This window comes from Phenylobacterium aquaticum (assembly GCF_022695515.1).
Lineage (GTDB): Bacteria > Pseudomonadota > Alphaproteobacteria > Caulobacterales > Caulobacteraceae > Phenylobacterium > Phenylobacterium aquaticum.
In genome coordinates, this window is record NZ_JALDPT010000036.1 from 1 (window position 1) to 53,429 (window position 53,429).

The window sequence follows — 53,429 nt, forward strand, 5'->3', positions numbered from 1 at the left end:
GCCAGGGCCGCGAAGGCCGGGCGCGCATGTCGTCCCCCGGCGGGGGCGCCGGCCGATCCGTGCGCTTCAGGGCCGCGCCATGGCCGCCCCGCAGCAGCCGGGCCGTCGATTCCAGCGTCTCGGTCCCCGCCAGCTCCACCGCGTCGCGGCCCCGATAGAACAGCCGGCCGGCCGAGACGGTGGTGATGGCGCTGGACAGCACCGGCTCGCCCCAGGCGATGGCGCCGGCGGCCACGTCGGACGGCTTGCGGCTGCGGGCCTTGCGCTGGGTCAGCTGGGCGATGTCGGCCGAGCGATAGAGGCTGCGCCGCGGATCGCCGGGATCGGGGCGCGTCTGCACCCGCCCGCGGCTCACATAGGCGTAGAGGGTCTGGGGTCGGACCCCCAGCCGCGCGCGCGCCTCGTCGGCGCCGATCCAGTCCTGGGCTTTGTCGGGCATATGTTGATTATATTGATCAAGATTGACGACCGCAGTCTGAAGGCAATTATCCGCAGCCGCAAGGGGCCTCCCCGCCCCTTCCTGGAAAGACTGGAGAACGCCATGTCCGATGGACTGGAAGACGTCGTCGCCGCCGACACCGTGCTGTCCGATGTGGACGGCCGGGCCGGGCGGCTGATCATCCGCGGCCATTCCCTGGACGAGCTGGCCGGCCGCGTCAGCTTCGAAGCCGCCGCCCGCCTGCTGTTCGACGGCTTCTTCGAGGGCCTGCCGGACGACCTGACCGCGGCCCTGGGCGTCGCCCGGGTCGAGGTGTTCGCAGAGGTGGCCGCGCTGGACACCGGCCTGCTGGACCGCACCCCGATCGAGGCCATGCGCGCGCTGACCGCCCGCCTGGGCGACGGCGACAGCCTGGAGGTCGCCCTGCGCCTGATGGCCGCCCCGGCCGTCTTCACCGCCGCGACCGTCCGCGCCCAGGCCGGCGAGGCGCCCGTGGCGCCGGATCCGAAGCTGGGCCACGCCGCCGACATCCTGCGCATGCTGCGCGCAGCCCCGGCCTCCAAGGCCGAGATCGACGCTCTCGACACCTATCTGGTGACGGTCTGCGACCATGGCCTGAACGCCTCGACCTTCGCCGCCCGCGTGGTGGCCTCGACCCGCGCCGGCCTGACCTCGGCCGTGCTGGCCGGGATCAGCGCGCTCAAGGGGCCGCTGCATGGCGGCGCGCCGGGTCCGATCATCGACATGCTGGACGGCATCGGGACCCCCGACAACGCCCGGACCTGGATCGAGGCGGCTCTGGCCCGCGGCGACCGGCTGATGGGCTTCGGCCACCGGGTCTATCGGGTGCGCGACCCCCGCGCCGACGCGCTCAAGGCCGCCGTGCGGCGGATGGGGGCCGGCGCCGGCCGCCTGGCCTTCGCCGAGGCCGTCGAGAGCGCCATCCTGTCGATCCTCAAGGCGCACAAGCCGGACCGTCCGCTCGACACCAATGTCGAGTTCTACACCGCGCTCCTGCTGGAAAGCCTGGCCTTCCCGCCCTCGACCTTCACCTGCGTCTTCGCCATGGGCCGGGTGGCGGGCTGGATCGCCCACGCCCGCGAGCAGCTGGCCGGCGGCCGCCTGATCCGGCCGGCCTCGCGCTATGTCGGCCCCCTGCCGAAGGCGGCGGCCTGATCCCCTTCCCGTCCGCCGCCCTCTAGGGGGGCGGCGGATGGATGGAGAGACTGGTCGCGGCCCGGGCCAGGGCCTGGGCGTAGATCGTCCGGTCGGCGGCCTTCAGGGCGAACCGGTTCGCCGCCGGTCCGTCCCCCCGGGTCGGAAAGACGCTGCGGTCGATGCCCCCCGCCAGGGTCAGGGTGACGTCCTCCCAGAAGACCGGCTGGTCGAAATAGAAGCAGTGGGTGACGACGGGGCTCAGCAGGTCGGTGATGGCCACATAGTGCTCGGCGAAGAAGCCGCTGCAGTCGACCTCGCACATCAGGGCCGGGGCGTCGTCGGGCAGGCCCACCCGCCCCATCCGCGGCGCCAGCTCCAGCCGCTTGGCGTTGGAGGCGGCGAGCGCCTTGTCATAGCGGTTGCAATAGGCGGTGACCCGGCCCCCGTGTCGGCCGAAGGCCTTGGCGGTGACCGTGTCGGCCGAGAACACCGAGTGGTCCACATCGGCCGAGGCGAACAGGATCTGGCCGATCCGCCAGTCCGGCGGCACGTCTTGATAGGACCAGGTGAAGGCCTGCTGGACCACGAAGCCGCCCATGGAGTGGGCCAGGACATGGACGCCGATGGTGCAGTCGGCCTGCTGGGCCTGCTGCAGGACGGCGATGCCCGCCGAGACCAGCTCGTCGGCGGCGTCGCGGGCCTTCTTGCGGTCGTCCAGATAGGCGAAGACCAGGCCGTCCGACGGCCAGTCATAGCTGATGACCTGGCCCCGCCATCCCGCCGCGGCGAGACCCTCGACGCACTTCATGTGGAAGCTGCGGGCCGAGGCATGGCTGACATTGAAGCCGTGCACCAAGAACAGCACGTCGCCCGAGCGGACCGGATCCACCCGGTTGCCGGCCTGGGGCGGATCGAATCCCGCCATGATCTGGGCCAGCCAGCGTCGGGGATTGGTCCCCAGATCCTGTTCCGGGCCGGCCTCGTCCTCGAAGGTGAGATAGCGCGCCGGACCCATGGCCCGGTCATCGCCCCGCTTGCGCGTCGTGATCATGAACTGAGGCATGCCGGCCCTCCTCTGTGGGCGCCCGAAGGGGCGCCAACCGGTGCGGTTCCGATCATAGGTGCGGGCCCGCGAATGACAACCTCAGGGAGATTTTTCGTCGACAATGATCCGGCGGCTTGCGAGTCGTTCTCGCTGTTTACCGCCGGGCGGCGCGGCTAAAACGCGGCGATGAGCACGCCCAAAGGCCTCTCGGCCACCGACACCGCCGCCCTGACCCGTCGCGTCACCATGCTGTCGGTTGCGACGGCGACGGTGCTGGTGACGATCAAGGCGATCGCCTGGATCGCCTCGGGCTCGGTGGCCCTGCTGGCCTCCATGGCCGATTCCGGGCTCGACCTGGTCGCCTCCCTGATCACCTTCTTCGCCGTGCGCTACGCCGCCGCCCCGCCGGATGACGAGCACCGGTTCGGCCACGGCAAGGCCGAGGCCTTTTCCAGCCTGGTCCAGGCCGGCCTGGTGTTCGCCTCCGCCGCCCTGATCGGCCAGGAGGCCCTGCGCCACCTCGCCGCCCCGCACCCCCTGGCCCAGGAGGGCTGGGCTGTGGCGGTGATGGCGATCTCCACCCTTTTGACCTTCCTGCTGATCGCCGCCCAGACCCGGGTTCTGAAACAGACCAACTCCGTGGCGGTGTCCGGCGACCGGGCGCATTACGCCACCGACCTGGCCTCGAACATCATCGCCCTGTTCGGCATCGCCGCCTCGGCGGTGATCGGGGTGAACGGCCTGGACGCGATCGCAGCCCTGGCCGTGACTGGCCTGTTGCTCTGGGGCGCGATCAGCGTGTTCCGGGAAGCCTCCCATCAGCTGATGGACCGCGAACTGCCGGAAGAGGACCGCGAACGGATCATCGCCCTGCTCACTGAGGACGGCCGCCTGACCGACGTGCACCAGCTGCGGACCCGGGCCTCAGGGCCTTACGTCCACATCCAGATGCATGTGGACCTCGATCCGGCCCTGACCCTGGAAGAGGCCCATTCGGTGATGGTCGAGGCGGAGAAGCGGGTGCTGGTCCACTTCCCCGCCGCCGATATCCTGATGCACCCCGATCCGCGCGGCCGGGCCGAGCCGCATGGCGGCGCCTTCGCCGAGATGCACGCCCACGGCTGAGCCGCCGGCTAGAGCGCCAGCAGCAGGATCGGCAGCACGGCCCCGGCCGCCAGCAGGCCCAGGATCAGGCCGCGGCCCCGCGGCGCCAGCAGGCTGATCCAAACCCCCAGCACGGTGGAGACGGCCAGCGCGACCGCTGCGGCGAAGAACAGCGCCTTCAGCAGGACCTTGGCGGGATCGGCCTTCTTCTCCGCCTCGCGCGGCGGGGCGGGCTTGGCCGCGGCCGGGGCGGCCGGCGCCGGCGCGGCGGCGCGCTCGGGCCGCTTGGGCTTGAGGGCGAAGCGCTGATGGATATGGACCTGACCGAGCTTCTCGATGATCGGCGCCGGCTTGTAGCCGCCCTCGCCCGCCTCATGCAGCCCATAGACCTGGAGCGCGCCGGTGAGGGCGAACAGCAGGATCACCGGGGCGAAGAAGACCCCCAGATAGAGGTGAACCTTTCGCAGCAAGCGGTTCAGCTGAGCCGGGCTCCAAGATGTGCGGGCGGGCGTCGCGGCGGTCATCAAACGTCTCCTGGGGGAAGGACAGGCGGGAGCGGGAACCTCCCGCGCGGGCCTCGCGCCGCACGCGGCGGCGCGCCTTGATCCAGAGCAGGATTCGGCGAAAGTCCGAAAAAGGTCGGGGCGGACCACAGGCCGCAGGCGATTCACGCCGCGAACAGGCCTAAGTAAACGTCAACTTAACGGGTCCGCGCGTTCATTCCGCTTTGCCCCAGCCTGCCTTGTTCATGAGCGACACCCGAACCCTTTTCCATTTTCCGCTCGACCCCGCTTCCCGTCAGGTCCGCCTGGCCCTGGGCGAAAAGCGGCTGGCCTTCACCGAGCAGGCGGTGCGCTACTGGGAGCGTCCGGCCGATCTGGTGGCGATGAATCCGTCCGGCCTGACCCCGGTCATGCGCGAGGGCGACCTGGTGCTGTGCGAGAGCCGCGCCATCCTCGACCATCTGGAAGAGACCTATCCGGAGCCGCCGCTCCTGGGCCGCGAGCCGGCCGAGCGCGCCGAGGCGCGCCGGCTGCTGCAATGGTTCGATCGCAAGTTCGACTATGAGGTCGGCGGCTTCCTGCTGCACGAGAAGATGGAGAAGCGCCTCCTGGGTCTGGCGCGCCCGACCTCGCCAGCCTGCGCCAGGGGCGCGAGGCCCTGCGCAGCCACCTGCTCTATATCGACAGCCTGCTGGGGCAGCGCGACTGGCTGGCCGGCCAGCGGCTGTCCATGGCCGACTTCGCCGCCGCGGCCCACCTGTCGGTCATCGACTATTTCGGCGATGTGCCCTGGAACGACTTCACCGGGGTCAAGACCTGGTACATGAAGCTGAAGTCGAGACCGGCCTTCCGGCCGCTGCTGGCCGATCGTTGGCCCGGCCTCGCGCCGGCGCCCCATTATGACGATCTCGACTTCTGACGCAGACCTGATCCGCAAGCGGGCCCGTGAGCTGGGCTTCGACGTCTGCCGCTTCACCGAGGTCGAGAGCGCCTGGCCGGCCGGCGCGCGCCTGGCCGAATATGTCGCGCAGGGCCGCCACGGCGAGATGGGCTGGATGGCAGACACCCTGGAGCGCCGCGCCCATCCGCGCGCCATGTGGGATGGCGCGCGCTCGGCCGTCGTACTGGGCATGAACTACGGCCCGCAGCATGATCCCCTGACCCTGCTCGACCACCCGACGCGGGGCATGATCTCGGTCTACGCCCAGGGCGACGACTATCACGAGCTGATCAAGGGCCGGCTGAAGCAGCTGGCCTCGTTCATGGCCGCCCAGCATCCCGCCGAGCTGAAGGTGTTCGTCGACACCGCGCCCCTGATGGAGAAGCCCCTGGCCGAGCGCGCCGGCCTAGGCTGGCAGGGCAAGCACACCAATCTGGTCAGCCGCGAGTTCGGCTCCTGGCTGTTCCTGGGGGTGATCCTCACCGCGCTCGACCTGCCGCCGGACCCGGCCGGCCAGGACCACTGCGGCCAGTGCCACGCCTGCCTGGACGCCTGCCCGACGAAGGCCTTCCCGGCCCCCTATCAGCTCGATGCGCGCCGCTGTATCTCCTACCTGACCATCGAGCTGAAGGGCCCGATCCCGACGGAGTTCCGCCCGGCGCTGGGAAATCGCATCTATGGCTGCGACGACTGCCTGGCGGTCTGCCCCTGGAACAAGTTCGCCTCCGATGCTCGCGAGAAACGGCTGCACGCCCGCCAGGCCCTGAAGGAGCCCCGGCTCAGCGACCTGGTGCAGCTGGACGATCCCACCTTCCGCCTGCTGTTCGCCAAGGGTCCGGTGAAGCGCATCGGCCGCGACCGCTTCATCCGCAATGTCCTCTACGCCATCGGCAACAGCGGCGACTCAGGCGCGACCGTGGTGGTCGAACCCCTGCTCGCCGACCCCGACCCCACCGTACGCGGCGCGGCGGTCTGGGCCCTGTCGCGGCTTCATGAGGCGGCGGCGTTCGAGGCGCTGAGGGCGGCGCATCTGCCGGCGGAGACGGACCCAGGCGTGCGCGCCGAATGGACCCTGCCCGACCCACACATCGCCTAGGCCGTCACGGCGCCGTCGACTTGCGCCCCGAGACCATCTCGACAGGACCCATGGCGCGGCGGGTGTTGAGCGGCCAGGGAATGCCAAGTGCGGCGACAAGAGGCTCACGACGCAGCGCGAGGACGGGGGCCAGAACCGCCTGCAGATCGCCCAGATCCCCATAGTCGGCCCGATCCGCGAACCGATCGATGAAGACGAAGCGACCGCCGGGCTTCAGGACGCGCAGGGCCTCGGCCACGGCCGCGACGGGACCGCGCCTCGCCGCGCCCACCGGCGCGCGAACCTCGTGAAAGCACATCACTGAGACCACGAGGTCGAACCTTTCATCGGCGAACTCCAGGCGCGCCGCGTCCATTCGGCGAAAGACCGCCTGACACCCCTGCTTTGCGAGCCGCGCCTCACACGCGGCCTGGGCATAGTCCCAGTCGCGCCCCCAGAAATCGACGCCGGTCGCGACGAGGCCCGGCGCGTCATCCAGCAAGGCGATCAGCAGGCTCCCGTCGCCGCAGCCGATATCGAGCAGGTCGGCCTGCGCGTCGGGCGGCGGGGCCAGACGGGCGACGACGGATTGGTGGATCCGGCGCTCCCAGTCGCCCCGGCCGGGCGACAGCTGATCCCGGATTCGCATCATCACAAAGGTCGCCCAACCCGCGCCGAGCGCGGGGATCAGGAGCAGCAGGAAAAGCGGCGACCAGAGGGCGCCGACCGCCGCAGCCGCCGCGAGCCCCAGGGCCAGGGCCCCCGCCTGGCGAATGCGCCGGCTGGGGATCCAGTTCGATGTCCTTGCGGTCATGTGTCGTCTCCCGACCAGAGATCGACCAGTTCCCGGTCCAGGGCGGCGACCCGTGCGCGCCAGGCGGCGTTGAGGGCGTCCAGCGGATAGTCGGCGCCGCACAGGTCCCGTGGGAAGGGCGGCTCGCCCTGAACGGCGATGCGGTACCAGGTCGGCGCGGCCTGAACGCAACGCCAGGCGGCCTCGGCGGGGGCCAGATCGGCGGCGTCGATATAGTCGAGGAGCTGGCGATGAAACTGGCGCAGCTCCGTTGTCCGCGCCCGTAGGCCCCAGATGGCCGACAGCCTGTCGCGCGCGCCTGGATCGACCTCGTCGGCGCGGAACACGATGACGCCCTGCGCGAGTCCGGTCCGTCGCAGTGCCGGCCCGATCAGGTCTTCCGTGGTCCGGGCCCCGACCCAGACCGACCTCTGCAGCGGCCGAAACCCATAGCGCGCGAAGAGATCGCGCAGGGCCGGGAGATCGGCGGCCTCCCCCTCCAGCACCACGCAGAGGGTGTAGCCGGAGATCCGCGCCATCAGCGCCCGCGCGGCGGCGGCCTCCTCCCGGCTGGCGGGACCCAGCCTGTAGCGCCCATCGACGACCTCGAGTGAGCCAGCGGCGCAGGCGCGGCTGAGGGCCGTGCGCAGGGCGCCGTCGCGCACCCCGCACCGCTCGGCCAGGGGGCGGATGGCGGACAGACGCGGCGCAGGGGCCTGACGCAGGGCGGGATGGACCGACTGAAGGACGGGCATGGCGTGCGCCACCTCCCGTGCGGTCAATCGCCAGTCCAATGGCGTGAATGTTACATCTTTCCGCATGATAATTCTATATTATGTAACGACTCAAGCCGCCGTCAAGACCTCCGACCGACATGACACCTGTTCAATAAGTTCATGAAGCGCTGGCGCCCCGGCTCACCCCTGCCAGTCCGGCGTCCCCTCGGCGGCCTGCGCCCGCTTGGCCCCCTGGAAGCCCGGCCGCGCCTGCAGCCTGGCCCAATAGGCGGCGATCTGCGGGCTGAAGCGCTCGGACAGGCCGAGCGTCTCCGCCAGCAGCAAGGCGTAGCCGATCGAGATGTCGGCGCCCGTGAAACGCCCGGCGCAGTACCAGCCGCCGTCCGGGATGATCTCGTTCAGCACCTTCAGCCGTGAGACGAACCAGCGGCCATAGTCCTCGGCGACCTGGGGATTGCGCCGCTCTTTGGGCTCCAGCCGCGTGTAGCGGAGCACCAGGGTCTGGGGGAAGGTGAGCGTCGCCTCCCCGAAATGCAGGCCGTTCAGCCAGGCGCCATAGGCCGGATCGCCCGGCTCCACCGACAGGGCCGTCGGCCCGTTGCGGGTCGCCAGATATTGCACGATGGCGGCGGACTCGGTCATCCGGGTGGCGCCGTCGACCAGCAGCGGAATGGTGCCGAGCGGGTTCTCGGCCAGGTATTCCGGTTGCCGGACCCGGGGCGGGAACGGCAGCAGCTTGAGTTCATAGTCGAGGCCCAGCTCCTCCAGCGCCCAGAGGGCGCGGAAGGAGCGGGCGTCGGCGCAGTGGTACAGCGTCAGCATGCTCAGTCGGCGTAGACGGCGGGACGCTTCTGCATATTGCTCATCACCGCCTCGACCTGGTTGGGCGACGAGATCAGGGCCGTCTGCTCGGCGCTCTCGGCCTCCAGCAGCTCGCGCTGGGTGGCGTGGGCCTGCAGGGCGAACAGCCGCTTGGCGGCGCGGATGGCGGTCGGGCTCTTGCCGGCGATCTCGTTCGCCAGGGCCAGCGCCTCCGTGCGGGGATCGGCGCTGGTGCGGGTGGCGATGCCGATGCGCGCGGCCTCCTCGCCGTCGAAGATGCGGCCCGTATAGGTCAGCTCGCGGGCGATATCGTCGCGCACCATGCCCTTCAGCAGCACCATGCCGGCCATGTCGGGCACCAGGCCCCACTTGATCTCCATGATCGCCAGCTTGGTGTCGGGGGCGACCAGGCGGATGTCCGGGGCGATGGCCAGCTGGAAGCCGCCACCGAAGGCCACGCCGTGGATCGCGCCGATCACCGGCACCGGCTGCTCGCGCCACACCATGACCGCGTGCTGGGCGCGGTTGGAGCCGCCCTCGGTGCGGTTGGCGGTGACCAGGCTGCCGCCGGCCGAGCTTTCGCCGGCCTTGCGCTCGCCGGACGCCATCTTGCCGAAATTGCCCATGTCGAGCCCGGCGCAGAAGGCGCGGCCCTCGCCCGACAGCACGATGGCCCGCAGGCCCGCCTCGGTCTTCAGCCGCTCGCCGGTGTCGACCAGGGCCTGAAACATGGCGTCGTCCAGGGCGTTCATCTTGTCGACGCGGACCAGGCGGACGTCGGCGACGCCGTTGGTGATGGTGACCTGAATGCGGTCGGTCATGGGGAAGTCTCCTCTCAAATCTTGGCGCCGGGGATGGCGACGAAGCCCACCCGGGGGAAATGCAGATGCAGCCGGCCGAGGTCGGCGGTGTCGCGGGCGATGACCAGGCGCTGGGGGGTGGCGGCGACCACCGTCCCGGCGATCGGATCGCGGCCATAGTCGTCGGCCATGACCGTCACGGCCTGGCCGGGGGACAAGGGATCGGCGGCGTCGTGGGCCGGCGCGGGCCCGGGCTCGGCGGCCTTGGCGATCGCGAGCGCCGCGGCGCCGGTGATCTCGGTGCGATGGCCGTGCCCCAGGGCCGCCATGCGGCCCTTCCAGGCGGCGAGCCGGGTGAAGCCGGCGGTCAGCGCCGCCGCGGTGTCGGGCAGCGCGCCGCCCAGCCACCAGATGTTCATATAGGCCGCCACGTCGGCGAGGCCGGGCGCCTCGCCGCAGAGGAAGGGCGCGGCCGCCAGCCCCTCCTCGATCCAGCCCGCCTGGGCCCGCCACTGGACCCGCATGGGCCCCGCCGCCTGGGCCATGGCCGCCACGTCGAAGGGCCGGCCCGACAGCTTCTCACGGTCCTCGATGAAGGCCTTGGGCGTCAGGTGGCCCAGTTCGCCGAACACCACCGGCACGGTGGCGCCGAAGAACACGCGGTCGGCCCAGATGTTCACCCCCCAGTCGGCGCCGGGAGTGGGCCGCGCGGACGGAGCGCGGGCCTCGATCTCGGCCAGGATCACCTGGCTGTCGCAATAGATGTCGGCGCCGATCTGCATCACCGGCGCCTTGCGGTAGCCGCCGGTCAGGGGGACCAGGTCCGGCTTGGGCATCATGTTGGGGGTGAGCACCGAGGACCAGGCGAGGCCCTTGAGCCCCAGCATGACCCGCACCTTCTCCGAGAAGGGCGAGGTGTCGTAGTGGTGCAGGATGATCTCGGCCATGGCGTCCCCCAGGGGGCCGATCTCTCCCGGACCGGCCTTGAACTCCTAGGCTGTCACGGATTTCGGCCCGAGCCTACCGTGACCCCGCGTCAGGCCTGGCCAGGTTTTGCGTCGTCGATGATGGCGGTCACCGGCGCGCCGCCCAGGCTGTCGATGATCGGCGCCTCCTCGTAGCCCGCGGCCGGCAGGTCGTCGCGGCGCTCCAGCTCGCGGCGGATCTCGTCATGGCGATTGGCGTCCAGCCGCCAGCCCATCACACAGACCCCGCCCAGCATGACGAAGAAGATGGGGCCGAGAATATAGGCCAGCTCCAGGGCGTGGATGGCCTGGGGCGTGTTCTTGAAGCCTTCCTTGGCCACATAGCCCAGCTTGCCGAGCAGCGGGAAGGTCAGGCCGATGGAGAAGGCCGAGGCGATCTTGGCGGCCAGGGTGTTGAGCGCATAGATCAGGCTCAACCGCTCCTTGCCCTGTTCCAGCCGCACCTCGTCGCCGACATCGGCCAGCATGGCGCGGATCATCAGGTCGAAGCCGGCCGCCATGAAGCCGCACCAGAACATCACCGGCAGGGCCAGGACCACATTGCCCTTGGGCACGACCATGACCAGGCACAGGCCGATGGAATAGGCCGTGGTGGTGACCATCAGGGTGCGGTGCTTGCCGAGCTTCTGGGCCAGGCGGGCGGTGAGCGGCGCGCCGGCCACCCCGGCGATCACGTAGAGCAGCAAGAGACCCGAGGCGACGCCGGGGCTGTAGCCGCGGGAGTCGGTGAAGAAGAAGACGTAGAGCGCGCTCATCCAGCCCGGGCCGAGGGTCAGGGACATCTGGGCCAGGAACAGGCGCAGCAGGTCCGGCTTGACCAGCAGGGAGAGGTAGTCGCGGAAGCGGAACTGCTCGGACCCGTGGTCGCGGGTGATGGTCTCCGGCGTGCGCAGGCAGCAGATCGCCACGGTGATCGGGGTCAGCCAGAAGATGAACCAGCCCATGTCCCGCACCGACTGGGCGCCGGTGCGGCCGTAGTGGCCGGCCAGGATCGGGAACAGCAGGACGATCACCGCCCCGGTGACGCCCAGCATGGCGACCACCCCGAACACCCGGCTGCGCTCGTGGTACTGGGTCGAGAGCGTCGCGCCCCAGGCCGAGTGGCCCAGCGCCAGGATCGAATTGGCCAGGTAATAGATCAGCAGCCAGCCGATCAGATAGAGCTCGGAGACCCCGGCCGGCGCCTCGAACAGAGCCCAGACCGACAGCATCATCACCGGAATGCCGAGGGCGAGCCACGGCCGGTAGCGGCCGAAGGGCGTGCGGGTGCGGTCCATGACCACGCCGAGCACCGGGTCGACCCCGATGTCCAGCAGGCGCACGATCGCCCAGGCGGCGCCGACCGCGCCGAGGCTGACGCCCAGGTGGCTGGCGAAATAGGGGGGCAGATAGACGGCCACCGCGACGGCGAGGGCGCCCAACGGCAGGTTGGCGACGGAGAAGCCCAGAATGGTCGAGAAGGACAGGCGTCCTCCCGCCGGCGCAACGCTATTCAATCCGACCGCTCCCTCGGGCGCTTGATGACGCCACGTTCACTTATCTGCGGTCACTTGAAAGGCTCGGGGCCGCAAGGGCAAGTGAAGAACACGCCATCTTCACCTTAGCGATAGCGGATCAGGGCCTCCTGGGCCGCCGAGGCCACCAGCACGCCCTCCCGGTTGAAGATCGATCCACGGTTGAAGCCCCGTCCGCCCGAGCCCGAGGGGCTGTCCTGCACATAGAGATGCCACTGGCTGAAATCGGTCGGCTTATGGAACCACAGCGCGTGATCGAGACTGGCGACCTGCAGCCGCCCGTCGCTCCACAGGACCGCATGGGGCCGGAGCGACACGTCCAGCAGGGTCATGTCCGTGCCATAGGCCAGAGCGCACTGATGGGTCGGCACATCGTCGCCGAGCGGCGCGCGGGCGCGAAACCAGCACATGTCTTGCGGCGGCAGGGTGGTGGCCACCCCGTGCGGCTGCGGATCGCAGGGCTTCAGCTCCACCGGCCAGATCTTGCGGCTGGCGGGATCGAGGCCGGCCTGGGCGCGCAGCTCCTCCTCGTTGAGCAGGTCCTCGGGCGGCGGCGCGGCGGGCATGTCGATCTGGTGCTCGAACCCCTCCTCAGGGGTCTGGAACGAGGCGGCCAGGTTGAAGATCTGCTTGCCGTGCTGGATGGCCACCACCCGGCGGACCGCAAAGGATCCGCCGTCGCGCACCCGCTCGACCTGCAACAGGATCGGCACCTTGGGGTCGCCGGGCCGGATGAAATAGGAATGCAGCGAGTGGCAGTGACGCCCCTCGATGGTGCGATAGGCCGCCGCCAGGGCCTGGGCCACGACCTGGCCGCCATAGATCCGGCCGCGGTCGGGGTCGGGGGTATGGCCCCGGTACATGTCGAGCTCGAGCTGTTCGAGGTTCAGGATGGTCAGCAGTTCGTTGGGCTGATCCATGATCAGAAGCTCGCCTGCGGCATGTCGCGAAGCCGCGGCAACAGCTTGTCCTTGTCCGAGGTGATCGCCTGGGCCGGATCGATCCCCCAGTCGATGGCGAGGTCCGGATCGTTCCAGATCACCCCGCCCTCGGTCTGGGGCGCGTAGTCGCCGTCGACCTTATAGGCCAGCATGCAGTCGTCGGTCAGGGTGCTGTAGCCATGGGCGAAGCCGCGCGGCACCAGCAATTGTTCGCCACCCTCGGCGGTCAGCCGGGCGCCGACCCATTGGCCGAAGGTCGCCGAGCCGGGGCGAACGTCGACGGCGACGTCATAGATGGCGCCGCTCAGCACCCGCACCAGCTTGGCCTGGGGGTGGGGCGACTGCTGGAAGTGCAGGCCGCGGACCGTGCCGGCGCGGGCGTTAAAGGCCTGGTTGTCCTGCACGAAGTCATGGTCTAGCCCGGCGCCCTGAAAGGCGCGGCGGCTCCAGGTTTCGGTGAACCAGCCCCGCGCATCGCCATGGCGCTTGGGCGTGATAAGCAGGACTTCCGGAAGGGCGAGCGGCGTGATGGTCGTCATGGTCTACCGATATCGAGGAACCGCCACCGCATGACCCAGGCCAACGGGGAAGACAAGACCGAAGCGCCGCTTGTCACCGTGGTCATCGTCGCCTACCGCAGCGGCCCGACCCTGGCGGCCTGCGTCGAACGCCTGGCGGCCCAGACCTTCCGCGACTTCGAGCTGGTGCTGGTGGACAACGCCTCGCCCGACCGCGAGGCCCAGGCTGTGGCCGCCGCCCACCCCTTCGCCCGCCTGGTCGAGAACGCCGACAATCTGGGATTCGCCGCGGCCATGAACCAGGGCGCCCAGGCCGCCCGCGGCCGCTGGCTGGCCCTCCTGAACCCCGACGCCTTTCCCGAGCCCGATTGGCTGGAGGCACTGCTGGCCGCGGCCGACCGCCACCCCCAGGTCCGCTCCTTCACCGCCCGCCAGCTGATGGACCACGATCCGGCGATCCTCGACGGCCTGGGCGACGTGATGAGCGGCCCCTGCATCCCCTATCGCGGCGGATATATGCGTCCCGACCCCGGCGACACGCCGGAGGGCTATGTCTTTTCCCCCTGCGGCGCGGCCATGCTGATCGACCGGGCCCTGTTCCTGGAGCTCGGCGGGTTCGACGAGACCTTCTTCTGCTATTGCGAGGACGTCGACCTGGGCTACCGCCTGCAGCTGGCCGGGGAGCCGACCGTGGTGGCGCCCAAGGCGGTGATCCGGCATGTGGGCTCGGCCTCGTCGGGCGGCCCGAAGTCGGAGTTCGCCGTCTTCCACGGGACCCGCAACCGCTTCTGGGTGCTGGTCAAGGACACCCCCTGGGCCCTGCTGCCCATCGTCCTGCCCCTGCACATCCTGGCGGTGCTGGTGATCTCGACCGGGTCGAGGGCCGCAAGCAGGTCCCGGTGGTGCTGAAAGCCTATCGCGCGGCGTTCAAGGACATCGGCCTGGCCCTGGCCGGCCGCCGCAAGGCCCAGGGCATGCGCCGCGTCTCGGCCTGGCGGATCGCCCGGGCCATGACCTGGAACGTCCAGGACCTGCGCGGGCGGCGTCCCGTCATTCGCCCGATCGCGCCCAGTCGACCAGTCGCGCCATAAAGGCCGCCCCGCGCTCCATCTGAGAGATCTCGACGAACTCGTCCGGCTGGTGCGCCTGGTCGATGGAGCCGGGCCCGCAGATCACGGTGGAAAATCCGGCCCCCTGGAACTGGCCCGCCTCGGCGGCGAAGGCCACCACGCGGGCCGGGCCGTTGTCGCCGGCGAGACGCCGGGCGAAGGCCTCGGCGACCCCGCCCTCTTCCGGGTTCAGCGGCGGGGTGTTGGAACGCCGCTCGATCACCACGCCGGTCTCGGCGAACCGGGCCTTCAGGGCCGCGTCCAGCTCGGCGGCCTTGGCGTAGAAGCCCGCCAGGATCTGGTCGGGGTCCTGGCCGCCCTGGCAGCGCAGGTCGAAGAGGAACGAACATTCCCGCGCCAGGATGTTGCCGGCGGTGCCCCCGTTCACCACCCCGATGGTCAGGGTCGCGTGCTTGGGCGTGAAGGGCGAGGCGGGGTCGGCCTCCCGCTCCAGGGTCTCGGCGAGATCGGAGAGATAGGCCATCAGCTTGACCGCGGCCATGACCGCCGACGCGCCCAGCTGGGTCTGGCTGGAATGGGCCTCGTGGCCGGTGACGGTGACCTTGAAGGTCGAGATGCCCTTGTGGCCCCGCACCGCCTCCATATTGGTCGGCTCGCCCACCACGACCAGGGCCGGGCGCGGCAGTTCGGTGGCGATGACCTGGATCATGTCGGGCGCGCCCAGGCAGCCGATCTCCTCGTCATAGGAGAGCGCCAGATGGACCGGCTTCTTGGGGTCCGCGGCGGCCAGATCCGGCACGGCGGCCAGCGCCAGCGCCAGGAATCCCTTCATGTCGCAGGTTCCGCGCCCATAGAGCCGGCCGTCGCGGGCGGTGACGGTGAAGGGGTCGGAACTCCACGCCTGACCGTCGACCGGCACCACGTCGGTGTGGCCGGACAGGACCACCCCGCCCTCGATGAGCGGGCCGACCGTGGCGATGAGATTGGTCTTGGTCCCGTCGGCGTTGGGCACGCGGCGATGGGCGACGCCATGGTGGTCGAGATAGGCCTCCACCCATTGGATCAGGGCCAGGTTGGACAGCCGCGAGGTGGTGTCGAACCCCACCAGGGTCTGCAGGAGGTCGAGGGCGCGAGGCGCCAGCGTCTGGGCGAGGGACATGGCCGCCACCCTAGCCCCGCGGCCTAGCCCCGGCAAAGGCGTCCGCGCCGGCCGGCCGACGCCTCGCCGATCGGTGGTCGTTTTAAGGGCGGATGGGCGAAAAGGTTTGACGGCCGCGCCGTTCTTGGGCCTAGGGCCCAGACATGATCCTGACCCTCTCCTGCCCCGACCAGCCCGGAATCGTCGCCCGCGTCTCGACCTTCCTGTTCGAGCGCGGCTGCAACATCCTGGACGCCCAGCAGTTCGACGACCAGGAGACCGGCGTCTTCTTCATGCGGGTCGTCTTCGACCTGAAGGGCGACGGCGGCGACCTGGAGACCCTGCGCGCCGAGTTCGCGCCCATGGCCCAGGGCTTCTCCATGCGCTGGTCGATCCGCGACCCGAAGATCAAGCGCAAGGTGATGATCCTGGCCTCGCAGCAGGATCACTGCCTGGCCGACCTGCTCTATCGCTGGCGGCGCGGCGAGCTGCCCATGGAGTTGTCGGCGGTGGTCTCCAACCACGCCCGCGACACCTATGCCCACCTCGACCTGGCCGACGTGCCGTTCCATCACCTGCCGGTGACCCGCGCCACCAAGCTGGAGCAGGAGGCGGCGATCTGGAAGCTGATCCAGGACACCGGCACGGATCTGGTGGTGCTCGCCCGCTATATGCAGGTGCTGTCCGACGGCCTGGCGGCCAAGCTCGAGGAGCGGTGCATCAATATCCACCACTCGTTCCTGCCGGGCTTCAAGGGCGCCAAGCCCTATCACCAGGCCCACGTACGGGGCGTGAAGGTGATCGGGGCCACGGCCCACTACGTCACCGCCGACCTCGACGAGGGTCCGATCATCGAGCAGGACGTGGAGCGCATCAGCCACCGCGACACCCCGCGCGACCTGATCCGCAAGGGTCGCGACATCGAACGCCGGGTCCTGGCCCGCGCCGTCCGCTGGCGTCTGGAGGACCGCGTGCTGCTGAACGGATCCAAGACGATCGTCTTCACCGATTGACGCGGCGTCCACGGGAACCCAGGTTCAATCCAGGTTTTTAATCGCGACGGGGTGATCCCGCTAAGGAGCGCGGGATCATGGTCGCGGAAGGTGTGGCGGTGACGGGTTGGGACGAGACCGAGCGTCTGGCCGCGCTCGCCGCGACCGGCATTCTCGACACCCCGACCGAGCCCGCCTTCGACGATATCGTCCGCATCGCCAGCCTGGTGTGCCACGCCCCGATCGCGGTGGTGAACTTCGTCGCCGACACCCGCCAATGGTTCAAGGCCGAGGTGGGACTGGGCGCGCGGGAGACGCCGCTCAATGTCTCGATCTGCGCCAAGGCCCTGCTGACCGACGGCCTGACCGTGGTCCACGACCTGACCCGTGACACCCGCTTCGACGCCAATCCCCTGGTGACCGGCGACCCCAATCTGCGGTTCTACGCCGGGGCCCGGGTGGATTCGCCGGAGGGCCTGCCGCTCGGCACGGTCTGCGTGCTCGACTATGCGCCCAGGCCCGAGGGGCTGAGCTCCGAGCAGCGCCAGACCCTGGAGGCCCTGGCGCGCCAGGTGAAGGCCCAGCTGGCCATCCGCACCCAGGCCCGCGCCCTGAGCGACAGCGAGGCCCGGTTCCGCGCCATCGCCGACTCCATGCCCCAGATGGTCTGGTCCACCCAGCCAGACGGCTTCCACGACTATTACAATGCGCGCTGGTACGAGTTCACCGGCGCGCCCGCCGGCTCGACCGACGGGGAAGGCTGGAACGGCATGTTCCATCCCGAGGATCAGGACCGCGCCTGGGCCAAGTGGCGCCACTGCCTGGCGACCGGCGAGCCCTATGAGATCGAATACCGGCTGCGCCATCACAGCGGCGAATATCGCTGGACGCTCGGCCGGGCCCTGCCGATCCGCGACGCCGAGGGGCGGATCCAGCGCTGGTTCGGCACCTGCACCGACATCGACGCCGCCAAGCGGACCGCCCAGGAGCGCGAGCTGATCAGCCATGAGCTGAGCCACCGCATCAAGAACATCTTCTCGGTGATCTCCGGCCTGATCTCCCTCTCGGGTCGCCGCGAGCCGGCGCACCGCCAATTCGCCGACGCGCTGCGGGAACGGGTGGCGGCGCTCGGCCGGGCCCACGACTTCGTCCGGCCGCACAGCGAGCGCTCCCGCGCCGAGCATGTCGACACCACGGCCTTCACCCTGCTGGACGAGCTGTTCGCCCCCTACGCCCAGGGACACCCCGGCCGGTTCGTCATGACCGGCGACGATCTGGCGGTGGACGACCGGGCCGCGACGCCGCTGGCCCTGGTGTTCCACGAGCTGGCGACCAATGCCGCCAAGTACGGCGCCCTGTCGACGGAGCACGGTCGGGTGGAGATCACCGGTCGGAAGACCGATCAGACCTATGTCCTGACCTGGACCGAGCGCGGCGGCCCGCCCGTCCCGCCCGACCCCGGCCCGCCAGGCTTCGGCACCACCCTGTCGCAGATCAGCGTCGAGGGTCAGCTCGGCGGCCGTCTGCAAAGGCGCTGGGCGCCCGAGGGACTTGAGGTGGTGGTCGAGGCCCCGATCGACGCCTTCACCCGCGCGACGCCGCGGATCGGGTCCTAGCCGAACAGGCGCAGGGCCTGGGGCGCCGGCAGGGGCGGAACCCGTCCCTCGCGGCGCTGGATCGCATAGCGCAGCACGCTGGCGCTGTCGCGGCTGGAGCAGGGCTTGGGCAGCACGCCGATCGCCCCTGCGACGCCGTCGCCGAGCAGCGAGGGATTGGCGGTCATGAACACCACCGTGATCCCGTGCTCGCGGGCCAGCCTCTGGCCGATCTCGATCCCCGTCTCACCGTCACGCAGATTGATGTCGACAAGCGCGATGTCCGCCCCCTTGGCCGCCAGGTCGAGGGCGCTCGGCTTGTCGGCGGCGATGCCGACACATTCCAGGCCGAGATCGAGGGCCACGGCCTCCATGTCCAGGGCGACCAGGATCTCATCCTCGACGATCAGAACGGACTTGGTTTCAGCGTCTGGCACGGCGACCTCCGACGGCTTGAAGCGTCGAGCCGGCGAATGGTTCCGAGTCCCGACCCAATCTGGGGGTCAGGCGGTGGCCGCCAGGGTGTGGACATAGACCTCGTTGAGCACGATGCGGTCGCCCTTAAGGATCACCAGGTCGAAGCCGCGCAGGGCCGGCGCCGCCTTGGCGTCCTCGCCGATCACGCAGTACCAGCGGCCGCAGAAGCCGCCCGGGACCGGCCAGACCTCGTCGGGATCGTAGCGCATCGGCGGGGTCGCGCCGAACAGGCCGGTGAGATAGGCGCGCAAGGCCGCGTGGCCCTCGAGGCCGTGCGGAACCTGCTGGTCTGCATAGCGGCAGTCCGGCGCGTAGAAGCCCAGCAGGGCCTCGACGTCCTTGGCGCTCCAGGCGGCCAGCCAGCGGGCGTTGTAGTCGGCGATATCCATGGTCAGAGCTCCAGAACCCGGGCCCGTGCTCGGGCGTGAAGACGTCGGGCGGCAAGACCTCGGGGCCGGCCATGACCGCGATGGCGTGCGCTTTCAGCGAGGCGTCCGCGCTCGACCGCTCATGGTGGCGGCGCCGGCGCTCCGCGGCCGCGGGCCCGAACTCGGCGTCGAGGGCGGCGGTGAGCGCGGCCGAGAACCTGAGCCGCCGCAGCCGCTCGGCCCGCTCCTCGCCATAGGGGGCCAGCGCCGCGGCCGACCAGTCGTCGGAGGCCTTGAGGATCTCGCTGACCAGACGGACGTCGCGATAGGAGATCGACAGCCCCTGGCCGATGATCGGGTCGTTCCAGCCGGCGGCGTCGCCGACCAGCACCGCGCCCTCGACGAAGGGCTGGTCGGTCCAGGCGTCGTTGTTGAAATAGCTCAGCAGCGGTCCGGCGGGGCGGGCCTCGGCCAGGATGCGATTGGCCGGCGCGCAGCGGGCGCGGAAGGCGGCCAGGAAATTGGCCGGCCCCTCGGCGCCGGCGAAGCGCCGACGCTGATCGAGGGCGTAGCTGCCATAGAGCCGCACCCGGCCGTCGCCTTGCGGAAAGGCCAGGAAGCCGAACTCGCCTTCCGCGCCGATCGCCTGACGGGTCGGGTCCCAGCCGTCCGCGCCCTCGACCAGCAGGCCGGCGAACATGTGGTGCGGCGGATCCTGGTGCGGCGGAATCCCGAGGCTTTCCCGCACGAAGGAGGCGCGGCCGTCGGCGCCGACCAGCAGGCGGGCGGTGGCGCGGTGCTCGCCCTCGGCGTCGGTCCAGGCGGCGAAGGGCTGGGCGCCCGCCCCGATCTCGGTCACCTGGGCGCCGCGGATCACGCGCGCGCCCGCCTCGCGGGCGGCGTCCATCAGGGTCTGGCAGTGACGCGGATGCCCCAGGCAGAGGGGTCCGGCTATGCCCTCGGCGAAGATCGAAAGCGGCAGGGTTTCGGCCTCGGAGGCCTCGGGCGACCGGCTCTCGTCATAGGTGACGTGGGTTTCGACATGGTGGCCGCCAGCCCCCATCAGCAGGTCATAGAGCCCGACCCGGACCACCTCCTTGACGCCCCAGGGGGCGATCCATTCGCCGCGCACCCGGTCCTCGAAGACCTCGGAGGCCTCCAGCACCAGGACCCGTGCGCCGGCCTGGGCCATGACCCGAGCGAGCGCCGAGCCGGCGACGCCGCCGCCGATGATGAGGAGATCGTAGTCCGCCGCCATGTCCGCCTCCCGGGAACGACCGGCGCCCTTGGCGCTCTGTCGCGGCATCAGGCCACGTGTTCCCCGGCGGAATGAAAACCGAAAGCGCGCAAATACAAAACGGCCCCCCGACCGAAGGTCGGGAGGCGCCAAGGTTTTCTAAGCCCGGTGAGGGCTTTCGCCGTCTTTTCGGGCGATTAACGGAAGAGCGACAGCAGGCCCGAGGACGAGCTGTTGGCGATGGACAACGCCTGGACGCCCAGCTGCTGCTTGGTCTGCAGCGAGGTGAGGCGGGCGCTTTCCTTGGCCAGGTCGGCGTCGACGAGGTTGCCGACACCGGCGTCGATGGAGTCCTGCAGCTTGCCCACGAAGGTCAGGTGCGAGGCCAGCGACTTGGAGCCCGTGCCGAGCTTCGACAGCGCCGTCGAGACGTTGCTGATCGAGGTGGCGACGGTGGCGATCATGTTCGCCGCCGTGGTCTGGGTTCCGATCGAGTCAGTCGCCGCCACAGTGACGTTGCCGCCGCCGAGGGAGAGGTCCTGAGCCGCGACGGTCAGCTTGGAAGTGCCGTCCGCGTCGGCCAGGGCGGCGATGGTGGTGCCGCCGGACTTGATCATGTTCACGCCGTTGAAGGTGGCGTTGGTCACGGCCTTGCCGATCTGGTCGCGCAGGGCCTTGAAGTCTTCGTTCAGCGCGGTGCGCGAGGACGAGTCGAGGCTGGAGTCGGAAGCGGCCAGGGCCTTTTCCTTCATCTGCAGCAGCAGGTCCGACACGGCTTCACCGCCGGCGATGGCGACATCGACGGTCGATTGGCTGCGCTGGACGGAGTCCTTCACCGCGTTCAGCGAGCCGGAGGTCGAGCGCTGGTTCTGAGCGATAGCCCAGATGGCGCCGTTGTCCTTCGCCGAGGCCACCTTCTTGCCGGTGTTGATGCGGTTTTGAACCTGCATCAGATCGGCCTGGGTGGAATTCAGGTTTTGCAGGGCGACCATCGCCCCGACATTGGTGTTGACGCTATTCGGCATCAATCGGTCCTTTTCTCAGGTGTCCGGCCGTCATTTCGGCGGCCGCAGGCGTTTTGCCTGTCGCAACGGATAGCACCGCTTGATTATCGCCCGGTGAATCGGAGGAGAAAAGTTCTGCTGCGAAGTCCACTTTGAGATTTATACTGTAACGAGAGTTAATTTTAGGCGTTTAGATTTGATTCAGATTAACGAATGGCGCGGTACGCCACCCTTCTAGGTGGAATTGGCGTTAATCTTCGTAAACGGCCATTCCGCTTTCTTAATAACGGGCGCCCTGGGCAATCGGCCTCATTGTGGGTCCGCGGCCCCGATGCGGGGAGTCGTGCTGTTGCCAGCAGGACCCGGCAGCGGGTCCCATGCCACCCTGGAGGAACTCCCATGAAATCATCGCTCGCCGCCCTCGTCGCCACGGCCCTTTGCGCGCTTGGCGGAACCGCCAGCGCCCAGACCGCCGGGGCCGCGCCGGTCGATCAGGCCGCCGTCACCGCGGTCAAGGCCTGCGCGGCCAACGCCCTGGGGAACCTGCCCTTCAACCCGCCGTCCCCCAGCCTGGACGCCGCGGGCGTGGTGCTGGCCGATTCCGGCTACGCGCCGGATCTTGCGGCCTTCAAGGACATCAAGCCGGCGGAGCGCTTCTCGGCCGCCGTCAACGCCGCCCAGGGTCAGATCATTCTGATGAGCGACCCCACCCGCCAGATCTGTCGTCTGGCGGTGGAGGACATCACTCCGGCCCAGGTCGCCCTGGTCCAGGCCGCCGTCCGCGGCCTCGCCGCCGACTGGGTCCCGCAGTCCAATGGCGGCGGCGCGACCAGCTATTCCGGCACGGTCAATGGATCGTCCCAGCTGATGTTCGAGGTCCGGGTTCCGGCTCCGAAGACCGGCTATGGCACGGCCAATTTCATCCTGACGGTGATGAACCCAGCGGGTCCGGGCTAGGTCCCCGGCCGTACGCCGATCGGCAGCCCGCCGAGATCATCGAACAGGCCGGGCGCATTGCTCAGCCTGGCCTGTTCGATCGAGAGCAGTTTCAGCTTGGTGTCTGTGCCGCCTGGCGCGGAGAAGCCGACCAGCTTGCCGCCGGCGCCCATGACCCGATGGCAGGGCACGACGATGGGCCAGGGGTTGCGGCCCATGGCCTGGCCGACCGCTCGGGCCTCCCGCGGCGCGCCGGCCGCCGCGGCGATCTCGCCATAGGTGCGGGTCTGTCCAGGCGGCACCGCGCGGGCGGCGGCATAGACCCGGATCAGGAAGTCGGAGAGCCCGCCCATGTCCAGGGTCACGCCGGTCAGATCGGTGCGGCCGTCGACCATCAGGGCGGTGATGGCCGAAATGGCGAAGGCGGCCTCCGGCGAGGGCGCCGCCGCGACGGCCGCCGGCCAGCGCCGGGCGATGCGGGCGCGGGCGGCGTCCCCGTCGCCCTCCGGCAGCAGGGTTCCGATCAGGCCGACCGGGTTCCAGACGACCCCGCAGAGGCCGATCGCCGTGTCGAACAGGGCGAAGCCGGGCGGGGTCATGGGCGGCGTCAGCCGTTGCCGATCCGCCCGACGCCCGGCAGGACGCCCAGCAGTTCGATCTTGAAGATCAGCACGCTGTTGGGGGGAATGTCGCCATTGCCCGCCCCTTCCTCGCCATAGCCCAGTTCCGGCGGGACAAAGAGGATCCACTGGTCGCCCGGCCGCATCAGCTGCAGGGCCTCGATCCAGGCGGGGATCAGACCATTGAGCGGGAAGGAGGCCGGGACGCCCCGGTCATAGGATGAATCGAACACCTTGCCGGCGAAGGGCTTGCCGGGCGGGCCCAGCAGCTTGCCCTCATAATGGACCTTGACCTCGTCCTGCTTGGCTGGACGCAGGCCGTCCTCGGGCCCGGACTTGATCACCTTGAACTGCAGGCCGTCGGGCAGGACATGGACCGCCGGGTCCTTGGCGTTCTCAGCCAAAAAAGCCTTGGCGGCGGTCATGTTGGCCGCGGCCAGCTTCTTGTCCGTGCCGCAACCGGCGAGCGCCAGGGCGCAGGCCAGAAGGACGAATAGGCGCTTCATGTTCAGGTCCTAGATGGTGCGGGGAGGATAGCCGGCGTGGCGCAGCGCATCCATGATCTCCTGGGTGTGCTGGGCGTCGCGGGTCTCCATGGTGACGTCGAACTCCGCGCCCTTGGCCGGCACGTCGAGGGACAGGCGGTTGTGCGCCACCTCGATGATGTTCGCGCCCATATTGCCGATGATCGCCGAGACATTGGCGAGCAGGCCCGGGCGGTCGTCGCCGATGATGCGGATCGAGACCAGACGCTGGTCGCGGATCAGTTCGCGGGTCAGGACCGAGGCCAGGAGGCGGGTGTCGATATTGCCGCCGGTGATGATCAGGCCGCACTTCTTGCCGGCGAAGTGGCTGGGATAGGCCAGCAGGGCCGCCAGCGAGGCCGCGCCCGCGCCCTCGACCACCGTCTTCTCGACATTGCAGTAGAGGGCCACCGCGCGCTCGAAGTGCGGCTCCTCGATCAGCAGCACCTCGTCGATCAGCGGCCGGGCGATGGAATAGGAAAGCTCGCCCACGGTCTTGACCGCGATGCCCTCGGCGATGGTCGCCCCGCCGGCGCCCGGCGTGCCGTTCACGCCGCGCATCTTGGCGGTGAAGGACGGGTACATGGCCGGTTCGACGCCCACCACCTGGATATTGGCGTTGATCGACTTGGCCACGGTGGCGCAGCCGGCGATCAGGCCGCCGCCGCCGATCGGGATCGGCAGGACCTCGAGGTCGGGCTGGTCCTCCAGCATCTCAAGCGCCACGGTGCCCTGGCCGGCCATGACCTGCAGGTCGTTGAACGGGTGGACGAAATTGAGGTCGCGCTCCTGGCACAGCCGGTAGGCGACGGCCGAGGCCTCGTCGTAATTGTCGCCCTCCAGCACCACATTGGCGCCGTGCGCCCGGGTCTGCTGCACCTTCACGAAGGGGGTGTTGCGCGGCATGACGATGGTGACGGGGATGCCCAACCGGGCGGCGTGATAGGCCAGGCCCTGGCTGTGATTGCCGGCCGAGGCCGCGATCACCCCGCGCTTGGCGACATTGTCCCCCAGCTGCAGCAGGGTGTTGAGCGCCCCGCGCTCCTTATAGGCCGCGGTGAACTGCAGGTTCTCGAACTTCACCCACACTTCCGCGCCGGTGATTTCCGAGAGCGTCCGGCTGTGCCGCAGGGGCGTGCGTTCAATATGCCCCTTCAGCCGGTCAGCGGCTGCGCGGACGTCGTCGAGGGAAAGGGTCATGAGAACTTGGAGCCGGGGCAGGTGCGGAGGCGGCCACCTCTAATGGCGCAAGGCGTTGGGAGCAATGGGCCTGGGTCGCGCCCTACTCCACCTGCTTGAGGATCTTCTCGACCGCCGCCAGGCGGGCGGGGACATCGGCGAGCGCGGTCTTCAGGCCGGCCAGGGCGGCGGCCGTCTCCGACTGGGCGGCGATCGCCTTCTCGGCGATCTGCCGATAGGCCTCTTCCGCGCCCGACCGGGCCTTGGCCTGCTGGATCGAGGCATAGGCCCTCATGCCGAATACCAGGATCACGGTTCCGAGGATGAGGCTTATGGTGGTGAAGAAGACGGGGGCGGACATGGGCGTTCCTATCAGGTCTCGGATTTTGCGGTCAGCGTCGCGGCCGCGGCGGTGATGGCGGCGGGGGTCAGGTCGAGCGCGAAGGGCGCGACCTCGAAATAGTTGAGCGCCTTGCCGTCGGCGCCGAGCTCCAGCTGGCTGGTGACCAGCCCCGCCTCCTCCAGCTTCTGCAGGTGCAGGTGCAGCAGGGGGCGGCTGATGCCGATCTCGCGGGCGAGCTGGCTGACATAGTTGCGTCCGCCCGCGCTGAGCGCCGCGATGATCCGCAGGCGGTGCGGACTGGCGAGCGCCGCCAGCCTGGCCAGCAGCACATCCCCGGCGGTCAGAGGCGGTGACGCATCTTTCATATGTCAGAAATAACTGACACGTTATGAATGTCAAGCCCGCGGCGGCGTCACGGCGTCCGTGAGCCCAGATAGGCGGCGATGTCGATGATCTGGGCGGGCGTGAGATCCGAAACCGGAACCAGCATCTGGGCGACCGCGGGCCCGGAGCGGGCGCCGGACTTGATGTCCCAGAGCATGCGGACCAGATAGGCCGGCGAGCGGCCAGCTAGCGGTGGGACGCCCTCGCGCCCTTTGAGGTCGGCGCCGTGGCAGCTTGCGCAGGGCTGGGCAGCCGGGCCGCCAGTTCGCACCAGGGCCTCGCCACGGGCGATCGCGCCGCGCGGAACATAGGCCACGACCCCGGTCCGCGGGTCCCGCAGCAGCATCCGCGGCCAGTCCTCCGCCACCTCGACCACCCCGCCGTTCAGCGGTTGGGGCGGGGCGTCGGGGATCAGTTCCTGCCAGCCCCAGTGGTTGGCGCGCGCGGCGGGGGCGACGTCGGTCTCGACCACCCGGACGAAGGGCCGGCGCGGCAGGCTGGCGTAATAGGCGGCGGCCTGGGCGGCCTCGGCCTCGGTGAGGCCCTTGGCGACAGCGATCATCTCCTCGGTGTCGGGGCGGTTCGCACGCTGGGAGGAGACCCGCCGGCCGGAGCGGAATTCGGCGAGCTGCTGGGTGATGTAGCCGGCGGGCAGGCCGGCAAGGTCCGCCGCGCCCACGAAGCCTACGCCGTTATAGAAGTGGCACTCCGCGCAGGGCGCAGGACCGCCTGGCCGGCGATGGCCGACCACGGCGGGCGGCGCGGGATGCCGGTCAGGCGTCCAGTCGACCGGATGGGCGGGATCGTTCAGCTCGGCCGACGAGACCACGCGGTCGATCCCCGGAAGATGCTGCGGACCCGGCGGATAGTCGGGCAAGGGCGCCTCCGGCGCGTCCGGATAGGCCCAGGCCAAGGCCGGCGGCGGCCCCGCCGGCGCCTTGGCCTTCAGGGGTTCGGCCTTTTGCGGGCTGCAGGCCCCAAGCGCCAGGGCGAAGATCAAGACCGCCAGACGGCGCGGAGCGTTCACGCCAGGTCCGATGTCGTCACTAGTCGCGCGCCCGCTTCGGCGAAGGCGGCGTTGCAGCGGGCGATGATCTGGTCGGCGGTCTCGCCGTTCCAGTCCCAGGTCGAGTGGGCGTCGGCCACCACCGTGACCTTCAGGCCCTTGGCCAGGGCGCCGGCGACCGTGGCGGTGACGCAGTGATCGGTCTGGGCGCCCAGCAGCACCACCTCGCCGGCGCCCTGGTCGGCCACCCAGCGGGTGAAATCGGGATCGCTGAAGGCGTCGCCGACCCGCTTTCCGAAGGTCGGCTCGGCCGCGTCCTGGCCCAGGGCCGGCCAGACCGGCCAGCCCGAGGCGCCGCGGGCGAGCGGATCGCCGGGCGGGGCGTCATGGCGGACGAAGGCGACCTTGCGCCCCGTGCCGCGGGCCCAGGCGATGGCGGCCCGGGTTCGCGCGACGAGACCGTCAGCGTCATGGATGGGAGGTTCGACAACGCCGTCGAACATGCCGGTCTGCAGATCGATGACGATGAGGGGAGCCTTGGGCGCAATCATACCGGGAGAATAACCCGGAAGGGGCGTCCGGCAAGACGCGCCGTCTACCTCAGGCCGCGGATCACATCGAGGCGCCGCATGGCCTTGCCGGGCAGTTCGGACACCCGGCCCAGGGGCAAGGCCTCGGCCGCGGCGCGCACCCCATAGGCGGCGCTGCGGATCAGGGTCGAGGGGGAGGGACGCCCCACGAAGCCGAAGCCGACGCCCTGGCCGCGATTGGCCAACTCGCGCTTGAACCGGTAGTCGCCGGGACCGAGGTCGAGGCGCGAATAGGGCGTGTGGTCCATCCAGCGCAGGATGTCCTGGAACAGCAGAATGCCGGGGGAGTAGCGCTCGAAGGCCGGGTCGTGGGCGATCAGCCAGCCATGGATGGTGCGGCGGCCGCGCAGGTGCAGATGCACGGCGGCCAGCTGCTCGCCGAAATGCAGGGTGAACAGCACGGCGCCGAAATCGGGATCGCGGCTGGCGAACAGGTCGCGCAGCAGGCGCATGGTCCAGTGGGCGGCGAAGATGTCGGTCTGGCCGGTGGCGGCCAGCTGGGCGCGCTTCCAGTCGATCAGGGTGTCGAGGTCGGCCCGCGAGCGGGAGAAGGCGGTGAAGCGGACCGGGCCGATCTCGCGCTCGACCTTGCGGCGTTTCTTGTCGCTGTCCTTGAGCACCGAGGTCCCGGCCTCGCGGCGCTCGGCCGCATAGGCCTCATAGCCGCCGGTGACGTCGACCACATGGCTGGTGACATGGCCGCGGGCGAAGGGGGCGAAGACCGGATCCTCGTCCAGCATGTGGCAGAAATCGAAGCGCTGGACCCCGAGCGCCGTGACCAGCTCGCGCGGGTCGAGGTCGAGGTCGGATTCCGCGACCAGGCCCTGATAGTCGCACATGGGCGCGCCCGCAGGCATGGCGGTGACCGTGCCGGTGCGGGCGGCGAAATAGCCGACGTCGCGGTCGTCCTGGCGCATCACGGCGATGCGGATCGGGCGGCTGGAATCCCCCTGGGCGCGCTCCACGGCGCGGGCCCAGTTGGGCGACAGGAAAGGGCTGTCGAGCGCGATGTCCGAGGCCTGCAGCTCCGCCCAGCGGGCCAGCCGGGCGGCGGAGAGATCCTGGGGACGGATGACTTCGATTTCCACGGGGGCGCTTCCGGACACGAGACTGGCGGGCTTTGTACGCCGGCAGTCCTTTCCGGGGGGTTGAGGCGGGATCAGGCCGCGTCGGCGTCGAACTCGCTGACCCAGTGGCCCGGTGCCACCTCCTGCAGCTTGGGCGAATAGGGTGGGTCCTCCGCCCGGCGGGAGGGCAGGAATCGCAGGGCGGCCTTGGGGTCCATCGGGCTGGGCGGTTCGCCCGACAGCTTCAGGCGCTGGCGACGGCGCTCGACGGCGGGGTCGGGGATCGGGGCGGCCGACAAGAGGGCGCGGGTGTAGGGATGGCGGGGATCGGCATAGAGCCGGTCGCGGTCGGCCTCCTCCATCACCCGGCCCAGATAGAGCACCATGACCCGGTGGCTGATCTCGCGGACCACCGCCAGGTCGTGGCTGATGAAGATCATCGCCAGCCCCATCTCCCGCTGCAGGGCGATCAGGAGGTCGATGATCTGGGCGCGGATCGAGACGTCGAGCGCCGAGACCGCCTCGTCGCAGATCACCAGCTTGGGCCGCAGGATCATCGCCCGGGCGATGCCGACCCGCTGGTTCTGGCCGCCGGACAGTTCGTGCGGATAGCGGTTGATCAGGGCCGGATCGAGCCCGACCTTCTGCATCATCGCCACCACCTCGGCCTCGCGCAGGCGGCGGCTGAGGTCGGGGCGGAAGACCACCAGGGGCTCGGCGATGGACTCGCCGATCGCGGCGCGGGGGTCGAGGCTGGCCAGGGGATCCTGGAACACGATCTGCAGGTCGCGGCGCGCGGCGCGCAAGGTCTCGCGCTCGGCGTGGGTGATGTCGGCGCCCATCAGGGTCACGGCGCCCGCGGTGGCGGGCAGGAGGTTCAGCACCGCCCGCGACAGGGTGGACTTGCCGCAGCCCGACTCCCCGACCACGCCCAGGGTCTCGCCCTCGCGCACCTGGAAGCTGACGCCGTCGACGGCGCGCAGGGATTTCGGCTTGGCGAACAGCCCCTGGCCCACCGGGAACCAGACCTTGATGTCCTGGCCCTCGACCACCACCGGCGCCTTGGGCGCGACAGGCAGGAGCACCGGCCGGCCGCCGCGGTCGGTGCGGTCGAGCCGGGGGATCGCGGCCAGCAGGGCGCGGGTGTAGTCGGTCCTGGGCGCCGAGAAGAGGGTCTCGGCCGAGCCCTCCTCGACATATGCGCCGTCCTTCATCACGCAGACCCGGTCGGCCAGGCGGGCGATGACCCCCATGTCGTGGGTGATCAGCACCATGGCGGTCCCGGTGTCGCGGGCGAGCTCGGCCATCAGGTCGAGGATCTCCGCCTGGACCGTGACGTCCAGCGCGGTGGTCGGCTCGTCGGCGATCAGCAGTTCGGGGCGGCAGGACATGGCCTGGGCGATCATCACCCTCTGGCGCATGCCGCCCGAGAGCTCGTGCGGATAGGCGCCCATGCGGTCGGCGGCGTCTGGGATGCGCACCCGCTGCAGCCATTCCAACGCCTGGGCGCGGGCGTCGCGGTCGGACAGGCCCAGATGCAGGCGCAGGGGCTCGGCGATCTGTTCGCCGATCCGCACATGCGGGGTCAGCGCCGTCAGCGGGTCCTGGAAGATCATGGTCATCTTCGACCCGCGGATGCGGTTGAGCTCGGCCGGCTTCAGGCCCAGCAGCTCCTGGCCGCGGAACCTGGCCGAGCCCGTGGCGCGGCCGTTGCGGGCGAGCAGGCCCATGACCGCCATGAAGGTCTGGCTCTTGCCCGAGCCGCTTTCGCCCACCACGCCCAGGGTCTCGCCGCGGGCCACGGTCAGGGAGACGCCGCGCACCGCGCGCACCGCCCCGTCATGGGTGTCGAAGTCCACTTTCAGGTCGTCGAGGGCGAGAACGGGGGCGGACTGATCCAAACGGGCCTCGAAACCTTGGGCGACGGGAGACAGACCATAGACCTGCCGCGCCGATCTGCGAAAGGATGCCGACGCCGCCTGCGCCGCGCTATATGTGCCCGTCTCTCCCTCGCCCGATTTCCGAGCAGCCTCTATGCCTCTCGCCCCCCGCCCCGCCCTGTTCCTCGACCGCGACGGGGTGCTCAATGAAGACCCCGGCTATGTGCACCGCTGGGAGGATTTCCGCTGGATCCCCGGCGCGCGGGAGGCGGTCGCCGCCTTCAACGCCGCCGGCTGGTGGGTGTTCGTGGTGACCAACCAGTCCGGGGTCGGGCGCGGCTATTACACCGAGGCCGACGTCGTGGCCCTGCACGACCAGATGAGCCGGTCGCTTGCCGAGATCGGCGGCAGGATCGACGCCTATTATTATTGTCCGCACCACCCGGAAGCCGCCGACGAGACCTATCGCCATCCCGATCCGCCGGACCGCAAGCCCAACCCCGGCATGCTGCTCAAGGCCATGGCCGACTGGCCGGTGGACGTCGCCCGCTCGATCATGGTGGGCGACAAGCCCGGCGACATGGAGGCGGGCGAGCGGGCCGGCGTGCGCGGCCTGAAGTTCGAGGGCGGCGACCTCATGGCCTTCCTGTCCGGCGAACTGACGCCCGCCTAAGCCCGACCTTCAGGGACGCGGATCAGACGATCCCCAGGGCCTTGGTGACGGCGGTCGCGTCGTAGAACGGCCGCTCGCAGATGATCCGGTCGCCGCCGGGCGGAAACTCGAAGCTCGCGGCCATGCGCACCTTGAAGCTCTTGCCGGTGGGCTCGACCACCCGGTCCTTGAGCCGCAGCGGGCCCAGGTGGGTGCCGGTCAGGAAGAACTCGACCAGCACGGAGTCGCCGTCGTGGGCGAGGGCGATGATCTCATTGGCCTGATCCGGGAAGGGCGTGCGGGAGGCGGCGAAATAGCCGCGCACCTGCTCCTCCCCGTCGAACACCTGGCCCGTGCCGTACATCTCGTAGCGGGGGTGTTCGAAGGTGGCGATCACCGCGTCCCAGTCGCAGACGCATTCCAGCGCCATGTGGTCGCGGACAGTCTTCAGGCGGCGTTCGGCGAGGTCGGTCATGAGGGTCTCTCGGAGGTCAGCGGACGGTGCGGATGGGATCGGCGCCGTCCCAGTCCTGGGCGGCGCGGCGGATGTGGTCGAAGAACCGGCCCTTGGAGCCGCTGATGTCGGAGATCTCGACCACCGCGCCCGGATGGGGCCCCTCGGTGTCGAAATAGGCGAAGCGGCCCTGCTCGCCGCCGATCTGGCCTTCGTGGCCGGCTCGGTAGCCCAGGGACAGGGCCCGGTCATAGAGGCCCTGGAAGTCCTCCGTCCAATAGGCCAGGTGCTGCAGCCCCTCGCGCCCGGCGTCGAGGAACTCCTTGTAGAGAGAGGGCGCGTCATTGAGCGGCTGGATCAGCTCGATCTGCAGGTCGCCGGAATTGGCCAGAGCCACGCTCATGCGCATGTCGGAGGTTGCTCCGCGATGGCGGAAATAGTCGGTCTTCACTTCCTCGACGAAGAACCAGGGGCCGACGCCCACGACATTGACCCAATGGTCCATGGCCGCGCGGATGTCGCGGACCACATAGCCGTTCTGGCGGACGGCGCCGAAGATGCGGCTCATGGGACCTCCCGGATCTCACGCGCGGGCTGGGATCTCCCGCGGCAATGTTGTAGGCTATTACATCCTACGGCGCGTCCGCCGGGGTCAAGCGGACTTTGAGATGAGCGAGACGGCGCAGGCGCCCCGGAAGGCCGCCTATCATCATGGCGATCTGCGCGAGGCCCTGATCGCGGCGGCCACGGCCGAGGTCGAGGCCAGGGGACATGAGGCGGTGAGCCTGAGCGCGCTCGCCCGGCGGCTCGGCGTATCCCAGGCCGCGCCCTACCGGCACTTCCCCGACCGCAACGCCCTGCTGGCGGCGGTGGCGACCCAGGCCTTCCGGACCACGGGCGAGGTCCTGCGGGCCGCGGTCGGCGCCCGGCCCAGGCTGGGGCCCCTGGCGCACGCCTATCTCGCCTACGGCCTCGACCATCCCGGGCTCTACGCCCTGATGTACGGATCGCGGCTGGTGCAGCGGGCCAGCGCCGACGACGCCCTCTACGCCGCGGCCGACGCCAATTTCGACCTGACCCTTGCGGCCGTCGATCCGGACCTGCCCGACCTGACCCGGCGCCGTTTCGCGCTCAAGTTCTGGACCTCGCTGCACGGGATCGTGACCCTGGCCGAGCAGGGCCTGATCCCGCCGAAGATCCGCCAGATCAGCGTGGCCGAGCTGGTCGACGAATTGGTCCATGACACCGAGCTGGCGATCGCCGCGGCGAAGCGGGCCAAGGGTTAAGCCGCCCGACGCCTGGTTGCGCCTCGCCCGAAAAACACCCCCTACGGAGTCGCGCCGAGTCTGAAGTTCTGCTTTTGTTCCGATCCCTTCAAGGACAAGAGACATGGCGCGGCAGACCTATGCGACCCTCGGCGACCCTGTGCGGGCCTTCGAGGCCCTGCGCCCCTATGTCGACCAGCTGCGGGTGATGCAGCGCCAGTGCAAGCCGTTCGGCCGCGACTATCATGCGATCGCCATCGCCATAGAGGGCCTGGAGACGGCGGCCTATCATTTCACCCGCCGGCCGCGGTTCTATGAGGCCCAGCCCGGGGGCTAGTCGAGCATACGCTGCAGGGTGGTCAGCTCGTCCGCCTCGCCGGGGGACTTGTCCCAGCGCAGGCGGTGGACGCGGGGAAAGCGCATGGCCACCCCGGACTTGTGGCGGGTCGAGCGCTGCAGTCCCTCGAAGGCGACCTCCAGCACCAGGCCGAAATGCGGCTCGGCGCGGACCGAGCGCACCGGGCCGAAGCGCTCGACCGTATTGTCGCGGACGAACTTGTCGATCTGCTTCAGCTCCTCGTCGGTGAAGCCGAAATAGGCCTTGCCGACCGGGGTCAGGCTGCGCTGGCCCAGCGCGTCCGTCGTCCAGACCCCGAAGGTGTAGTCGGAATAGAAGCTGGAGCGCTTGCCGTGGCCGCGCTGGGCGTACATCAGCACCGCGTCGATCAGGTGCGGGTCGCGCTTCCACTTGAACCAGGGCCCCTTGGGCCGGCCGGCCTCATAGATTGAATCCGCCCGCTTCAGCATCACGCCCTCGGCCAGCTGGGCGTCGCCCTCCGGCGGATCCGACCTCAGGTCCGCCAGACCTTCCCAGGTCTCGAAGGGCTGCAGGGGCGAGAGGTCGATGCGCCCGGACCCCAGCCGCGCCACCAGGGCCTCCAGCCGTTCACGGCGCTCCAGGAACGGCAGGTGACGCAGATCCTCCGCCCCCTCGGCCAGCAGGTCATAGGCGCGGATGGCGGCCGGATAGGTCTGGATCAGCTTGGCGTCGACGGTCTTGCGGTTCAGCCGCTGCTGCAGGTCGCCGAAGCTGGCCAGCGCCCCGTCGCGGACCACCAGCAGCTCGCCGTCGATCACGCCCTCGAAATCCAGGGCCTCGACCATGTCGGGGAAGGTTTTCGAGATGTCGTCGCCGGTGCGCGAATAGAGCCGGCGCACCCCGCCCTCGTTCACCGCCTGGATGCGGATGCCGTCCCACTTCCACTCTGCCACATAGGCGGCCGGGTCCAGGCGCGGGAAATCGACGGCCTCGTCTATGGCCTGGGCCAGCATCACCGGCCGGAACCGGCCCGGCGAGACGGCCGAGGGCCGATCGGATCGCCCCTCCAGCCAGGCGAACAGGTCCCCATAGGGCGCGCTCAGGCCGTGCCAGACCTCCTCGATCTCGGCGACCTCGACCCCGCCCAGCTGGGCGAGCGCCTGCTTGGCCAGCCGCGCGGAGACCCCGACCCGAAGCCCTCCGGTCATCAGCTTGAGCAGGGCCCAGCGGGCGGTGGGGTCGAGGGCGTCGAGCCAGGTCTCGATCAGCCTCTGGACCTCGCTGCGGCTGGCGGAGGTCAGGGCGTCGATGACTTCGGAGAGCTGCGGCTCGCGGTTGGCGCCGGGTTTGGCCTCCCAGACCAGGGCCACGGTCTCGGCCAGATCGCCCACATAGTCGTAGGACCAGCGGAACAGCTGGGGATCCATCCGCGCCTCGGCGGCCTTGCGGATGAAGGCCGGCTTGGCGGCGTCGAAGCTGAGCTCGCCGGTCAGGGCCGCGAGCGCCCAGCCCCGGTCGGGATCGGGGGTCTCGGCCAAATAGCCGACCATCAGGGCGAGCTTGGTGTTGCGCGACGCCGTGAGCGACAGGCGGTCGAGGAGATCGGCGAAGGCCCTCATTCGGCGTCCTCGTCCTCATAGCCGACCAGGGCGAGCGCCCGGGCCTCGACCCCGTGCAGCTGGGACCAGCGGGTGAGCGCCTCCTCCCGCCCGTGGGTGATCCACAGTTCCCCGGGGCGCAGCTCGTCCACCGTGGCGGTCAGCTCGTCCCAGTCGGCGTGGTCGGAGAGGATCAGCGGCAGCTCGCAGCCCCTCTGGCGGGCCGGGCCCGGACCCGCATCCAGCCGGAAGCGAAGGCGGTCACCGGATCGGCGAAGCGCCGCGACCAGCGATCCTGCAGGGCCGAGGGCGGAGCGATGACGATCTCGCTGGCGAAATCGCCCTTGGTCGTGGAGGTGGCCGGGGCGAGCGGTCCCAAAGCCACGCCGTGGGCCTCATAGAGCCGGTTCAGCCGCTCCAGGGCGCCATGGACGAAGATGGGGCGGTCCCAGCCCGCCTCGCGCAGCAGGGCGATCACCCTTTGCGCCTTGCCGAGCGCATAGGCGCCGACCAGGTGGGTGCGGTCCGGAAACTGGGCGACCGAGCGCAGCAGGCGGGCGATCTCCTGCTCGGCCGGGGGATGGCGGAAGACCGGCAGGCCGAAGGTCGCCTCGGTGATGAAGACATCGCAGGGGACCGGCTCGAAGCCCGGGCAGGTCGGATCGCGGCGGCGCTTGTAGTCGCCGGAGACCACGCAGGTCAGGCCCTGCCAGCGCACCACCGCCTGGGCCGAGCCCAGCACGTGGCCGGCCGGGACAAGGGTCACCTCCACGCCGTCGCGCACGACCGCCTCGCCATAGGCGCCGGCCTGTTCGACGCCGGTGAAATCGGCGCCGTAGCGCTCGGCCATGATCGCCAGGGTCTGGGGCGTGGCCAGCACCGTGCCGTGGCCCGCGCGGGCGTGATCGGCGTGGCCATGGGTGATCACCGCGCGGTCCACGGGGCGGACGGGGTCGATATAGAAGTCGCCCGGCGGACAATAGAGCCCGGCCGGTGTCGGGCGCAGCAGAGCCTCCGGGCGGATCACCGCCCCGACCTTACGGGAAATTTAGATTGTGAATTCAAGGTCATGACCAAGACTTAACGGGTGTTCTGACGCGTGCGGACCTATACCCCGCGCCAAGACGAACGGGCCTCCCCGCCTGTCGCAAGCAAGCTGAAAGAACACGCCAATGTCCAACCTGTTTCATGTGTCCCCCAACTTCAACGCCAGCCGCCTGGGCGGCCTCGCCTCCCTGCTGATGGCCGCCCTGCCGATGGTGGCTCTGGCCATGATCGCCTTCGCCGGCGGCCTCGCCTGACCTTCCGTAAAGATTGACCACACCGGTCCCCTGGATCAAACCGGGGGACATGATCTCTCCGGAAGACGCCCTTAAAGCCGCCGCCCACATGGCGACCGCCGTGCCGCACGCCGCCGCGCTGGGGTTCGAACTGGTCTCCATCGGCGACAATCGCGGCGCGATCCGCACCCCCTGGCGCGAGGAGCTGGTCGGCGATCCGGCCACGGGGGTCATCGCCTCGGGCGTGGTCACCGCCCTGCTGGACCACTGCTGCGGCCTGGCGATCACGGCGGGCAAGCGCGAGGCCTTCTCCACCGCCACCCTCGACCTGCGCATCGACTATATGCGCCCGGCCGCCCCGCGCATGGGGATCATCGCCGAGGCCCACTGCTACAAGCTGACCCGCTCGATCGCCTTCGTCCGCGCTCAGGCCTGGGACGAGGACCCCACAGACCCGATCGCCACGGCCCAGGCCGCCTTCATCCTCAACGGCCCCGCGCCCCTGCCCGGAGCGCCGACGTGAGCACGCCTGCCGAACAGCTGAAGACCTTCCTGCAGTCGGTGCCCTATATCCGCTTTCTCGGCATGACCGCCGAGCTGGCCGGGGACGAGATGACCGCCATCCTGCCCTTCGCCCCCCACCTGATCGGCAACACCTTTCTGCCGGCCCTGCACGGCGGGGTGATCGGCGCCTTCATGGAGATGACGGCGCTGGCCCAGCTGTCGGTGGTCCAGGAGACTCCCAAGGTCCACAAGACCATCGACGTCACCATCGAATATCTGCGGCCCGGCCGGTCCATGACCACCTACGCCCGCGCGACCTGCGCAAGGTCGGCCGGCGCATCGCCAATGTGACGGTCGAGGCCTGGCAGGAGGCGAAGGACTCGCCGATCGCCGCCCTGCGCGGCCACTTCCTGCTCAGCGGCGACTAACCCGCCGGGGTCAGTTTCTTCTGCTCGGCGTGGACGTCGTCGAGCATCTTCTGGGCGGCGGCGATGGCCGGGGCGTCCTTCTTGTTCTTCGCCTCGATCAAGAGCTCGGTCGCTTCCATCTCGCGGACGGGCAGCAGGTGGGTCGCATTGGCCGGCTTGAACGGCCCGGTCTGGATGACCTTGAGCACGGAGCGCTGGCGGTCCGCCTCGGGGCCGGTCCCGGTCCCGTAGGTGAACATGAATTTCGAGATCTTGGCCTTCAGGGCCGGGTCGAGGTCGGCGCGCCAGATCATCGGGTCTTCCGGAATGGTCGGCGAGGTCCAGATGATCTTGATGTTGTTCACGATCTTCTGGGCCATGGGGTCGGACTTGGCGGCCAGGCGCTCGATCGACTGGGTGTTGTTGGTCGCCGCGTCGAGCACGCCGGAGCCGATCGAGAACAGATTGGCCTCGTGATTGGCCGACCGCACGGTCTTGAAGCAGTCGACCGGATCAATGCCGCGCGGGGCGAACAGATAGGTCATGGGGGCCAGGGTGCCCGAGGTCGACTTGGCGTCGCCGATGCCGAAGTTCAGGCTCTTGTCGCACTTGAGCAGGCCCTCGAGGGTGAGCTTGCTGTCCTTGGGCACGATGATCACCGACTGGTAGCCGTCGGGCTTGTTGTCCGGCTTGGAGGTGCGAGCGAAGACCTCGCCGCCCGAGCGGCGCACGGCCTCCAGGCCCGACTGGTTGGTGAACCAGCCCATGTCGGTCTGCTTGAAGCGCATGGCCTCGACCGCGGCGGAATAATTGGCCCCGAAGAAGGGCTTCACCTTCATGCCGGTGGCCTTTTCCATGTCGGCCAGGAAGGGCCCCCACTGGGCGGCCTGGGATTGGGCGTTCTCGGTGGAGACGATCGAGAACAGGATTTCGGTCTTGGGCGCGGGCTTTTCAGCCGGCTTGGAACAGGCGCCGAGGGCGAGAACGACGCCGAGCGCAGCGAACTTGAAACCGGATTTCATTGGACGTCCCCCAGAGATTGACCGGTCCTATGCTGCATTTCCGTGACGCTTCTTCGAACGTCCGCGCGGAAATGGTTCTTGAGGCCGGGCGCTTACGGCGGTAACGCGCGGACCATGTCCCTGCAAGGTCTCTCCCATCAAGCCCGTGACGCCAAGAGCTGGCCCTTCGAACAGGCCCGCCTCCTGCTGGATCGGATCCTGCGCCTGCGTCTGTCCGACGCCGAGCGCGACGCCGCCGCGACCCTGATCGCCGCCGGCAAGGCCGCCGATGCGGTCAAGACCTTCGCGGCCCTGAACAAACCGGTCGTGTTCCAGTGCGGCTTCGGCGCGTCGGGCCTGCCGCACATGGGCACCTTCGGCGAGGCGGCGCGCCCGACCATGGTGCGCAACGCCTTCCGCGCGCTCACCGAGGACCAGATCCCGACCAAGCTGATCGTCTTCTCCGACGACATGGACGGCCTGCGGAAGATCCCGGACAACGTCCCCAACCGCGAGATGCTGGAGGAGGATCGCGACAAGCCGGTCAGCCGGGTCCGCGACCCGTTCGGCGAATATGAGAGCTTCGCCCACCACAACAACGCCCGTCTGCGCGCCTTCCTCGACGGCTTCGGCTTCGACTATGACTTCATGTCCTCGACCGACTGCTACAGCTCCGGTCGGTTTGACGGCGTGCTGATGCGGTTCCTGGAGCGGTTCGACGCCATCCAGGCGATCATGCTGCCCACCCTGGGCGAGGAACGCCGCGCGACCTATTCGCCCTTCCTGCCGATCAGTCCCAAGACCGGCCGCGTGCTGCAGGTCCCGACCCTGGAACGCCATCTCGACCGCGGGACCATTGTCTTCGCCGACGAGGACGGGACCCTGACCGAGGTTCCGGTGACGGGCGGCCATGTGAAGCTGCAGTGGCGGCCCGACTGGGCGGCGCGCTGGACGGCCCTGGAGGTCGACTTCGAGGCCTCGGGCAAGGACCTGATCGATTCCGTCCGCGTCTCGGACAAGCTCACCAAGGTGCTGGGCGGGGTTCCGCCCCAAGCCTTCCACTTCGAGCTGTTCATGGACGAGAACAACCAGAAGATCTCCAAGTCCAAGGGCAACGGCCTGACCATGGAGGAGTGGCTGCGCTACGGCGCGCCCGAGAGCCTAGCCTATTACATGTACCAGTCGCCGAAGTCGGCGAAGCGGCTCTATTTCGACGTCATCCCCAAGGCGACGGACGAATATCTGCAGCAGCTGGACGCCTTCAACCGCCTGCGGGCCGAGACCAATGCGCCGGCGCTGGACAACCCCGCCTGGCATGTCCACCGCGGGACCCCGCCGGACAAGGGCTCGCCGGTGTCGTTCTCCCTACTGCTGAACCTGGTCTCGGCCGCCGACGCCTCGACCAAGGACATCCTGTGGGGCTTTATCAGCCGCTATATCCCCGATGCGAGCGCCGAGACCCAGCCCCTGCTGGACCGTCTGTCCGACTACGCGATCAACTACTACGAGGACTTCGTGAAGCCCTCGAAGACCTTCCGCCTCCCCGATGATCGCGAGCGGGCGGCGATGCAGGACCTGATCGCCCGGTTCAAGGCCCTGCCGGCCGGGGCCGACGCCGAGGCGATCCAGAACGAGGTGTTCGAGGCTGGCAAGGTCGCCGGCTTCGAGCCTCTGCGGCTGTGGTTCACCGCCCTCTATGAGGTGCTGCTCGGCCAGAGCCAGGGTCCGCGCTTCGGCTCCTTCGCGGCGATCTTCGGCCTGGAGCGCACCATCGCCCTGATCGAGCGCGCCCTGGCCGGAGACTTCGTGGCCGCCTGACTCCCCGCGGAGGCGATCACGCATCCGTGATCGCCTCTCGCAGCGGTAAGTGATCGTCGATCATATTGACGTGCGCGGAAACCTGCCTTACGCGTTGGTCAACCAACAACGACGGTCCAACAAGGGAGGACGACCATGCCCATGGAACTGCGCCGACCGGCGCGCACCTTCACCATCCGCCAGCTCTGCCAGGAATTTAAGTGCACGCCTCGGGCGCTGCGCTTCTATGAGGACAAGGGCCTGCTGACCCCGGCCCGCGACGGCATGAACCGCGTCTATTCCTACAAGGACCGGGCCCGGCTGCAGCTGATCCTCAACGGCAAGCGGGTCGGCCTCGCCCTGGCCGAGATCGGCGAAATCCTTGATCTCTATGAGGTCGGCGACAATTGCGCCGCCCAGAACGCCAAGTCGCTGACCAAGTTCCGCGAGCGCATCGTGGCCCTGGAAGCCCAGCGCCGCGACATCGACAACGCCATCGAGGAACTGGTCCGGGCCAGCGAGCGCCTGGAAAAGCACCTGGCCACCACCCGCCCCGACCTGCTGCCCCAGGCGGCCGACTACGATCAGGTCCTGCGCGCCCGGCTCGGCGATCTCGAGCACGCCCGCTAAGACCCGTCCGGCTTTGGAGCCCTTTTTGGACGCGGCGATTCCGCTGCGGCCAAAAAGGCTCTAAATCGACAGCCTAGAGCGTGACGGTCGCCGAACCCGGCGGCCACTTCTCGGTTGTCACGCTCTCAGGAGCCCGGACCGCAGATGACCTACCAACCCCCCGTTCGCGACCACGCCTTCCTCCTGCGCGATGTGCTGGAGATCGAGAAGTACGCGGACCTGCCGGGGTTCGAGGACGCGGCCATCGATGTGGTCGACCAGATCATCCAGGAGGCCGGGCGCTTCACCTCCGAGGTGCTCGCCCCCCTGAACGCCGTGGGCGACAAGCAGGGCTGCACCTGGAACCCCGACCACACGGTCACCACGCCCAAGGGCTTCAAGGAGGCCTACGCCCAGCTGGTCGCCGGCGGCTGGCCGGCGCTGGGCGCTGACACGGCCTATGGCGGCCAGGGCTTGCCCCATGTGGTGAACCTGTCCTTCTCCGAGATGAGCTCCTCGGCGAACATGGCCTTTTCCATGTATCCGGGCCTGACCCACGGCGCCTATTCGGCGATCCTGAACGGCGGCTCGCCCGAGCAGAAGGCCCTGTACCTGCCCCATCTCGTCTCCGGGAACTGGGGCGGGACCATGAACCTGACCGAGCCCCACTGCGGCACCGACCTCGGCCTCTTGCGGACCAAGGCGGTCCCCCAGGCCGACGGGACCTACAGGATTTCCGGAACCAAGATCTGGATCTCCGGCGGCGAGCACGACATGGCCGAGAACATCGTCCACCTGGTGCTGGCCCGGATCGAGGGCGCGCCGGAGGGCGTGCGCGGCATCAGCCTGTTCATCGTGCCGAAGTTCATCCCCGACGCCGAGGGCAAGCCGGGCGCGCGCAACAGCGTGTTCTGCGACGGCCTGGAAGAGAAGATGGGCATCCACGGCAACGCCACCTGCGTGATCCGCCACGAGGAGTCGACCGGCTGGCTGGTCGGCGAGGAGAACCGGGGCCTGGCCCTGATGTTCGTGATGATGAACGAGGCCCGCATCGGGGTGGGCCTGCAAGGGATCGCCCAGGCCGAGGCCGCCTATCAGGCCGCCGCGACCTTCGCCAAGGAGCGCCTGCAGGGCCGCTCCCTGACCGGCCCGAAGAACCCCGACGGCCCCGCCGACCCGATCATCGTCCACCCCGATGTGCGCCGCATGCTGATGGACTCACGCGCCGTCATCGAGGCCGGGCGCGCCTTCCTGTTCTGGACCGCCTGCAGGGCGACCTGGCCCACGCCAGCCCTGACGAGGCTGTGCGCCAGAAGGGCAATGACTACATGGCCCTGATGACCCCGGTGGTGAAGGGCTTCCTGACCGACAAGGGTCTGAAGGTCTGCTCCGACGCCCTTCAGATCCATGGCGGCTCGGGCTTCACCGAGCACTTCCCGGCCAGCCAGTACATGCGCGATGTCCGCATCGCCCTGATCTATGAAGGCACCAACGGGGTCCAGGCGCTCGACCTGGTCGGGCGCAAGCTGGCGGCCAATGGCGGCCGCGCAGTCATGGGCTTCTTCGGCGAACTCGACGCCTTCGTGGCGGCGAACCAGGACGACGCGGCGCTGAAGCCCTTCACCGAGGGCCTGGCCGACGCCAAGGCCAAGCTGCAGGAGGGCACCATGTGGCTGATGCAGAACGGCCTGGCCAATCCGGACAACGCCGGCGCGGCCTCGACCGACTACATGCACCTCTTCGGCCTGACGGCTCTGGCCTACATGTGGTGCCTGATCGCCAAGACCTGCCAGGCCAAGATCGCCGCCGGCGACACCGACCCCTTCTATGCGACCAAGCTCACCATCGGCCGCTACTACATGCAGCGCATCCTGCCCGACACAACGGGCCACCTGGCCAAGCTGACCAGCGGCTCGGAGCTGATGATGGCCCTGCCGGTCGAGGCCTTCTGAGCATGGCGAAATATACGGCCGACATCGCCTGGGCCCTGCGCGACGGCGAGGATTTCGCCAAGGGCCGCTACAGCCGCGGCCACGTGATCAGCTTCGACGGCGGCCTGATCGTGCCGGCCTCAGCCTCGCCGCATGTGGTCGGCAAGTGGGCCGTGCCGGAGGCCGTGGATCCGGAGGAGATGTTCGTGGCGGCGCTCTCCAACTGCCACATGCTGACCTTCCTGCATAAGGCGCGGCTGGCCGGGTTCGTGGTCACGGCCTATGCCGACAAGGCCGAGGGGGTCATGGAGGAGATCGCGCCCGGCCGCATGGCGGTGACCAAGGTCTGGTTGCGGCCGGAGATCACCTGGGAAGGCGCGCCCCCTGACGCCGATCAGCTCGCCGCGCTGCACCACGCCGCCCACGAGGAGTGCTTTATCGCCAATTCGGTGAAGACCGAGGTGATGATCGGGGCCTGACCCCAAGTCTTCGCGTGGGTTGAGCTGGCGATTTCTGGCGCCCCCTCAGAATTCACACCCAATTTGGGCACAACTTTACGTTTGATTCAAAGCCCGAGCCCATGCTCGCGCCTCGAACCTGCACGACTGCAGCCTGACGCGCGCCGGGACGGCCTTATGGACACCCCCGACACTCCCGATCTTGCCGGCGCCTTGATGGCCCGCCGCGAAGGCGTGCGGCCCAACCTGATCTTCGCCGTCTTCTACGCCCTGTGCTTCATGCCGGTGGTCGGCTGGCGCGCCAGTGTGGTCTGGCTGTCCGCCTATGGCGTCCTTCAGGCCGCCGAATTCCTGCTGTTCCGCGCCGGTCGCGCGATCAACCGCCCGGCCGGGCGTCGGATCGCCCTCTTGCTGCTGGCCCTGAACTCCACCGTGTTCGGCTCCCTGGCCATCGCCTCGATCCTGGCCCGCGGCCCCTGGGGCCTGGTCTGCGGCGGTCTGTTCCTGGGCGTCGGCGTGCTGAAGACCGTGGTCACCAGCCAGAAGTCGCGGGCGGCCTATGCGGCCTCCATGGCGCCCTATGGCGTCTATCTGATGGTCACGGCGATCTTCGCCTGGCGGCTGTCAGGCGCCTCGTTCTTCGGGGTCGCGATCGGCATGATCAGCGTGCTCTTGGTGTTTTCCTCGACCCTGCTCTGGCGCTCAGCCGCCGATGCGCTCGAAGCCCAGCGCGAGGCGCGCGAAGAGGCCGAGGAAGGCCGCCGGGTGGCCGAGGCCGCCGTCGACGCCAAGTCGGCCTTCATCGCCATGGTCAGCCACGAACTGCGCACCCCGATCAGCGCGATCCTGGCGGGGGCCGAGGCCATCGGCCGCCGGCCGGGAGCGGAGCCCGCCCTGCGCAGCGAGGCCGAGCTGATCGGCCAGTCAGGCCGCATGATGCGCAGCCTGCTGAACGACCTCCTGGACCTGGCCAAGATGGAGGCCGGGGCGATGCGCATCGAGACCGTCGCCTTCGATCCCGCCGCCATGGTCACCGACACCACCGCCTTCTGGCGGGCCGAGGCCGCCCGCAAGGGCCTGATCCTCACGGTCGAGGGCCTGGAACGGGTCGCCGACTGGCGGCGCGGAGACCCCACGCGCCTGCGCCAGGTGCTGAACAACCTCTTGTCCAACGCGCTGAAGTTCACCGAGACCGGCGGGGTGGTCCTGGCCCTGGACCGGGACGGGGACCATTTCGCCTTCTGCGTCGCCGACACCGGGCCCGGCCTGACCCCCGCCCAGCTGGAGCGGCTGTTCACCCCCTTCGAACAGGGCTCCGCCTCCACCGCCCGCACCCATGGGGGCACGGGCCTGGGCCTGTCGATCAGCCGACACCTGGCCCATCTGATGGGCGGGGATCTGACCGCCGACGGAACCCCCGGACAGGGCGCGATCTTCACCCTGTCCGTGCCGATGGAGCCGGCCCAGCCGCACGAGGCGCCGGCGAATGCGGCGGTCGAGCTGGCCGAGGCGGTCCGGGTCCTGGTCGTCGACGACCATGAGATCAACCGCCGCGCCGTCGCCCTGATGCTGGAGCCCTTCGGCATCGAACTCACCGAGGCCGCGTCCGGCCAGGAGGCGCTCGACCTGGCCCAGGCCGCGCCCTTCGACGTGATCCTGATGGACGTCTACATGCCGGGTCTGGACGGGCGGGAGACCTGCCGTCGGCTGCGCGCGGGCGCCGGCCCCAATCGGGCGACCCCGGTGATCGCCTGCACCGCCACCGGCAATGATCGCGACCTCATCGAATGCCGCGAAGCGGGCATGACCGGCCACGCCGCCAAGCCCTTCGATCCCCGCGACCTGGTCGCCGCCCTGTCCCAGGCGATGGAGCGCCAGGACGAGGACACCCGGGCGGCGGTGGCCTAGAGCATCGCCTCCAGCCGCGCCCTGAGCGCGGCCGGGTCCCTGAGCTCGCATTCCCAGACGGTTTCGACCCGCCAGCCGGCGGCGTCCAGGTCGGCGCGGTTGCGCTGGTCGCGGGCCTGGTTGCGCGCCACCTTGGCGACCCAGTAGTCGCGGTTGGCCTGGGGCACGCGGGCGCCGCGGGCGCAGTCGTGGCCGTGCCAGAAGCAGCCATGCACGAAGATCGCCAGCCGCCGCCCGGCCAGGACGATGTCCGGCTTGCCCGGCAGATCCTTGCGATGCAGCCGGTAGCGCGCGCCCAGGCCGGTCAGGGCCTTGCGCACCGCCAGTTCCGGCGTGGTGTTCTTGCCCTTCACCCGGGCCATGACCGCCGACCGCTTCTGAGGCGAATAGACGTCGGTCATGGCCGGCGCGCCCGGCCCTACAGCCCCTCGAACAGGGCCGTGGAGAGATAGCGCTCGGCGAAGCTCGGGATGATGGCGACGACCAGCTTGCCCGCGAACTCGTCACGGCTGGCGACGTCGAAAGCGGCGGTGAGCGCCGCGCCCGAAGAAATGCCGACCGGGATGCCTTCCTCGGCCGCGACCCGACGGGCCATGGCGAAGCTGTCCTCATTGGACACCTGGATGATCTCGTCGATCACCCCGCGATCGAGGATCGAAGGGACGAAGCCGGCCCCGATGCCCTGGATCTTGTGCGGGGCCGGCGCGCCGCCGGACAGCACCGGCGAGGACTGCGGCTCGACCGCGATCATCTTCAGGGAGGGCTTGCGGGGCTTCAGCACCTGGCCGAGGCCGGTGATGGTGCCGCCGGTGCCGACGCCCGAGATGATCGCATCGACGCGACCCTCGGTGTCATTCCAGATTTCCTCGGCGGTGGAGACCCGGTGGATCAGCGGATTGGCGGCGTTCTCAAACTGCTGGGGCATGACCGCCCCGGGAATGGCCTCGACCAGCTCGCGGGCGCGGGCGACGGCGCCGGCCATGCCGCGCTCGGGCGGGGTCAGCTCCAGCTTGGCGCCCAGGAGCAGCAGCATCTTGCGGCGCTCGATCGACATGCTCTCCGGCATGCACAGGATCAGCTTGTAGCCCTTGGAGGCGGCGACGAAGGCCAGCGCGATGCCGGTGTTGCCGCTGGTCGGCTCGACGATGGTGGCGCCCGGCTTCAGGTGTCCGGAGGCTTCCAGGGATTCGATCAGGGAGACGCCGATGCGGTCCTTCACCGAGCCGATCGGATTGAAGAACTCAAGCTTGGCCACGACCTGGCCCTTGGGCTTCAAGGCCTTGGTCAGGTTCGGCAGGGCCACCAGAGGCGTGTCGCCGATGGTGTCGAGAATGGAGTCATAGATCTTGCCGCGCCCAGCCCGCTTGTAGCGGGCGGCGTCATAGGTGGAGGCGCCGGTGTCGGCCATGGGGAATTGTCCTGTGCGAACCTGAGCCCGAACTTAGGCCGCCCGGCGGGATTTGGAAGGGAGCTTGTGGGCCAAAACCCCGTAGGTTTTCTAACAGCCCGGCGCGGTCAGGCCGCGACGACGGCGGGCGCCTGAGCCTCGAGCAGGGGCTCCAGCAGACGGGCGGCCAGCCAGCGCACGACCGGAACGGCCACGCCATCGCCCACCACATGCAGGGCCGAGGTCTCCGCCCGGGGCAGGCGGTAGGCGTCGGGCAGGCCCATCAGCCGGGCGCCTTCACGGCCGCTGATCAGGCGGGTGCGCACTTGCCCGGCGTCGGCGACCACCAGGGTCTGGCGGGAAGAGCCGCCGCGAGGCGTGCGCAGGCAGCCGGCCAGGCCATCGAACCGCGCCTCGGCCCTCTGGACCTTGGCGCCCTGCTCGACCCGCATGCGCCGGAACAGGCCGCCGACCACGCGCTCGCCGCCGGCCTGGGCCTGGGCGATGCGCGCCCGGTGCAGCGGCGACATCATGGCCAGCAGGATCCGGGTCTTGTCCGGCGTGTGCCAGGCGACGGCGTCGTCGGGCTCCAGAATGTCGGCAAGCGCAGTGTTCCGGCGGCCCGGCGCCTCGCCGCGCCACCAGATCCAGCGGGCGGCCAGCTCGGCCGGCAGCCGGGCCTGGGCCTCGCGCACGGCCCGGGTCTGGAACGGGCTGTCGCCGACCAGGGCGGGCGGAACGGGCTCACGGGTGGCGATCACGAACACGCGCGGCCGCGACTGGGGCAGGAAGGCCGCCGCGTCGATCTCCAGCGCCCCGAAGCGGTAGCCGGCGGCGGCCAAGGCGGCGCACAGGGCGGTGAAGTCCGCCCCGCCGTGGGAGGTGAGCAGACCGCTGACGTTCTCGATCACTACATTGCGTGGGGCGCGGCCCTCGGCGGCCAGGGCCTCGACCAGCCGCCAGAAGCCGAAGAAGGCCGAGGACCGTCCCCCCGCCAGGCCGGCGCGCCCGCCCGCCAGGCTGAAGTCCTGACAGGGCGAGGAGGCCCAGGCGAGATCGGCGCGGCCGGGCAGGCGCTCCGGCGCCAGCGCCCAGACGTCGCCCTCATGGAAATGGTCGGCGGCGTCGGGAAAATTGTCGCGATAGGTCGCCGCCTTGACCGGATCGAAGTCGTTGGCGAAGGCGCAGGTCCAGGCGTCGCCCAGCCCCAGACGGGCCATGCCGCCGCCGGCGAAGAATTCATAGAAGGTCAGGGGGCCGGCGCGACTCATCGGGCCCAAGTCTAGCCGATGATGGGCTGTTCGGAAGGACGCCCAATGCGGAGCGACCCGCGAAGGATCAGCCCGCGCCGAGTTCGACCGTGGTGATCTGGGACTTGGCCGCTGCGCGCTGGCCGGACGGGACGGGCAGCATCAGCCCCACCATCACGGCCGCAAGGGCGACCATCGACAGAAACGCTTTGAGCGCCATGGCAGGGTCCTCCTGAACCCTTTGAATGACGCACAGCCTAGCTTGGCTCGGTTAAGACTTCGGCTACGCCGGGGAATTCGCCGCCTGGGGCGCTGGACCGGCGACGGCGACGCGGGCCATAAGCCGCCCATGACCGCATCCTTGGACCAGGCCCGGGAGATCCTGCGCCGCACCTTTGGCCACGCCGAGTTCCGGGGCCGCCAGGCCGAGGTGATCACCGAGATCCTGGAGGGGCGCAGCGCCATGGCCGTGCTGCCCACCGGGGGCGGCAAGTCGCTCTGCTACCAGATCCCCAGCCTGATGCGGCCCGGCCTGGGTCTCGTCGTCTCGCCCCTGATCGCGCTGATGACCGACCAGGTGGCCGGTCTCGTGCAGTCCGGCGTCTCGGCCGCGCGGCTGGATTCCAATATCGAGCCCCGCGAGCGGATGGAGACCTGGGCGCGGATCGAGGCCGGAACGCTCGACCTGCTCTATGTCTCGCCGGAGGGCCTGATGCAGCCCTCCATGCTGGAGCGGCTCTCGCGCACGCCTCTGGCCCTGATCGCCATCGACGAGGCCCACTGCGTCAGCCAGTGGGGCCACGACTTCCGACCCGAATACCGGATGCTGGGCCGGGTCGCCGAGCTGTTCCCGACCGTGCCGCGCCTGGCCGTGACCGCCACGGCGGACGCCCGGACGCGGGAGGACATCCGCACCGAGCTGCGCCTGAAGGACGCCGCCGAATTTGTCGCCAGCTTCGCCCGGCCGGAACTGGCCCTGCAGGCGGAGCGCAAGCGCGGCGCGGGCCACAAGCGGGTGCTGGAGCTGGTGGAAGCCAGGCCCGATCGCTCCGGCGTGATCTATGCCGGCTCCCGCGACGGGGTCGACAAGCTGGCCGAGGCCCTGCGCGGCTTCGGGGTTCCGGCGCTCGCCTATCATGCCGGCCTCGACAAGACCGTCCGCGCCGAGCGCCTGGAGAAGTTCCTGGAAGCAGACGCCGCCGTAATGGTGGCGACCATCGCCTTCGGCATGGGGGTCGACAAGCCCGACGTCCGCTATGTGATCCACGCCGATCCGCCCGCCTCCATCGAGGCCTATTGGCAGGAGATCGGCCGGGCGGGCCGCGACGGCGAACCGGCCGAGGGCATCACCCTCTATGGCGCCGCCGACATGGCCTGGGCTTTCCGTCGACTCGACGGCCGCGACGTCGACGAGGAGGTCAAGTCGGTCCAGGGCCGCAAGGTCCGCCAGCTCTACGCCATGCTGGACGGGGTGACCTGCCGGGCCGCCGCCGTGCGGCGCTATTTCGGCGAGGAGGGCGTGGCCCCCTGCGGCCAGTGCGACATCTGCCTGGGCGCCGTGGCCACGGTGGACGCCACCCAGTCAGCCCAGAAGGCTTTGTCGGCGGTGCATCGCCTGGGCGGACGGTTCGGGCGCGGGCGGTTGATCGAGCACCTGCTCGGCAAGACCAAGGACCCGTCGAGCTTCGAGGCCGGGCTGTCCACCTTTGGCGTCGGCCAGGAGCTGAGCGCGGCGGGGTGGCGCGATCTGCTCGACCAATTGCTGTTCGACGGTCTCCTGAAGGAGGACCCCAATGACGGCCGTCCCCTGATCGGCCTGGGCGAGGCGGCCGAGGTTCGGCTGGTCTATCGCGGCGAGCGAAAGGTCGCCCTGCGCCAGGGCCTGGAGGAGAAGGAAGCCAGGAAGCCGCGCCGCAAGGTGCGCGAGGACCGGATCATGCCGGCCCAGGACCAGCCGGTGTTCGAGGCCCTGCGGGCCTGGCGCCGCGACGAGGCCGCGCGCCAGCACCTGCCGCCCTACGTGATCTTCCACGACCGGACGCTCGCCGAGATCGCGGTCGCGCGGCCCTCCGGCCTGTCGGACCTGGCCGCCATTTCAGGCGTGGGCGAAGGTAAGCTCGCCCGCTATGGCGAGGCGGTGATGGACGTGCTGCGCCAGCAGGCTGGCTAAGCGGCGCGGGTCGACTGCGCTTGGGCCTTCGGCGGCTCGCGCTGCAGGATGCAGCCGTACCAGCCCAGGCCCTGATAGGTCTCATAGCCGGGCGTCAGGGCGTAGCCGACCGTGGCCCCGTCCAGCGCATAGCTGCCCATGCTGACCGCGTCGCCGGGCAGGCGGAAGGTTTCCTCCAGCTCGCCCTTGCCGTCGGACGAGGCCAGCACCCGACCCTTGTGGTCGAGCAGCATGACCCGCGACCGGGCCGCCTCCTCCTCGGTCATCCGCACGCCATCGACCACCGCCTGGGCCTGGGGCTTCCAGTCGAAGTGGATGCCCAGCACGCCGATCGCCTTGCCGTTCGCCTGGCCGCCCTCGCGGATCGCCGTGGCGTAGGTGGCGACCGGCGCGTTGCCCAGGGCCGGGGCGCGTTCGATGTCACAGGCCACGAACTCGTCGCCCGAGCGGGTGCGCATGGATTGCTGAAACCAGCTGGCGCCGGCGACGGAGATGTCCTTGGCGCCCGGATAGCGATCCGGCCGACCGGTGGCGATCACCTTGCCGGCCCGGTCGCAGATCCAGAGGTCGAGATAGACGGTATAGGCGTCGAGGATCACCTTCAGCCGGCTGGAGGCGAAGCGCGAGGCCTGGTCCGAGGGCTCGGCCACGCAGCTGACCACGGCCGAATCCGTCGCCCACCAGCGCACGTCGCAGGTGCGCTCATAGAGATTGCGGTCGATGATCTCGATGGCGTTGAGGGCGAGGTCCGCCAGCCTCTGGCCGCGCAGGTGGCCGAGGATCGCGCCGCCCACCGCCGACAGTTCGCGCAGGTCAGCGCGGACCTGGGTCTCCATGCCCATGGCCACGTCGTCGATCTCGCTGGCGATGCGCTTGAATTCCTCGGCGACGATGGCGAAGGCCTTGCCCGCCTCCCCCGCCCGGGCCGCCGTGATCAGGGCGTTGATCGCCAGCATCTTGGCTTCGCGGTTGATCGACGAAATCTCGCCGATCTTGGCGCCGGCCACGGTGGAGAGCCGCTCCGAGAGTTCCAGAATTCGTTCTGGGACCAGGGTCCCTTCGGGCTCGGCCACGCGTTCCTACTCCAGCTCACACGCCGACGACGCACGCCAGCATTGTGGTGAGCGCGCTGATTCGGCAATCGAATCAGATTCTTAGTCAAGGGTGTGAAGAAGGGGTCAAACCGATCGCGGCGTTGGGCCGCACGCCTGCCGCAGGGGCGCCCAAAATGACCGTTGGTTGAAATTTCAGCGACGAGACGCCCGGCTGCACACTGAAAACGTGTACACGCCGGGCTCTCGCGTCAGATATCGACCTCGGCGTCCAGGGCGTTGGCCTGGATGAACTCGCGGCGCGGCTCAACCAGGTCGCCCATCAGTCGGGTGAACATGTCGTCGGCGTCGTCGGCGTGATTGACCCGGACCTGGAGCAGGGTGCGGGCGTCCACATCCAGGGTTGTCTCCCACAGCTGCTCGGGATTCATCTCGCCCAGCCCCTTGTAGCGCTGGATCGACAGGCCCCGGCGGCCGGCCTCCATGATGGCGGCGAACAGGTCGAGGGGACCACGCACGGTCGTCGCCTTGTCCTTGCGGGTGAAGAGGGCCGGCTTCTCGAAGGTGTCGGCCATGGCCTGGCTGCGCTCGGCCAGGCGCCGGGCGTCGGCCGCCTGCAGCAGCAGTTCGTCCAGCACCACGCGCTCGGTGACGCCGCGGCGCACGCGGGAGAAGAGGTAGCCGCCGGCCGGGGCGGGCTCGCCGCTCCAGGGGCCGTCGCCTTCCTCGGCGTAGAGGTTGAGCCGTTCGGCGGCCTTGGCCACGTCGCCGCCCTCGCCCAGCAGGCCGGCCAGCGCCGCCTGCTCGATGGCGAAGACCGGAGCGCGGGACGACAGCCGGTCGATATTGGCCTTGGCGCCGCGGGCCTGGTGCACCAGGCCCAGCAGGTCCTGGCCGGTCAGCCGCTCGCCGGAGGACAGGTCGAGGGTCGCGCCCTCGATGCCCTCGTCGATCAGATAGGTCTCGAGTTCGGCGTCGTCCTTGAGGTAGCGCGAGGACTTGCCCTTCGAGGCCTTATAGAGCGGCGGCTGGGCGATATAGAGATAGCCGCGCTCGATCACCTGCGGCATCTGCCGGTAGAAGAAGGTGAGCAGCAGGGTCCGGATGTGGGCGCCGTCGACGTCGGCGTCGGTCATGATGACGATCTTGTGGTAGCGGATCTTCTCGATATCGAAGTCGTCGCGACCGATACCGGCGCCCAGGGCCGTGATCAGGGTGCCGATCTGGTCCGAGCCCAGCATCTTGTCGAACCGGGCCCGCTCGACATTCAGGATCTTGCCGCGCAGGGGCAGGACGGCCTGGTTCTCGCGGTTGCGGGCCTGCTTGGCCGAGCCGCCGGCGGAATCGCCCTCGACCAGGAACACTTCCGACAGGGCCGGGTCCTTCTCCGAACAGTCGGCGAGCTTGCCGGGCAGGGAGGAGATGTCGAGCGCGGTCTTGCGCCGGGTCAGTTCGCGGGCCTTGCGCGCGGCCTCACGGGCGGCGGCGGCCTCAGCGATCTTCTGGACGATCTGCTTGGCCTCGACCGGGTGCTCTTCGAACCAGGTCGACAGCCCCTCGCCGACCAGGCCCTCGACGGCCGGGCGGACCTCGGAGGAGACCAGCTTGTCCTTGGTCTGGGACGAGAACTTGGGGTCGGGCACCTTGACCGACAGCACGCAGGTCAGGCCCTCGCGGGCGTCCTCGCCCGACAGCGAGACCTTCTCGCGCTTGGCCGCGCCGGAGCTTTCCGCATAGCTGGAGATGATCCGTGTGAGCGCCGAACGGAACGCCGCCAGGTGGGTGCCGCCATCCCGCTGGGGGATGTTGTTGGTGAAGCACAGGACGTTCTCGTGGTAGCCGTCGTTCCACCAGAGCGACAGGTCCACCTCGACGTTCTCGCGCTTGCCGCGGATCACGATGGGGGTCTTGAGCAGCGGGGTCTTGGCCTTGTCGAGGTGGCGCACGAAGGCCTCGATGCCGCCCTCATAGTGCATGACCTCGACGAAGGGCTCGGCCTCGCGATGGTCCTTCAGCCAGATGGTGACGCCCGAGTTCAGGAAGGCCAGCTCGCGCAGGCGGTGCTCCAGGGTCTTCCGGTCGAAATCGATGAAGGCGAAGGTGTCGGTCGAGGGCAGGAAGGTCACTTCCGTGCCCGACAGGGCTTCGCCGTTCTCGCGGCGCGGAGCCGGGCCGGTGATCACCAGGGGCGAGACCGCGTCGCCGCGCCGGAACTCCATCTCGTGGGTGAAGCCGTTGCGGTGGACCTTGAGCTTCAGCCAGTCGGAGAGCGCGTTCACGACCGAGACGCCGACCCCGTGCAGACCGCCGGAGACCTTGTAGCTGTTCTGGTCGAATTTCCCGCCGGCGTGCAGCTGGGTCATGATGACCTCGGCCGCCGAGACGCCCTCGCCCTCGTGGATGTCGGTGGGAATGCCGCGGCCGTCGTCGGTGACCGTGCAGGAGCCGTCGGCGTTGAGGATCACCTCGACCCGCGTCGCCCAGCCGGCCAGGGTCTCGTCGATGGCGTTGTCGACCACCTCATAGACCATGTGGTGCAGGCCGGAGCCGTCGTCGGTGTCGCCGATGTACATCCCCGGGCGCTTGCGCACCGCGTCCAGGCCCTTCAGGACCTTGATGGAGTCCGCGCCGTACTCGGCCGCGCCCTGGGTCTCGTTATCTTCGCTCATGCGCCGTCCAGAATGGCCAAAGCCTGACCGTCCACACGGACGCCCTGGGCTCGGTCGGTCAGATCTTCAAACAGGTGCTCGTCGGTTCCGGTCAGGAAGGCCTGGAGCCCGAGCGCCTCGATTTCGTCGAACAGCGCGGCCCGCCGACGGCGATCCAGATGTGCTGCGACTTCATCCAGCAGCAATATAGGGTTTGGCGCTGATTCTGCACGCGAAAGACGCGCGGCCTGGGCCAAAACCAGGTTCAAAATCAGGGCTTTCTGCTCCCCGGTGGAGCATTCCGCGGCCGGACGGTCCTTTTCGGCGTGGATGACCGCCAGATCGCCCCGGTGCGGCCCCGTTAAGGCCCGTCCGGCGGCCGCGTCGCGGTCGCGCGCGCCCGCCAGGGCCCGCGCCAACCGGTCCTCGATCTGCGCCAATTCAGCCCCCTCAGCGGCCATCCGCTCCCAGTCGCCGGTGAGCGTCATCCGCGCGCCGGGAAAGGGCCGGTCGCCGCGGCCGTCGATCTCTTCCTGCAGGGCCTGAAGGGTGCGGGCCCGCGCAGAGGCCATCAGCGCCCCGGCCTCCGCCAGGCGCGCCTCCAGGGCCGTCAGCCAGGTCGGATCGGCGGGACCGTCGGTCAGCAGCCGCATGCGCTCCCGCTGGGATTTCTCATAGGCCGAGGCATGGGCCGCGTGCGCCGGCTCAGCGGCGAACACCAGCCGGTCGAAGAACCGCCGTCGATCCCCCGCCCCCTCCAGGAACAGCCGGTCCTGGGCTGGCGTCAGCCAGACCTGACGCTGCAGATCGGCCAGGCGACCGGGCGGCACGGTCTCGCCCTCCAGCCGCACGGTGCGCCGCGCCGCGCCGGCGCTCTCCACCCCGGTCCCGACCCGCACCGGCTCGCCGTCCTGGTCGATCACCGCGGCCACCGCCCAGGCGCGCCCCACGCGC

Annotated in this window: 52 protein-coding genes and 6 pseudogenes; 21 read left to right on the forward strand and 37 right to left on the reverse strand. The window is 69.6% G+C overall.

What is annotated here, in order from left to right; translation table 11 throughout:
• Nucleotides 1-439, reverse strand: a pseudogene (locus MQH10_RS21150) (citrate synthase); the annotation flags it as partial.
• A gap of 102 nt (nt 440-541) precedes the next feature.
• Here MQH10_RS21150 and MQH10_RS21155 point away from each other — a divergent pair.
• Nucleotides 542-1,615, forward strand: coding sequence for a citrate synthase/methylcitrate synthase (locus tag MQH10_RS21155; RefSeq protein ID WP_242565966.1), 1,074 nt, complete (start codon nt 542-544; stop codon nt 1,613-1,615).
• A 22-nt stretch (nt 1,616-1,637) separates the two neighbouring features.
• Here MQH10_RS21155 and MQH10_RS21160 read toward each other — a convergent pair whose 3' ends face one another.
• Nucleotides 1,638-2,660 carry an alpha/beta fold hydrolase gene (locus MQH10_RS21160; protein WP_242565967.1) on the reverse strand — a complete coding sequence of 341 codons (1,023 nt, stop codon included), beginning with the start codon at nt 2,658-2,660 and terminating at the stop codon, nt 1,638-1,640.
• Between the two features lie 168 nt (nt 2,661-2,828).
• Between MQH10_RS21160 and MQH10_RS21165 the strand changes: the two genes are divergently transcribed.
• Nucleotides 2,829-3,767: a cation diffusion facilitator family transporter gene (locus MQH10_RS21165; protein WP_242565968.1), complete on the forward strand. Its 939-nt coding sequence runs from the start codon at nt 2,829-2,831 to the stop codon at nt 3,765-3,767.
• Between the two features lie 8 nt (nt 3,768-3,775).
• On the opposite strand, the gene MQH10_RS21170 is transcribed toward MQH10_RS21165, so the two are convergent.
• On the reverse strand, nt 3,776-4,270 hold the full coding sequence (locus MQH10_RS21170; protein ID WP_242565969.1) for a hypothetical protein: 495 nt from the start codon (nt 4,268-4,270) through the stop codon (nt 3,776-3,778).
• Between the two features lie 224 nt (nt 4,271-4,494).
• On the opposite strand from MQH10_RS21170, the pseudogene fzlA reads away from it, so the two are divergent.
• Nucleotides 4,495-5,168: pseudogene (fzlA, locus tag MQH10_RS21175) on the forward strand (FtsZ-binding protein FzlA).
• Nucleotides 5,149-6,285 carry a tRNA epoxyqueuosine(34) reductase QueG gene (gene queG, locus MQH10_RS21180; RefSeq protein ID WP_242565970.1) on the forward strand — a complete coding sequence of 379 codons (1,137 nt, stop codon included), beginning with the start codon at nt 5,149-5,151 and terminating at the stop codon, nt 6,283-6,285. The pseudogene fzlA and the gene queG overlap by 20 nt, the downstream one beginning before the upstream one ends.
• Nucleotides 6,286-6,289: 4 nt before the next feature.
• Here queG and MQH10_RS21185 read toward each other — a convergent pair whose 3' ends face one another.
• The 8 genes from MQH10_RS21185 to rfbC form a co-directional block, all read right to left on the reverse strand.
• On the reverse strand, nt 6,290-7,078 hold the full coding sequence (locus tag MQH10_RS21185; protein ID WP_242565971.1) for a class I SAM-dependent methyltransferase: 789 nt from the start codon (nt 7,076-7,078) through the stop codon (nt 6,290-6,292).
• Nucleotides 7,075-7,812: a hypothetical protein gene (locus tag MQH10_RS21190; RefSeq protein WP_242565972.1), complete on the reverse strand. Its 738-nt coding sequence runs from the start codon at nt 7,810-7,812 to the stop codon at nt 7,075-7,077. The genes MQH10_RS21185 and MQH10_RS21190 overlap by 4 nt, the downstream gene beginning before the upstream one ends.
• A gap of 162 nt (nt 7,813-7,974) precedes the next feature.
• Nucleotides 7,975-8,616, reverse strand: a complete 642-nt coding sequence (locus MQH10_RS21195; RefSeq protein WP_242565973.1) for a glutathione S-transferase family protein — start codon at nt 8,614-8,616, stop codon at nt 7,975-7,977.
• A 2-nt stretch (nt 8,617-8,618) separates the two neighbouring features.
• A complete protein-coding gene (locus MQH10_RS21200) occupies nt 8,619-9,437 on the reverse strand; it encodes a crotonase/enoyl-CoA hydratase family protein (RefSeq protein WP_242565974.1) in 819 nt (272 codons plus the stop codon).
• 14 nt (nt 9,438-9,451) lie between these two features.
• Entirely contained in the window at nt 9,452-10,363 is a 912-nt protein-coding gene (locus MQH10_RS26560; RefSeq protein ID WP_272887072.1) for a glutathione S-transferase family protein, read from the reverse strand.
• Between the two features lie 89 nt (nt 10,364-10,452).
• Nucleotides 10,453-11,898 carry an MFS transporter gene (locus tag MQH10_RS21210; protein ID WP_242565975.1) on the reverse strand — a complete coding sequence of 482 codons (1,446 nt, stop codon included), beginning with the start codon at nt 11,896-11,898 and terminating at the stop codon, nt 10,453-10,455.
• 104 nt (nt 11,899-12,002) lie between these two features.
• On the reverse strand, nt 12,003-12,836 hold the full coding sequence (locus MQH10_RS21215; RefSeq protein ID WP_242565976.1) for an acyl-CoA thioesterase: 834 nt from the start codon (nt 12,834-12,836) through the stop codon (nt 12,003-12,005).
• A 2-nt stretch (nt 12,837-12,838) separates the two neighbouring features.
• Nucleotides 12,839-13,396, reverse strand: coding sequence for a dTDP-4-dehydrorhamnose 3,5-epimerase (gene rfbC / locus MQH10_RS21220; protein WP_242565977.1), 558 nt, complete (start codon nt 13,394-13,396; stop codon nt 12,839-12,841).
• Between the two features lie 30 nt (nt 13,397-13,426).
• Here rfbC and MQH10_RS21225 point away from each other — a divergent pair, with 30 nt between their 5' ends.
• Nucleotides 13,427-14,284 carry a glycosyltransferase family 2 protein gene (locus MQH10_RS21225; RefSeq protein ID WP_242565978.1) on the forward strand — a complete coding sequence of 286 codons (858 nt, stop codon included), beginning with the start codon at nt 13,427-13,429 and terminating at the stop codon, nt 14,282-14,284.
• Nucleotides 14,275-14,466: a hypothetical protein gene (locus MQH10_RS21230; RefSeq protein ID WP_242565979.1), complete on the forward strand. Its 192-nt coding sequence runs from the start codon at nt 14,275-14,277 to the stop codon at nt 14,464-14,466. The genes MQH10_RS21225 and MQH10_RS21230 overlap by 10 nt, the downstream gene beginning before the upstream one ends.
• Here MQH10_RS21230 and argE read toward each other — a convergent pair.
• Entirely contained in the window at nt 14,426-15,604 is a 1,179-nt protein-coding gene (gene argE, locus MQH10_RS21235; RefSeq protein ID WP_242565980.1) for an acetylornithine deacetylase, read from the reverse strand. The genes MQH10_RS21230 and argE overlap by 41 nt on opposite strands.
• 143 nt (nt 15,605-15,747) lie before the next feature.
• Here argE and purU point away from each other — a divergent pair, with 143 nt between their 5' ends.
• On the forward strand, nt 15,748-16,596 hold the full coding sequence (gene purU / locus MQH10_RS21240) for a formyltetrahydrofolate deformylase (protein WP_242565981.1): 849 nt from the start codon (nt 15,748-15,750) through the stop codon (nt 16,594-16,596).
• A 77-nt stretch (nt 16,597-16,673) separates the two neighbouring features.
• Nucleotides 16,674-18,191, forward strand: coding sequence for a sensor histidine kinase (locus tag MQH10_RS21245; RefSeq protein WP_242565982.1), 1,518 nt, complete (start codon nt 16,674-16,676; stop codon nt 18,189-18,191).
• Here the strand turns inward: MQH10_RS21245 and MQH10_RS21250 are convergent.
• The 4 genes and pseudogenes from MQH10_RS21250 to MQH10_RS21265 form a co-directional block, all read right to left on the reverse strand.
• Nucleotides 18,188-18,607: a response regulator gene (locus tag MQH10_RS21250; RefSeq protein ID WP_242565983.1), complete on the reverse strand. Its 420-nt coding sequence runs from the start codon at nt 18,605-18,607 to the stop codon at nt 18,188-18,190. The genes MQH10_RS21245 and MQH10_RS21250 overlap by 4 nt on opposite strands.
• A 66-nt stretch (nt 18,608-18,673) precedes the next feature.
• The gene (locus MQH10_RS21255; protein ID WP_242565984.1) at nt 18,674-19,036 is read right to left on the reverse strand and encodes a nuclear transport factor 2 family protein; all 363 of its coding nucleotides are present in this window, start codon (nt 19,034-19,036) and stop codon (nt 18,674-18,676) included.
• Nucleotides 19,037-19,250: 214 nt separating this feature from the next.
• Nucleotides 19,251-20,321, reverse strand: a pseudogene (locus tag MQH10_RS21260) (FAD-dependent oxidoreductase); the annotation flags it as partial.
• Nucleotides 20,322-20,449: 128 nt separating this feature from the next.
• A complete protein-coding gene (locus MQH10_RS21265) occupies nt 20,450-21,277 on the reverse strand; it encodes a flagellin (RefSeq protein WP_242565985.1) in 828 nt (275 codons plus the stop codon).
• Nucleotides 21,278-21,655: 378 nt separating this feature from the next.
• On the opposite strand from MQH10_RS21265, the gene MQH10_RS21270 reads away from it, so the two are divergent.
• Complete coding sequence (locus tag MQH10_RS21270; RefSeq protein WP_242565986.1) at nt 21,656-22,213, forward strand: hypothetical protein; 558 nt, start codon at nt 21,656-21,658, stop codon at nt 22,211-22,213.
• Here MQH10_RS21270 and MQH10_RS21275 read toward each other — a convergent pair.
• The 9 genes from MQH10_RS21275 to MQH10_RS21315 form a co-directional block, all read right to left on the reverse strand.
• Entirely contained in the window at nt 22,210-22,791 is a 582-nt protein-coding gene (locus MQH10_RS21275; RefSeq protein WP_242565987.1) for a methylated-DNA--[protein]-cysteine S-methyltransferase, read from the reverse strand. The genes MQH10_RS21270 and MQH10_RS21275 overlap by 4 nt on opposite strands.
• Nucleotides 22,792-22,799: 8 nt before the next feature.
• Nucleotides 22,800-23,318, reverse strand: a complete 519-nt coding sequence (locus MQH10_RS21280) for an FKBP-type peptidyl-prolyl cis-trans isomerase (RefSeq protein WP_242565988.1) — start codon at nt 23,316-23,318, stop codon at nt 22,800-22,802.
• 9 nt (nt 23,319-23,327) lie between these two features.
• On the reverse strand, nt 23,328-24,536 hold the full coding sequence (locus MQH10_RS21285) for a threonine ammonia-lyase (protein ID WP_242565989.1): 1,209 nt from the start codon (nt 24,534-24,536) through the stop codon (nt 23,328-23,330).
• 82 nt (nt 24,537-24,618) lie between these two features.
• Nucleotides 24,619-24,876 carry a hypothetical protein gene (locus MQH10_RS21290; protein ID WP_242565990.1) on the reverse strand — a complete coding sequence of 86 codons (258 nt, stop codon included), beginning with the start codon at nt 24,874-24,876 and terminating at the stop codon, nt 24,619-24,621.
• An 11-nt stretch (nt 24,877-24,887) separates the two neighbouring features.
• A complete protein-coding gene (locus tag MQH10_RS21295; protein ID WP_242565991.1) occupies nt 24,888-25,223 on the reverse strand; it encodes an ArsR/SmtB family transcription factor in 336 nt (111 codons plus the stop codon).
• 47 nt (nt 25,224-25,270) lie between these two features.
• On the reverse strand, nt 25,271-26,269 hold the full coding sequence (locus MQH10_RS21300; RefSeq protein ID WP_242565992.1) for a c-type cytochrome: 999 nt from the start codon (nt 26,267-26,269) through the stop codon (nt 25,271-25,273).
• Nucleotides 26,266-26,799 carry an isochorismatase family protein gene (locus tag MQH10_RS21305; RefSeq protein WP_242565993.1) on the reverse strand — a complete coding sequence of 178 codons (534 nt, stop codon included), beginning with the start codon at nt 26,797-26,799 and terminating at the stop codon, nt 26,266-26,268. Before MQH10_RS21305 ends, MQH10_RS21300 begins: the two co-directional genes overlap by 4 nt.
• Before the next feature lie 44 nt (nt 26,800-26,843).
• Nucleotides 26,844-27,926, reverse strand: a complete 1,083-nt coding sequence (locus MQH10_RS21310) for a GNAT family N-acetyltransferase (protein WP_242565994.1) — start codon at nt 27,924-27,926, stop codon at nt 26,844-26,846.
• Between the two features lie 71 nt (nt 27,927-27,997).
• Nucleotides 27,998-29,806, reverse strand: a complete 1,809-nt coding sequence (locus tag MQH10_RS21315; protein WP_242565995.1) for an ABC transporter ATP-binding protein — start codon at nt 29,804-29,806, stop codon at nt 27,998-28,000.
• Nucleotides 29,807-29,939: 133 nt separating this feature from the next.
• Here MQH10_RS21315 and MQH10_RS21320 point away from each other — a divergent pair, with 133 nt between their 5' ends.
• Entirely contained in the window at nt 29,940-30,458 is a 519-nt protein-coding gene (locus MQH10_RS21320; RefSeq protein ID WP_242565996.1) for a D-glycero-alpha-D-manno-heptose-1,7-bisphosphate 7-phosphatase, read from the forward strand.
• A 22-nt stretch (nt 30,459-30,480) separates the two neighbouring features.
• Here the strand turns inward: MQH10_RS21320 and MQH10_RS21325 are convergent, their stop codons facing one another.
• Together MQH10_RS21325 and MQH10_RS21330 are read right to left on the reverse strand one after the other, a co-directional pair.
• Nucleotides 30,481-30,912 (reverse strand): ester cyclase, encoded by a 432-nt coding sequence (locus tag MQH10_RS21325; RefSeq protein ID WP_242565997.1) that lies wholly within the window; start codon nt 30,910-30,912, stop codon nt 30,481-30,483.
• 16 nt (nt 30,913-30,928) lie between these two features.
• On the reverse strand, nt 30,929-31,459 hold the full coding sequence (locus tag MQH10_RS21330) for a VOC family protein (protein ID WP_242565998.1): 531 nt from the start codon (nt 31,457-31,459) through the stop codon (nt 30,929-30,931).
• A 100-nt stretch (nt 31,460-31,559) separates the two neighbouring features.
• On the opposite strand from MQH10_RS21330, the gene MQH10_RS21335 reads away from it, so the two are divergent.
• Together MQH10_RS21335 and MQH10_RS21340 are read left to right on the forward strand one after the other, a co-directional pair.
• Entirely contained in the window at nt 31,560-32,177 is a 618-nt protein-coding gene (locus MQH10_RS21335) for a TetR/AcrR family transcriptional regulator (RefSeq protein WP_242565999.1), read from the forward strand.
• Between the two features lie 103 nt (nt 32,178-32,280).
• Entirely contained in the window at nt 32,281-32,493 is a 213-nt protein-coding gene (locus MQH10_RS21340; RefSeq protein ID WP_242566000.1) for a hypothetical protein, read from the forward strand.
• Here the strand turns inward: MQH10_RS21340 and MQH10_RS21345 are convergent.
• Nucleotides 32,490-34,094: a cisplatin damage response ATP-dependent DNA ligase gene (locus tag MQH10_RS21345; RefSeq protein WP_242566001.1), complete on the reverse strand. Its 1,605-nt coding sequence runs from the start codon at nt 34,092-34,094 to the stop codon at nt 32,490-32,492. The two genes, MQH10_RS21340 and MQH10_RS21345, sit on opposite strands and share 4 nt — an antisense overlap.
• Nucleotides 34,091-35,100 (reverse strand): annotated as a pseudogene (locus MQH10_RS21350) (ligase-associated DNA damage response exonuclease). Before MQH10_RS21350 ends, MQH10_RS21345 begins: the two are co-directional and overlap by 4 nt.
• Before the next feature lie 145 nt (nt 35,101-35,245).
• Between MQH10_RS21350 and MQH10_RS26565 the strand changes: the two are divergent.
• The 3 genes and pseudogenes from MQH10_RS26565 (at nt 35,246) to MQH10_RS21360 (ending at nt 36,285) form a co-directional block, all read left to right on the forward strand.
• Nucleotides 35,246-35,374 (forward strand): hypothetical protein, encoded by a 129-nt coding sequence (locus MQH10_RS26565; protein ID WP_272887073.1) that lies wholly within the window; start codon nt 35,246-35,248, stop codon nt 35,372-35,374.
• A 49-nt stretch (nt 35,375-35,423) separates the two neighbouring features.
• Complete coding sequence (locus MQH10_RS21355) at nt 35,424-35,876, forward strand: PaaI family thioesterase (protein ID WP_242566002.1); 453 nt, start codon at nt 35,424-35,426, stop codon at nt 35,874-35,876.
• Between the two features lie 62 nt (nt 35,877-35,938).
• Nucleotides 35,939-36,285 (forward strand): annotated as a pseudogene (locus MQH10_RS21360) (PaaI family thioesterase).
• Here MQH10_RS21360 and phnD read toward each other — a convergent pair.
• On the reverse strand, nt 36,282-37,286 hold the full coding sequence (gene phnD / locus MQH10_RS21365; protein WP_242566003.1) for a phosphate/phosphite/phosphonate ABC transporter substrate-binding protein: 1,005 nt from the start codon (nt 37,284-37,286) through the stop codon (nt 36,282-36,284). The pseudogene MQH10_RS21360 and the gene phnD overlap by 4 nt on opposite strands.
• A 114-nt stretch (nt 37,287-37,400) precedes the next feature.
• Between phnD and MQH10_RS21370 the strand changes: the two genes are divergently transcribed.
• From MQH10_RS21370 to MQH10_RS21390, 5 genes and pseudogenes are all read left to right on the forward strand, one after another.
• Nucleotides 37,401-39,083, forward strand: a complete 1,683-nt coding sequence (locus tag MQH10_RS21370; RefSeq protein ID WP_242566004.1) for a lysine--tRNA ligase — start codon at nt 37,401-37,403, stop codon at nt 39,081-39,083.
• A 135-nt stretch (nt 39,084-39,218) separates the two neighbouring features.
• On the forward strand, nt 39,219-39,692 hold the full coding sequence (locus tag MQH10_RS21375; RefSeq protein WP_242566005.1) for a MerR family transcriptional regulator: 474 nt from the start codon (nt 39,219-39,221) through the stop codon (nt 39,690-39,692).
• A gap of 144 nt (nt 39,693-39,836) precedes the next feature.
• Nucleotides 39,837-41,623 (forward strand): annotated as a pseudogene (locus MQH10_RS21380) (acyl-CoA dehydrogenase C-terminal domain-containing protein).
• A 2-nt stretch (nt 41,624-41,625) separates the two neighbouring features.
• Nucleotides 41,626-42,081, forward strand: coding sequence for an OsmC family protein (locus MQH10_RS21385; protein WP_242566006.1), 456 nt, complete (start codon nt 41,626-41,628; stop codon nt 42,079-42,081).
• A 156-nt stretch (nt 42,082-42,237) separates the two neighbouring features.
• Nucleotides 42,238-43,968 (forward strand): ATP-binding protein, encoded by a 1,731-nt coding sequence (locus tag MQH10_RS21390; RefSeq protein ID WP_242566007.1) that lies wholly within the window; start codon nt 42,238-42,240, stop codon nt 43,966-43,968.
• On the opposite strand, the gene MQH10_RS21395 is transcribed toward MQH10_RS21390, so the two are convergent.
• From MQH10_RS21395 to MQH10_RS26570, 4 genes are all read right to left on the reverse strand, one after another.
• Nucleotides 43,965-44,369 carry a very short patch repair endonuclease gene (locus MQH10_RS21395; protein WP_242566008.1) on the reverse strand — a complete coding sequence of 135 codons (405 nt, stop codon included), beginning with the start codon at nt 44,367-44,369 and terminating at the stop codon, nt 43,965-43,967. The genes MQH10_RS21390 and MQH10_RS21395 overlap by 4 nt on opposite strands.
• A 17-nt stretch (nt 44,370-44,386) precedes the next feature.
• Nucleotides 44,387-45,376 (reverse strand): cysteine synthase A, encoded by a 990-nt coding sequence (gene cysK, locus MQH10_RS21400; protein WP_242566009.1) that lies wholly within the window; start codon nt 45,374-45,376, stop codon nt 44,387-44,389.
• Nucleotides 45,377-45,483: 107 nt separating this feature from the next.
• A complete protein-coding gene (locus MQH10_RS21405; RefSeq protein WP_242566010.1) occupies nt 45,484-46,626 on the reverse strand; it encodes a DNA cytosine methyltransferase in 1,143 nt (380 codons plus the stop codon).
• Between the two features lie 67 nt (nt 46,627-46,693).
• On the reverse strand, nt 46,694-46,825 hold the full coding sequence (locus MQH10_RS26570; protein ID WP_272887074.1) for a hypothetical protein: 132 nt from the start codon (nt 46,823-46,825) through the stop codon (nt 46,694-46,696).
• A gap of 129 nt (nt 46,826-46,954) precedes the next feature.
• Between MQH10_RS26570 and recQ the strand changes: the two genes are divergently transcribed.
• Nucleotides 46,955-48,775: a DNA helicase RecQ gene (gene recQ, locus MQH10_RS21410; protein ID WP_242566011.1), complete on the forward strand. Its 1,821-nt coding sequence runs from the start codon at nt 46,955-46,957 to the stop codon at nt 48,773-48,775.
• On the opposite strand, the gene MQH10_RS21415 is transcribed toward recQ, so the two are convergent.
• From MQH10_RS21415 to MQH10_RS21425, 3 genes are all read right to left on the reverse strand, one after another.
• A complete protein-coding gene (locus MQH10_RS21415) occupies nt 48,772-49,848 on the reverse strand; it encodes a methyl-accepting chemotaxis protein (RefSeq protein ID WP_242566012.1) in 1,077 nt (358 codons plus the stop codon). The genes recQ and MQH10_RS21415 overlap by 4 nt on opposite strands.
• A gap of 230 nt (nt 49,849-50,078) precedes the next feature.
• A complete protein-coding gene (gyrB, locus tag MQH10_RS21420; RefSeq protein ID WP_242566013.1) occupies nt 50,079-52,496 on the reverse strand; it encodes a DNA topoisomerase (ATP-hydrolyzing) subunit B in 2,418 nt (805 codons plus the stop codon).
• A partial coding sequence (locus MQH10_RS21425) for a DNA replication/repair protein RecF (protein WP_272887075.1) occupies nt 52,493-53,429 on the reverse strand: 937 nt, incomplete at its 5' end. The genes gyrB and MQH10_RS21425, both read right to left, overlap by 4 nt.

What these genes read in the sequence shown, in the direction of transcription:
- MQH10_RS21355 (WP_242566002.1), top strand. Translation starts at nt 35,424, where the DNA reads ATGATCTCTCCGGAAGACGCCCTTAAAGCCGCCGCCCACATGGCGACC.
- MQH10_RS21385 (WP_242566006.1), top strand. Translation starts at nt 41,626, where the DNA reads ATGGCGAAATATACGGCCGACATCGCCTGGGCCCTGCGCGACGGCGAG.
- MQH10_RS21395 (WP_242566008.1), bottom strand. Translation starts at nt 44,369, where the DNA reads ATGACCGACGTCTATTCGCCTCAGAAGCGGTCGGCGGTCATGGCCCGG.
- MQH10_RS21305 (WP_242565993.1), bottom strand. Translation starts at nt 26,799, where the DNA reads ATGATTGCGCCCAAGGCTCCCCTCATCGTCATCGATCTGCAGACCGGC.
- MQH10_RS21325 (WP_242565997.1), bottom strand. Translation starts at nt 30,912, where the DNA reads ATGACCGACCTCGCCGAACGCCGCCTGAAGACTGTCCGCGACCACATG.
- MQH10_RS21405 (WP_242566010.1), bottom strand. Translation starts at nt 46,626, where the DNA reads ATGAGTCGCGCCGGCCCCCTGACCTTCTATGAATTCTTCGCCGGCGGC.
- MQH10_RS21285 (WP_242565989.1), bottom strand. Translation starts at nt 24,536, where the DNA reads ATGACCCTTTCCCTCGACGACGTCCGCGCAGCCGCTGACCGGCTGAAG.
- MQH10_RS21340 (WP_242566000.1), top strand. Translation starts at nt 32,281, where the DNA reads ATGGCGCGGCAGACCTATGCGACCCTCGGCGACCCTGTGCGGGCCTTC.
- MQH10_RS21370 (WP_242566004.1), top strand. Translation starts at nt 37,401, where the DNA reads ATGTCCCTGCAAGGTCTCTCCCATCAAGCCCGTGACGCCAAGAGCTGG.
- MQH10_RS21270 (WP_242565986.1), top strand. Translation starts at nt 21,656, where the DNA reads ATGAAATCATCGCTCGCCGCCCTCGTCGCCACGGCCCTTTGCGCGCTT.
- MQH10_RS26565 (WP_272887073.1), top strand. Translation starts at nt 35,246, where the DNA reads ATGTCCAACCTGTTTCATGTGTCCCCCAACTTCAACGCCAGCCGCCTG.
- MQH10_RS21200 (WP_242565974.1), bottom strand. Translation starts at nt 9,437, where the DNA reads ATGACCGACCGCATTCAGGTCACCATCACCAACGGCGTCGCCGACGTC.
- MQH10_RS21335 (WP_242565999.1), top strand. Translation starts at nt 31,560, where the DNA reads ATGAGCGAGACGGCGCAGGCGCCCCGGAAGGCCGCCTATCATCATGGC.
- MQH10_RS21190 (WP_242565972.1), bottom strand. Translation starts at nt 7,812, where the DNA reads ATGCCCGTCCTTCAGTCGGTCCATCCCGCCCTGCGTCAGGCCCCTGCG.
- MQH10_RS21215 (WP_242565976.1), bottom strand. Translation starts at nt 12,836, where the DNA reads ATGGATCAGCCCAACGAACTGCTGACCATCCTGAACCTCGAACAGCTC.
- MQH10_RS21255 (WP_242565984.1), bottom strand. Translation starts at nt 19,036, where the DNA reads ATGGATATCGCCGACTACAACGCCCGCTGGCTGGCCGCCTGGAGCGCC.
- cysK (WP_242566009.1), bottom strand. Translation starts at nt 45,376, where the DNA reads ATGGCCGACACCGGCGCCTCCACCTATGACGCCGCCCGCTACAAGCGG.
- MQH10_RS21290 (WP_242565990.1), bottom strand. Translation starts at nt 24,876, where the DNA reads ATGTCCGCCCCCGTCTTCTTCACCACCATAAGCCTCATCCTCGGAACC.
- MQH10_RS21375 (WP_242566005.1), top strand. Translation starts at nt 39,219, where the DNA reads ATGCCCATGGAACTGCGCCGACCGGCGCGCACCTTCACCATCCGCCAG.
- MQH10_RS21170 (WP_242565969.1), bottom strand. Translation starts at nt 4,270, where the DNA reads ATGACCGCCGCGACGCCCGCCCGCACATCTTGGAGCCCGGCTCAGCTG.
- MQH10_RS26570 (WP_272887074.1), bottom strand. Translation starts at nt 46,825, where the DNA reads ATGGCGCTCAAAGCGTTTCTGTCGATGGTCGCCCTTGCGGCCGTGATG.
- MQH10_RS21155 (WP_242565966.1), top strand. Translation starts at nt 542, where the DNA reads ATGTCCGATGGACTGGAAGACGTCGTCGCCGCCGACACCGTGCTGTCC.
- MQH10_RS21165 (WP_242565968.1), top strand. Translation starts at nt 2,829, where the DNA reads ATGAGCACGCCCAAAGGCCTCTCGGCCACCGACACCGCCGCCCTGACC.
- MQH10_RS21345 (WP_242566001.1), bottom strand. Translation starts at nt 34,094, where the DNA reads ATGAGGGCCTTCGCCGATCTCCTCGACCGCCTGTCGCTCACGGCGTCG.
- MQH10_RS21320 (WP_242565996.1), top strand. Translation starts at nt 29,940, where the DNA reads ATGCCTCTCGCCCCCCGCCCCGCCCTGTTCCTCGACCGCGACGGGGTG.
- MQH10_RS21295 (WP_242565991.1), bottom strand. Translation starts at nt 25,223, where the DNA reads ATGAAAGATGCGTCACCGCCTCTGACCGCCGGGGATGTGCTGCTGGCC.
- MQH10_RS21280 (WP_242565988.1), bottom strand. Translation starts at nt 23,318, where the DNA reads ATGAAGCGCCTATTCGTCCTTCTGGCCTGCGCCCTGGCGCTCGCCGGT.
- queG (WP_242565970.1), top strand. Translation starts at nt 5,149, where the DNA reads ATGACGATCTCGACTTCTGACGCAGACCTGATCCGCAAGCGGGCCCGT.
- MQH10_RS26560 (WP_272887072.1), bottom strand. Translation starts at nt 10,363, where the DNA reads ATGGCCGAGATCATCCTGCACCACTACGACACCTCGCCCTTCTCGGAG.
- MQH10_RS21275 (WP_242565987.1), bottom strand. Translation starts at nt 22,791, where the DNA reads ATGACCCCGCCCGGCTTCGCCCTGTTCGACACGGCGATCGGCCTCTGC.
- purU (WP_242565981.1), top strand. Translation starts at nt 15,748, where the DNA reads ATGATCCTGACCCTCTCCTGCCCCGACCAGCCCGGAATCGTCGCCCGC.
- MQH10_RS21330 (WP_242565998.1), bottom strand. Translation starts at nt 31,459, where the DNA reads ATGAGCCGCATCTTCGGCGCCGTCCGCCAGAACGGCTATGTGGTCCGC.
- MQH10_RS21160 (WP_242565967.1), bottom strand. Translation starts at nt 2,660, where the DNA reads ATGCCTCAGTTCATGATCACGACGCGCAAGCGGGGCGATGACCGGGCC.
- MQH10_RS21195 (WP_242565973.1), bottom strand. Translation starts at nt 8,616, where the DNA reads ATGCTGACGCTGTACCACTGCGCCGACGCCCGCTCCTTCCGCGCCCTC.
- MQH10_RS21245 (WP_242565982.1), top strand. Translation starts at nt 16,674, where the DNA reads ATGGTCGCGGAAGGTGTGGCGGTGACGGGTTGGGACGAGACCGAGCGT.
- MQH10_RS21225 (WP_242565978.1), top strand. Translation starts at nt 13,427, where the DNA reads ATGACCCAGGCCAACGGGGAAGACAAGACCGAAGCGCCGCTTGTCACC.
- MQH10_RS21265 (WP_242565985.1), bottom strand. Translation starts at nt 21,277, where the DNA reads ATGCCGAATAGCGTCAACACCAATGTCGGGGCGATGGTCGCCCTGCAA.
- gyrB (WP_242566013.1), bottom strand. Translation starts at nt 52,496, where the DNA reads ATGAGCGAAGATAACGAGACCCAGGGCGCGGCCGAGTACGGCGCGGAC.
- argE (WP_242565980.1), bottom strand. Translation starts at nt 15,604, where the DNA reads ATGTCCCTCGCCCAGACGCTGGCGCCTCGCGCCCTCGACCTCCTGCAG.
- MQH10_RS21390 (WP_242566007.1), top strand. Translation starts at nt 42,238, where the DNA reads ATGGACACCCCCGACACTCCCGATCTTGCCGGCGCCTTGATGGCCCGC.
- rfbC (WP_242565977.1), bottom strand. Translation starts at nt 13,396, where the DNA reads ATGACGACCATCACGCCGCTCGCCCTTCCGGAAGTCCTGCTTATCACG.
- MQH10_RS21185 (WP_242565971.1), bottom strand. Translation starts at nt 7,078, where the DNA reads ATGACCGCAAGGACATCGAACTGGATCCCCAGCCGGCGCATTCGCCAG.
- recQ (WP_242566011.1), top strand. Translation starts at nt 46,955, where the DNA reads ATGACCGCATCCTTGGACCAGGCCCGGGAGATCCTGCGCCGCACCTTT.
- phnD (WP_242566003.1), bottom strand. Translation starts at nt 37,286, where the DNA reads ATGAAATCCGGTTTCAAGTTCGCTGCGCTCGGCGTCGTTCTCGCCCTC.